Raw genomic sequence first — 55,806 nt, forward strand, 5'->3', positions numbered from 1 at the left:
AGTTCCATCAGCGCTGCATTCACGCCCAGGCGGTGCAGCCAGGTGCCCAGGCTGCTTTCGAAACGGAAGCCCGGCAGGGCGCGCCATGCCTGCAGGAAGGCCTCCTGCAGGGCATCCTCGGCGCGAGCCGCGTGGCCGCCGCACAGCCGCCACAGCACGGCGTATACACGCGGCGAATGCCGTCGGTAGATGCGTTCGTACGCGGTCACGTCGCCGGCCGCCGCGGCACGCACGAGGGCGTGGTCATCGGCGGCGTCGGCCTGGGTCGTGGCGCTGGAGGCGGGCATGGTCGTGTCGAGCATATCCGTTGGATGCGGGGGGCATGGAAAAGGTTTAAGCCCGTTCTGACTTTCTTTTCAGGTGCCTCCGCTTGGGGCTGCTGCGAGCGTGAGGGCCCCGTAGCAACCGGCAGGCCCCTCGGCAAATGTCCCCCGGCCGCCGCCTTAAGGCGACGACCTCCTCCTTGATTTTGCCCAGGGGCCTACCGGCCGCTACGGGACTCGCGTGTGGCACGCGTGCGGCAAGGCGGATTATTTCTGCGGTCTTTAAACCTTCCTGGCCGGCGCTGCATCCAATCCCATGTCACTACCGGCCCCCGCCAAGGAGTATTCCCATGTCTTCCAGTTGCCTGGCCCTGCTGCTCTCGCTGGCCACCGGCTGCACGCTGCCGTGGAGCCCGCTGCAGATCCAGGTCACGTTGAGGTCTGAAGCACCCGATGTCTGTGTGCAGTACGCGCAGAACGCGCCGCTGTGTGCCTCGGCGATGATCGCTGTGTTCGATGTGTACGGCAGGAAGCCGGAGTAAGCCGGCACCACGATGCGGTGAGGCGCATCGGCATTACCATGGCGGGATCGGCACTAACGCTGCAAAGGAATTCCTCCCCCATGAAAGACCATCTGCCCGCCTGGACCCACGAATGGCTGCACTACGGGGTCCCTGCCCTGCAGATTCTGGTGACCCTGCTGGTGGCCTGGCTGCTGCGGCTGGTTGCCCGGCGGCTCATCCGCCGCGTCGGTGAGCACTACACACTCCCGCCGGAAATGATCATGGGCGCACGTCGGGTGTTCACCTTCGTGGTGTATTTCACCGTGCTGCTGATCGTGCTCAACATCGTGGGCGTCTCGGCAACGGTACTTTGGACCGCTTTCACCGGGTTCGCCGCGGTCGGCGCGGTGGCGTTCTTCGCGGCGTGGAGCGTGCTGTCCAACATCTTCTGCACGCTGCTGATCTTCACCACGCGGCCGTTCCGCCTGCACGATTACATCGAGCTGCTGGAGAACGGTGAGAAGCCTGGACTCAAGGGCCGCGTGATCGACATCAACCTGATCTACACCACATTGCAGGAAACCGGCAGCGGGCATGAAGGCACGGTGCTGCAGATGCCCAACAACATGTTCTTCCAACGCACCGTGCGCCGTTGGCGCGATCCTTCGCAGGCGCCGGGCGGGATTCAAGGGGACGGCTGAGTCCCGCCGCCGTCGGCCAGGCAATGCCCGCTGCGGGATCGATACCTAGCGCAGCTGGCTGTCCTTGCTGCCGCGGCGGTTGTAGCCGCTGCCCTCCTGCTGGGCGGCGTCCTCTTCTTCCTGGCAGCGCACGCACAGGCGTACGCCGGGTACGGCCTTCCGCCGCGCCTCGGGAATGGGCGCGTCGCAGTGCTCGCAGTGGGTCAAACCGGGGCCGTCGCGCAGCTGCGCGCGTGCCCGCTGGATGGCTTCATCGACGGTGGCGTCGATCTGATCCTGGACGGCACCGTCGCCAGCCCAACCTGTCGCCATGATGTGTCTCCCATGCCGGTGTCAGGCCACCAGCATAGACCCCGTCCACCGCGCCCAGCCAACGTAGGGCTGAACGCCCGCGGCGCCGGGTGAACGCTTCAGACGTGGCTTACCAGACCAGGTCGTCCGGCACCTGGAACTGGGCGTAGTACGCATCGTCCTCGGCGTTGCCGGTGCTCGGTTCGCTGCCGGGCTGGGCGTTGTCGAGCACGATCACACTGGCATCGCGCTCGCGGACCTTCTCGGCCGCAGCCCGCGGCAGCAGTTCGAAACCGTCGCCATGGCGCACGATCACCAGGCTGCCCGAGGCCAGCTGGCGGCGCAGCACGTTGTTGACCAGCAGGGTGCGGATCACGGTGCCGTCGTTGAAGCGGTACTCGCTCTCGCCTTCACGCTTGACCTTGTGCGCCTCGACGATCTGGCGGACCTGGGCCTGCAGCTCCTGGGCGTGGGCCTTGGCCTTGCGCTCGGCTTCCAGCGCACGATCGCGCTCGGCCTTTTCCGCGCGCAGGCGCTCGGCCTCGCGCTGGCTTTCGCTGGGCGCGGCCGGAGCCTTGCCGTGACGGGCTTTCACCTGTTCACGGGCGGCCTGGGAGACCTGGGATTTCTTGACCAGCCCAGCCTTGAGCAGCTGCTCCTGCAGGGGATTTGCCTTCGCCATACGCCTAGCATCTGTTGTTGCGGGATTCCGGGGGCCATCATACTGGTCTGCCCGCCCCGCCCCAACCGCCCGCATGACCGCCCTGAAGTACCTCGCCGGCTATCCCGACGCCCTGCAGCAGCAGGTGCGCGAGCTGATCGCGGGCGATCGGCTGGGGCCGTGGCTGGAGCGCCGCTATGCCGAACTGCATACCGTCCGCAACGACCGCCAGCTGTACGACTACACCCAGGGCCTGAAAGAGCGCTACCTGCGCCAGTCCGCGCCGCTGTCCAAGGTGATCTACGACAGCAGGCTGCAGGTCCTCAAGCACGCGCTGGGCACCCACACCACGGTCTCGCGTGTGCAGGGCAGCCGGCTCAAGGCCAGCCGCGAGATCCGCATCGCCACGGTGTTCCGCGAGGCGCCGGCACCGTTCCTGAAGATGATCGTGGTGCACGAGCTGGCCCACCTGAAGGAATCGGACCACAACAAGGCCTTCTACCAGCTGTGTACCCACATGGAAGCGGACTACCACCAGCTGGAGTTCGATCTGCGTCTGTACCTGACCCACCTGGAACGCACGCCGGCCTGAGCCGCAGCGACCCTCATCGCGCAGCGCCGGGCCCCAGCCAGTACACTCCCCGCCCGCTTCCCGTTTTATGTTGCCTGCCCCATGACCGACCCGATCCGACTCGACAAACGCCTGACCAGCCTGATCGGCTGCTCCCGTGGCGACGCCCAGCGCTACATCGAGGGCGGCTGGGTGACCGTCAACGGCCAGGTGGTCGAACAGCCGCAGACGATGGTCACCGACGAGGACATCGTGCTGCGCGAGAACGCCGAGGCGACCCGCACCGAGACCGTGAGCATGCTGCTGCACAAGCCGGCCGGCATGCGCTCGGACGAACTGTGCGCCCTGGTGACCCCGGAAAGCCGCAGTGAACTCGATGCCACCGGTGTGACCCTGCTGCAGCGGCATTTCCACGCCCTGCAACTGGTGATGCCGCTGTCCGATGACGAGAGCGGCCTGGTGGTGGTCAGCCAGGACGGGCGCGTGATCTCGCACCTGAAGGATCGCGGCGCAACGCTGGAGCAGGAATACCTGGTGGAAGTCAGTGGCGAGCTGGCGCCCTACGGCATGAAGCGCCTCGCGCACGGCCTGAGCTTCCGCAGCTGGCCGTTGCCACCGTGCAAGGTGAGCTGGCAGAACGAAACCCGCCTGCGCTTTGCGATCAAGCCGGTGCATCCGGGCCAGCTGCGCGACATGTGCGCCCAGGTCGGGCTGGAGGTCATCAGCATCCGCCGCCTGCGCATCGGCCGCGTCGCGATGGGCAAGCTGGTCCCGGGCCAGTGGCGTTACCTGGCGCCGGACGAGCGTTTCTAAACCGCGCCAGCACTCGCCCTGCACGCCCCGGCCGCTTACGATCGGGGCATGACCGAAAAAAAACCGTTCTGGCGCCGGCTGCTGCGCTGGCTGGGGATCGTTGTCGCCCTGCTGATCCTGCTGGTCCTCAGCGGCCTGCTGCTGGCCGATCACCTCACCCCGCAGGCCGTGGGCGAGCGTTCGACGGTGCTGCCCACGCAGGCCGACCAGACCCCGATCGATCGCGAGCTGGTCCGCCTGCAGGCCGAGCACCCCGGCCAGACCGGTGTGGCCTTCCTGTCCGACGGGCTGGACGCATACGCCGCACGCGCGGTGATCACCCAGCACGCCGGGCGCAGCCTGGACCTGCAGTACTACATCTGGCACGACGACCTCATCGGCCATCTCATGGCCAACGAGTTGTACCGCGCCGCCGAGCGCGGCGTGCGGGTACGCATCCTGCTCGATGACATGAACGCGCAGGACAAGGACGCGCTGATGATGGCGCTCGATGCGCACCCCAACATCGAGATCCGCCTGTACAACCCGTTCCGCAACCGCAGCGGGCTCTGGCGCCTGGTCGAGATGGTGCAACGCGTTTTCAGCGTCAACCACCGGATGCACAACAAGTCATGGATCGCCGATGGGCGCGTGGCGATCGTCGGTGGCCGCAACATCGGCGAGGAATACTTCAGCGCACGCCCGGATGTGAACTTCCGCGACCTGGACCTGCTGGTGGCCGGCGAAGCGGTGCAGCAGGCCAACACGATCTTCGACGAGTACTGGAACAGCGATACCGCCGTGCCGATCCGTGCGCTGGCGTTCTACACCGAACCGCAGCTGCGCCTGCTGATCCGCGAAAGCGAGCACGAAGCGCGCCTGGACAGTGCCAAGCCCTACCTGGAACGCGTGGCGCGTTCGCAGGCGGAGAAATCGTATTACCGCGATGCGCTGGATCTGCACTGGTCAAACCACGTGGCGATCGCCTCGGACCCGCCGATGAAGCACCGCCGCGACGATCAGGCCGGCTGGCTGGTGACGCGCCTGGTGCAGGAGCTGCAGAGCACGCAGCACAAAGCCTTGCTGATCTCGCCCTACTTCGTGCCCGGCGAGGAGGGCACCGAGGGGCTGGGCGCGATGGTGGCGCGTGGCGCGCAGGTCGGGGTGATCACCAACTCCCTGGCCGCCAATGACGTGGCCGCCGTGCACAGCGGTTACATGCACTACCGGGCACCGTTGCTGCGCAGTGGCGTGCAGCTGTACGAGCTCAAATCGCGCGGCAACGTCGATGGCGGCGGCCTGTTCGGCAGCAGTGGCGCCAGCCTGCATACCAAGGCCTTCATGATCGACGACCAGCGCGGCTTCGTCGGCTCGTTCAATCTGGACCCTCGCTCGGCGTATCTGAACACCGAGATGGGCGTGCTGTTCAACGATCCGGTCCTGGCCGCGCAGCTGCGCGGGGAATACCTGCGCCTGGCCAGCCCACGCCAGAGCTACTGGGTGGCCCTGGGACCGGACGGCGACGTGCGTTGGCTGGAGCGGGATGCGCAGCCGCCGCACTGGCTGTCTACCGAACCGGACACCGGGTTCTGGCTGCGGGCCAGCGCACGCGCGATCAGCTGGCTGCCGCTGGAGTCGCAGCTCTAGCTCAGCCGGCCTGGGCCACGTCCAGCTCGGCCTCTTCGCCCTCCAGCGTTTCCACGGGCCGCCCGTGCACGCGCCGCCAGATCCACTGCAGTGCATGCGGCGGCGTGTCGTCCAGTTGCTCCAGCAACGCCAGCGCCTGGACCTGACCGATCTGGCCATGGCGGCACAGCAGGCTGGCCGCCGCCGCCGCACGCGCAAAGCGCAGGCTGGCCGCCAATCCACTACCACTCTGGCGGATCAAGGCATCGTGCACGGCCTTGGGCAGCTCCCATGCCGCGGCGATGCGGCTGGCCACCGGCAGGGTCCAACTGTCGAGAAGATCGGCCGCCAGCGCACGCGGCGGGGCGGCGAGCGCCTGTTGCGTGCAGGCATCGAGCAGATGGCGCATCACCAGCGCCGCGCCCAGGCCCTGGGTCAGGCCCAGCCACTGCGCGGCGAAGCCATCTTCATGGGTCACGGTGCGTGCGTGGTCGGCGGCAGCGCGCGAGGCCAGCAGCGCATGCTCCCAGATCACCGCGCTGAACTGCGGAAAGGCATCGCACTGCAGTTGCATCACCGGCTGCACCAGCACCGCGCTGATGATCTGGCGGATGCCATCGGTACCGACCAGGGTGACCGCGCGCTGCAGGGTCTCCACCGGGCGCGCCTGCACCCGGTAGACCGGGCTGTTGGCGATGCGCAGCAGATTGCCGGTCAACACCGGGTCCTGGCTGATGATCGCGGCCATTGCGCGCGCCGAGGCGTCGCTGTCGTTGACGGTCTGGATCAGCTGCGGCAGCAGCTGCGGACGGCGGGGCAGGTGTTTGGCCGACCAGTCCCGCGCCAGCAGCGACGCGGTGACGGCATCACGCAGTTCAACGGTGCGCGGGGCCGCCGCGTCGGCGGCATCGCCACTGCGCGGCACCAGTGCCAGCGTATGCAGCCCGGCCTGCAGCACCCCCACCGGATCGGTACCCGGCGCTACCGGGGCGACCGGCAACGCCGCGGCCCGCCCGTGCGTGGCGGCGCCACGCGCCATCGCCCGGGCCACCACGGCACGCCGCCGGTGACCGAGCACAGCGGCCATGCCAAGCAGCGCCAGCACAGCGGCGCCGACGACCATCGCGCCGTTCATGCCCATGGCCCTGGACGCGCCGGGTCCCGCACTTGCCTTGTTGCGACTGCGCCCACGTGATCCTTCCTGCGATGACCGGCCATCCACACCGTTGCCACGGCATCGGCCTGCGCTTCAGCAACTTTAATGGCCGTGGTGCGCAGGACCCCTGACAACACCGTCCTTCGGAATGCACTAGAATGGCGCCGCGCGACCCGTCCGAGACCCGACGACGTCGCTTTTTTTGTTTTACAACCCACCTTTTGCTGGCGCGTTCGCCGCTGTTCGCCACCGTTCGCACCATCGGAGCCACCATGTTATTTGAAACCCTCGAAACCACCGGTCACGAACAAGTGGTGTTCTGCCACAGCCGCGACGCCGGTCTGAGGGCGATCATCGCCATCCACAACACCACCCTCGGCCCGGCCCTGGGCGGTGTGCGCATGCGTCCCTACGCCAGCACCGACGAGGCCCTGGCCGATGCGCTGCGCCTGAGCCGCACCATGACCTACAAGAACGCCCTGGCCGGCCTCAACGTGGGTGGTGGCAAGGCGGTGATCATCGGTGACCCCAAGCGCGACAAGACTGAAGTGCTGTTCCGCGCTTTCGGCCGTTATGTCGATTCGCTGGGTGGCCGCTACATCACCGCCGAGGACGTCGGCACCGATGTCAACGACATGGAAAACATCTACCTGGAGAGCGAGTACGTCACCGGCGTACACCAGGTGCACGGCGGCTCCGGCGACCCGGCACCGTTCACCGCGTATGGCGCGCTGCAGGCGCTGATGGCGTCGATGCAGCACAAGCTGGGCCATGAGGAAGTGGGCAAGGCCAGCATCGCGGTGCAGGGCCTGGGCCATATCGGCATGGAACTGGTGAAGCTGCTGCGCGATCGTGGCGCCAAGCTGTACGTCAGCGACCTGGACAGCACGCGCGTGGACCGCGCTGTCACCGAATACGGTGCGGAGGCGGTCAAGCCGGAAGACATCTACGACGTCAACGCCGACATCTTCGCGCCCTGCGCGCTGGAAGGCGCGATCAATCCGGATACCCTGCCGCGCCTAAAGTGCAAGATCGTCTGTGGTACCGCCAACAACCAGCTTTCCAGCCTGGAGGTCGGCGACGAGCTGCACGCGCGCGGCATCCTCTACGCACCGGATTACGCGGTCAACGCCGGGGGCGTCATGAACGTCTCGCTGGAGATCGACGGCTACAACCGTGAGCGCGCGATGCGCCTGATCCGCAGCATCTACCACAACCTCGGCCGCATCTTCGCGCTGTCGCAGAGCGAGGGCATCGCCCCGCAGCGCGCCGCCGACCAGATCGCCGAATCGCGCATCCTGTCGATCGGCAAGCTGAAGATGCCGCTGGGCCGGAGCACGCCGCGCCGGGGCAGCCTGCGCGGCAACTGAGCCGTTGCGCTGACAAACGAAGAGGGCGCGATCATCGATCGCGCCCTCTTTTTTTTTTGCGTCGCGGCCAGGCCCGCGTTTAGAACCCAGCCGAATAGCGCACCTGCACCTGACGCAGATCGCCGCGCGGCCCAAAGCGCTGGTCGTACCCGAACGCCAGTCGGCTGTTGCGGCTCAACCACGACTCCAGCGAGAGCCCGAACAACCCGCCCGAGCGGGCCGGCTGCAACCCTGCTACCGGCGCCCAGGCCTCGACGCCGACGAAGCTGGCCTCCAGCGAAAGGCCGTCGCTGGACAAATGCTGCTGCCATTCGGCATAGCCGCGCAGCGACCAGCCGCCCCAGCGCCGCTCGGCGCGCAGGCCGGCCAACGCCTGGCTGCGCGTACTCACGGCATCGCGCGCGCGCAGCCCGAAGCCCATGCCGCCTGTTTCACTGAAACCATCGCTGTCCACCCGGGCGTACTCGGCGCCCAGGTAAGGCGTCAGCGAGGCAGTGGCATTGCCGAAACGGTAGCCCGACTCCACGCTGGCCGCGCTGAAGCTGCCGCCATAGCGCGCATTGACGCCGTACTGCCCGGCACCGAGCAGCAACTGGCGATCGATCTCACGGGTGAACTGGCCGGCGCCGATCTGGCCCATCGCATACGCACGGCCGGTCCCCCAGCCCGCATAGACCTGCGCCTGCGATTGACGATCGCGGCCGCGGTCACTGCCCCACTCCCGGCTGCCGTAGCTGCGCGTTTCGCCGAACGCGAAACCGAGCATGCCGTGGCTGCCCAGCGCCATGTCCTGGCCCATCATCCAGCCCCGGGTCGCCACCCCGTTGCCGGCGAAGCTGCCCTGGCCCGCCTCGCCCAGCGTGCTCTGCCAGGCACCGCGCAGGCGTGGCGCGGCCTGCACATCACCGACCCGTGCCGACAGCGCACGACGGTTCATGTCGATGCTGTCGAAGGTCGCTGCCGTGGCCAGGGCGTGGGCCTTGCCGGAGAGGCTGTCCAGGCTGGCCTGCAAGGCGCTGGCGCCATCCACCTGCTGCAGCTTCCCGGCCGCGTCGGCAAACCCATCCAGTGCCGCGCCGCTGCGATCCAGCACTTCAAACGCGGATTCGACCCGCGCTGCCGAGGCCAGCGCCGTGCCGCCCAGGCCGGCCTGGAGGCTGGCGCTGGTCACGCTGATGCGGTCGATGACCATGGTGACGTCGTTGTTGGCGTGCAGCAGGCTGGCCTGGAGCAGGCTGCCGGGTGCCAGCCCATTGGTGACGCTGGCGAAGGTGCCGGTCACCCCACCATCGGCATGCAGCAGCGGCTGCGTGCGTCCGTCCTGGGGCACGTAGCCACTGATGATGCTGTCCACGCGCACCGTGCCGGCCAGCGTGGCGGTGCCGTTCACCATGAGCGGGTTGGCCCCCAGTGCGACGACCAGTTGCGCGCCGGCACGCTGGATGTAGTTGCCTTCGATGACAGCATCGATATTGTCGCTGCGCAGCATCACGCTGGCGCCGTTGTCCACGTTGCCGCCCACCCGCGTGGTGCCGTTCATGAACTGCAGCGCCGCGGCGTTGGGATCACCTGCCTGCGGCACGATGAGCACGTTGGAACGCAGCGACGCACCGCCGCGCAACGCAAGGGTGCCGCGCTCGATGAACGTGTCACCGGTGTAGGTATTGGCGCCGGCCAGGGTCAACGCACCCGTACCCTGCTTGGTCAGTCCGCCACTGCCGCTGATGTCGTTGCTCCATACCGAATTCAGCCCCGGCGTGCTGACATTGACCGTCGTATCGCCCCAGTCCAGCCTGGCCGGTCCGTTGATCGCCTTGGCGATGTTGAGCAGGCCATAGCCGAAGGTGCTGTCCACGCCACCCGCGCCGAGATCGGTCGCCGTGCCGAGCAGGGTCTGACGCACCAGGTCGTTGGTGAAGTACGGGTACTTCTGCCACACCAGCGCGGCCGCGCCGGAGACCAGCGGCGCTGCATAGGACGTGCCCGAGCCGTAGTAGTACGTGGGCGTGCCGCCGGTGTTGGCCGGATCGACGTACGCCGCGGTGCCCGGGGCCGCAAGGCAATAGCGTGCTGCCACGCCGCACGCGTTGGCGTAGGAGGCCAGCTTGCTCGGGTCGGCGGTATCGACCGCGGTCACGCTGAGCCACCCGCGCTCCAGATCCGCTGCCGGCAGGCTGCCGCCGGTGCCCGGCTGGCTGGGCAGGGCCGCCATGCTGGAGGGATTGGCCTTGCTCTCGTTGCCGGTCGCGAACACCACCAGGCCGCCATTGCCGATGATGAAAGGACGGTACTCCTGGGCAATCGGCGAGGTGGCGGCCGGATTGGTCCAGTACAGGCCGCCCCACGAGTTGTTCATGATCTTGACGCCGGCATTGATCAGATCCTGGTGCACGGGCGCCAGGCCCAGCGCACCGCTGACCTGGTTGCCGCTGCCGGACCCATCATCGACCGGGCTTTTGTCGGCGATGATCCGTGCCGACACGATCTGCGCATCCGTCGCCACACCGCCTGGCCAGCTTCCCACCCGGCGACCGGCCGCCAACTGGGACACCACAGTGCCATGCCCGACCACATCATCCACGTTGGGGTTGTTCACCCGCGGATCGACGTAGGTGTAACTGGCCACGACGCGCCCGTTGAGCGCCGGATGGCTGCGGTTGACGCCTGAATCGACTACGCCGATGCGCACGCCGGCGCCGGTCCAGCCGGCCGCCTGCGCGGGGCCGGCCTGGATGATGCTCAGGTGCGCATCGAAGGCCGGCTGTGCCGGCGGTGCCGTGGTCGGCGGTGGCGTCGGGGGCGTGGTGGGGGGCGGCGACGGCGGGGTGGTCGGGGGAGGCGACGGCTCCAGATCCCCGCGGACATTGCTGCCCCCGCCTCCGCAGGCACTGAGTGCCAACGCCAACGCCGCGGCCAAGGCCGACCTGCCGATCACAACCTGCTTCATCCCTGCTCCCCTTGTGAATGGACCTTCCCCACCTGCCTGCCCCCGGGCAGACACCGGCAGTCAATGCCGACCCTCTATACTGGACCGACCCCCACGCAGTCTGCCGGGAAATGCGTCGGCTTCCAACGCCCGCGTTCCCATTCCGCTCTTCGCTCACGCACCAAAGAGATTGCACATGTCCAACATCGTCATCGCCGCCGCCAAGCGCACCGCCATCGGCTCCTTCCTGGGCCAGTTCAACGGCGTGCCGTCCCCGACCCTGGGGTCCACCGTGATCGCCGCGGCCCTGGAGCAGTCCGGAGTACCGGCTGCGGACGTTTCCGAAGTGATCATGGGCTGCGTGCTGCCGGCCAACCTCGGCCAGGCGCCGGCCCGCCAGGCCGCGATCGCCGCCGGGATTCCGGTCTCCACCGGCGCCACCACCCTCAACAAGGTGTGCGGCTCGGGCATGAAGGCCATCATGCTGGGGCATGACCTGATCAAGGCCGGCTCGGCCAGCATCGTGGTCGCCGGCGGCATGGAGTCGATGTCCAACGCCCCGCACATGATCCCCAACTCGCGCACCGGCAACCGCTTCGGCAACTTCCAGGTGATCGACCACATGGCCCACGACGGCCTGGTCAATGCCTATGACGGCAAAGCCATGGGCGAGTTCGCCGAGTGCACGGTGGAGAAGTACCAGGTCAGCCGCGAGGACCAGGATGCCTTCGCCATCGAATCGGTGCGCCGTGCGCAGGCCGCCCAGGCCAACGGCGCTTTCGACGGTGAGATCGTCCCGGTGAAGGTCAGCACGCGCAAGGGTGAGGTGGAATACGCACAGGACGAGCAGCCGAGCCGCTCGGACATCGCCAAGATCCCGACCCTGCGCCCGGCGTTCAAGAAGGACGGCACCGTCACCGCCGCCAGTTCGTCGAGCATCTCCGACGGCGCTGCCGCCGTGGTGCTGCTGTCCGAAGAAGATGCCGCCGCCCGCGGCCTGCAGCCGCTGGCCCGCATCGTCGGCCATGCGACCCACTCCCAGGCGCCGGAATGGTTCACCACCGCCCCCATCGGTGCGATCCAGAAGCTGCTGGAAAAGACCGGCTGGACGCTGGACCAGGTGGACCTGTTCGAGATCAACGAAGCCTTCGCCGTGGTCGCGATGGCGCCGATCCGCGAACTGGGCATTCCGCACGACAAGGTCAATGTCAATGGCGGCGCCTGCGCATTGGGTCATCCCATCGGTGCGTCCGGTGCACGGCTGGTGGTCACGCTGGTGAACGCATTGCGCAAGCGTGACGCCAAGCGCGGAATTGCTACCCTGTGCATTGGCGGCGGCGAAGCCACGGCCATCGCTATCGAATTGATTTGATTTGATTTAACGCGCATTTCTCAAAACTGAATGCGCGATCGCTTGACAGCCAATCGTGGCTTGTCATCATGTTGCCGGGCGCGCAATAGCGCGTTGCCTAATCTAACGACGAGGATTCACAACAATGAGCATCAACAAGCTGCTGATCGCGATGGCCCTGGGCCTGGCTCTGACCGCCTGCTCGAAGCAGGAGCAGGCTGCTGACGCCGCCGCTTCGGCCAACGAAGCTGCCGCTGACGCCCAGGCCGCTGCTGACCAGGCCGCTGCTGCTGGCGCCCCGGCTGCTGACGCTGCCCAGGCTGCTGCTGACACCGCCACCACCGCTGCTGACGCTTCGGCTGATGCCGCTGCCCAGGCTGCCGGCGCTGCCACCGACGCTGCTGCCGACCAGGCTGCTGACGCTGCCAAGGCTGCCGAAGGCACCGCCGAGAAGGCCAAGGACGCTGCTGAAGAAGCCAAGAAGTAATAACTTCTTTCTTCAAGCACGTCTGAAGAAGCCGCTGGTTCGCCAGCGGCTTTTTCTTTGGGCGCGTGTTGTGCAGATCCTGCCACGCACCGGTTCTTCACAGACGCATGAATAGGCTGGCCTCCCATCCATCGCCGTTCTGGAGCGCCACATGAAGATCCGTCCGCTGACCACCTCCCTGCTGGCTGCTTCCCTGCTGCTCGGCCTGGCCGCGTGCAAGGGCCCGGAGGCCGAACAGGCCCGCCGTGATGCCGCCCAGGCTGCCGACAGCACCAATGCCGCCGCGCGCGAAGCCGTGGACAAGGCCGCTGCCGCCACCCGCACTGCCGCCGACGATGCCGCTGCCGCCTCCGAGCGCGCCGCCGCCGACACCCAGCAGGCGCTCGACCGCGCAGCCGCAGCGACCTCCGAGGCCGCTGGCGAAGCCAAGGTTGCCGCCAAGGATGCGGCCGCCCATGCCAGCGATTCAACCGCCGACGCCGCGCAGAAAGTCGCCGACAAGGCACGCGACGTTGCCGACGACGCCAAGAAGAACGCCAACGAAGCCAAGCGCTGAATCGGCTCCCTCACGCCGTCTTCGGGTGTGACCAACGCCCCCTCTCCGGAGGGGGCGTTTTCATTGGGGCGCGTTCACGGCAGAGCGCGGCTCAGCACGGCCGCGAAATCCACGTCGGCCGGCAACGTCCCGAAGGCCATCCCATGCTCGGCACCCAGCCGCGAGCGGACGAAGGCCGATGCGTTCGGGCTCTGCGCGCCCAGCAGGACCGCGGCCTGCAAGACCAGCGCCAGGCGTTCGGTGATACGGCGGGCCTGAGCTTCCTGTGGCGTTGCCGCGCGCTGCATGCGTAACGCCCGCAGTGCCGCGTCATAGATCGCATCCACACCGGCCACCGCATCCAGCTCGGCGTCCAGCGCCTGCAGCACCTGTGGTTCGCGCGACAGCGCACGCAGCACATCCAGGCACTGGATGTTGCCGCTGCCTTCCCAGATCGAATTCAACGGCGCTTGACGATACAGCCGCGGCAGCATCGACTCCTCCACATAGCCGGCACCGCCGAGGCACTCCTGCGCTTCATTGACGAACACGGCCGCGCGCTTGCACACCCAGTACTTGCCCACCGCCGTCGTGATGCGTGCGAATGCGGCCTGCTGCGGGTCCGTCCCGGCCTGATCCACCGCCCGCGCCACGCGCAGGGCAAACACCGTGGCCGCTTCGGATTCGATCGCCAGATCCGCCAGTACGTTGGCCATCAGCGGGTGCTCGCTCAGCTGCTTGCCGAAGCTGCTGCGATGCCGGGTGTGATGCAGCGCCTGCGCCAGGGCCATGCGCATCTCGGCGGCGGCACCGAGCATGCAGTCCAGCCGCGTCATCATGACCATGCCGATGATGGTCGCCACCCCGCGCCCTTCCTCGCCCACCCGCTGCGCCCAGGCCCCGCACAGCTCCACCTCGCTGGAGGCGTTGGACCAGTCGCCAAGCTTGTCTTTCAAGCGCATCAGACGGAACGCGTTGCGGTGGCCATCGGCCAGGCGCCGCGGCATGAGGAAACAGCTCAGGCCGCCCGGCGCCTGCGCCAGCACCAGGAAGCCATCGGACATCGGCGCGGAGAAGAACCACTTATGGCCCACCAACGCATAGCTGCCATCGGCCTGGGGCTCGGCCCGCGTGGTGTTGCTGCGTACGTCCGAGCCGCCCTGCTTCTCGGTCATGCCCATGCCCAGGGTGATCCCGGCCTTGTCGGCAATGGGTACGTCACGCGGGTCGTAGTGAGGCGCTGCCGCCTTGTCCGCCCAGGCGGCGAGCGACGGATCCTGGCGCAACACGGCGACCGCAGCGTGGGTCATCGTCAACGGGCAACTGGTGCCCGCCTCGGCCTGGTGGTGCAGATAGCTCAACGCCGCGCGTGCCACATGCGCGCCGGGGCGACCATCGTGCCAGGACAGCCCGGCCACGCCATGCGTTTTCGCCGCCGTCATCAGCTGGTGGTATGCCGGATGGAACTCGACGGTATCGATGCGATGGCCCTGTGCATCGTGGGTGCGCAGACGCGGGCGATCGCGGTTGGCATCGAAGCCGATCCGATAGAGCTCATCGCCGGCGAGACCGCCATAGCTGGCCAACTGGCCCGCGAACGCGGCGCCGCCTTCGCGCTGTACTGCCTCGGCCAGCGCGACGTCGTCGGCCCACAGATTGCGCCCTCCGAACGGTGGCGGCTGGTTGCTCACCTGATGCGTTTCGAACGCGGGCAATGCAGACGTCATCACGGCGACCTCCTTGCAGACAGATGCACCGATTCTGCCGCATCTCCCTGCAGGCCGCCGTTCATGCGGATTCTCACCTCCTGCACGAGCGCGGCGGCACAGTGCAGACATGAACACCGATGCCGACAACGAAGACCTGGTGGTGCTCCGGCCCGAGGGGCTGTACTGCCCGGCCGGTGATTTCCACATCGACCCGTGGCGGCCGGTGCCGCGTGCGGTGATCACGCACGGCCATGGCGATCACGCGCGCAACGGCATGGGCCATTACCACTGCACCACGCAGACCCTGCCGATCCTGCGCTGGCGCCTGGGCGATGTGGACTGCACCGCGCACGCGTACGGCGAGCGCTTCCCCTTGGGCAACACCGAGGTCTCGCTGCATTCGGCCGGGCATGTGCTGGGCTCGGCCCAGGTGCGGATCGCGCACGCGGGACGGGTATGGGTGGCCTCGGGCGACTACAAGCGCCAGCCCGATCCGAGCTGCGACCCGTTCGAGGTGGTGCCCTGCGACACCTTCATCACCGAAGCGACCTTCGGCCTGCCGGTCTACCGCTGGCCGGACACCGCGCAGGTCGCCGCCGACATCGTGGCCTGGCGGCGCGAATGCGAAGCACGTGGCGAGGCGGCCGTACTGCTCTGCTACGCGCTCGGCAAGGCGCAGCGGATCCTGGCCGAACTGCTGCCACTGGATGACCAGCCTGCGCTGCTGCATGGCGCGATCGCCACCGGCGTGGCGGTCTACCGCGAGGCCGGCATTGCGATGCTGGCCACCGAGCCGGTCAGCGAGCAGGCGCGCGGTGCCGAGTTCGCCGGCAAGCTGATTCTTGCCCCGCCCTCGGCCGCCGGAAGCGCGTGGATGCGCCGCTTCAAGCGTGCGCAGCTGGGCTTCGCCTCCGGCTGGATGCGGGTGCGTGGCAACCGCCGCCGGCGCAACTACGATCGCGGCTTTGTGGTCTCCGATCACGCCGACTGGCCCGACCTGCTGCGCACCATCGCCGAAACCGGCGCGCGACGCGTGATCGCCACCCACGGCAATACCGATGCGCTGATCCGGTTCCTGCGCGAGCGGGGTGTCGCCGCCGAAGCGTTCGCTACCGGCTACGGGGACGAAGAATGAAACGCTTCGCCGCGCTTTACAGCGAACTCGACCGCAGCACCGCGACCGGCGACAAGCGCGCCGCGCTGGTGCGCTACTTCCAGCAGGTGCCACCGCACGACGCGGCATGGGCCCTGTTCCTGCTGGCCGGCGGCAAGGTCACCAGTGCGCGGCAGAAGATCGCCGGCAACGCCGAACTGCGCGCGTGGGTCGCCGAGATGTCCGACACACCGGCGTGGCTGGTGGACGACAGCTATGACCAGGTGGGCGATCTGGCCGAGACCCTCACCCTGCTGATGGACGACCCGGTGCAGGCCGGGGCGGATATCGCGCTCGCCGACTGGATCGAGCAGAAGCTGCTGCCGGTCGCCAATCAACCCGAGCCGGTGCGCCACGCCGCGGTCACGCAGGCCTGGCAACACCTTGCCTTCGACGAGCGGCTGGTGTTCAACAAGCTGCTGACCGGCGCGCTGCGCGTGGGGGTATCGCAGCGGCTGGTGCAGCAGGCACTGGCCGAATGGTCGGGCCTTGATATCGCGCGCATCGCCCAGCGCATGCTCGGCAGCTGGGTGCCCACGCCCGGGCTGCTGGCGGCGCTGCTGTCACCGGAAGAGCGGCCGGAAGATCGCCAGCAGCCCTACCCGTTCTTCCTGGCCTCACCGCTGGAGGCGGAGGTCGACACGCTCGGGCCGATCGAGGACTGGCTGCTGGAATGGAAATGGGATGGCATCCGCCTGCAGGTGCTGCGCCGCCAGGGCGAAGTCGCGCTGTGGTCGCGCGGCGAAGAACGTCTGGATGGGCGCTTCCCGGAGATTGAAGCGGCGGCGATGGCGCTGCCCGATGGCTGCGTGATCGATGGCGAACTGCTGGCCTGGGCCGACGGCGATGATCTGCCGCTGCCCTTCACCGCGCTGCAGACGCGCATCCAGCGCCTCAAGCCTGGCCCCAAGACGCTGCGCGATACGCCGGTGCGCGTGCTCGCCTACGATCTGCTCGAACTGGACGGTGACGACCTGCGCGCCTTGCCGCTCTCGCAACGGCGTGCGCGCTTGGCCGAGGTGCTTGCCGCGCTGGACGACCCCCGCCTGATGCTGTCGCCGGCGGTCCGCGTGGCGGATTGGAGCGCGGCGGCCACGCAGCGCGATCTGGCCCGCGAGCGCGGTGTGGAAGGGCTGATGCTCAAACGCGGCGACTCTGTCTACCAGGCCGGGCGCCGACGCGGCGACTGGTGGAAATGGAAGATCGCCCCGCTGACCATCGATGCGGTGATGATCTACGCGCAGTCCGGCCACGGCCGGCGCAGCACGCTCTACACCGATTACACCTTCGGGGTGTGGGACGGCGAAACGCTGGTGCCGGTGGCCAAGGCGTACTCGGGCCTGGACGACAAGGAAATCCTGGCGCTGGACCGCTGGATCCGCGCGAACACGATCGAGCGCTTCGGGCCGGTGCGCAGCGTGCGTGGCGAGCAGGTGTTCGAACTTGGCTTCGAAGCGGTGAACCGCAGCAAGCGGCACAAGTCCGGCATCGCCGTACGCTTCCCGCGCATCCTGCGCTGGCGGCATGACAAACCCGCCAGCGAGGCCGACACCCTGGCCCAGCTGCAGGCGCTGGCGCGGTGACCCGACGCGAGGCCATGGCCCGGCTGACGGCGTGGTTCGCCAGCCGGGGCTGGGCGCCGCTGCCCTTCCAGAAAGCCATGTGGCGGCATTACCTGGCCGGCGCGTCCGGCCTGCTGCACACACCGACCGGCAGCGGCAAGACGCTGGCCATGTTCGGTGGCCCGTTGCTGCAGGCGCTCAACAACCCGCCCCCCCGAACCACCCGCGGCCGCGCGAAGACCCCTGTACCCGTCCTGCAGGTGCTGTGGATCACCCCGCTGCGGGCACTGGCCGCCGACACCGCGCGCGCGTTGCGTGAGCCACTGGATGCCCTCGGGTTGGACTGGCAGGTGGGCCTGCGTACCGGTGATGCCAGCGCGCGCGACAAGCGCCTGGCGCGTGAAGGGCGGCTGGATGTGCTGGTGACCACGCCCGAATCATTGGCGCTGCTGCTGAGCTATCCCGACACGATGGCGCGCCTGCAGCACCTGCGCTGCGTGGTGGTGGACGAGTGGCACGAACTGCTCGGCAACAAGCGCGGCGTGCTGCTGCAGTTGAATCTGCGCCGCCTGCGCGATGCCCTGCCCGCGCTGCAGGTGTGGGGGCTGTCTGCGACGCTGGGCAATCTGGACGAAGCGCGCGAGGTGCTGTTGCCCGATGTGCCCGATGCCCCGCTGGTGGCCGGCGCGCGGCCGCGCCCGGTCAGTGTGGAGACGCTGCTGCCCGCGCAGGGCGAGCGCTTCCCGTGGGCAGGCCACCTGGGTCTGTCGCAGTTGCAGCGCGTGCTCGAAAAACTGCTGACGGTGCGTACCAGCCTGCTGTTCACCAACACCCGTGCGCACGCCGAGCTCTGGCATCAGGCGCTGTCGGCGGTGTGGCCGGAAGACCCGGCCACACTCGCCCTGCATCACGGCTCGCTCGACCCGGCGTTGCGCCGCGCGGCCGAAGAAGGCCTGCGCGAGGGCCGGCTGCGCTGCGTGGTCGCCACTTCCAGCCTGGATCTGGGTGTGGATTTCCCCAGTGTCGACCAGGTGCTGCAGATCGGCAGCCCCAAGGGTATCGCACGGTTGCTGCAGCGCGCGGGGCGCGCCAGGCATCGTCCCGGCGAATCCGGGCACATCGTGTGTGTCCCCTCGCACGCGCTGGAGCTGGTGGAATACGCGGCTGCGCGGCGCGCGCTGGCCCACGGCCACATCGAAGCACGCCGGCCGCTGCGCTTGTCGCTGGATGTGTTGGCGCAGCATGCGGTGAGCTTCGCACTCGGCGGCGGCTTCGATCCGGACGTGCTGTTCGAGCAGGTGCGGCGCACACACGCGTTCGCCGGTCTGGACCGCGCGCACTGGGAGGGCGTGCTGGAGTTCATCGTGCAGGGCGGCCGCGCGCTGTCGCAGTACCCGGATTTCCACAAGGTCGTGCGCGATGACGATGGCATTTACCGCGTGCACGACCGTCGCGTCGCGCTGCGGCACCGGTTGTCGATCGGCACCATCACCAGCGATGGCAGTGTCATGGTGCAGTTCCTGCGCGGCGGCCGGCTGGGTGCGGTGGAAGAACAGTTCCTCAGCCGGCTGCGGCCCGGTGATCGCTTCCAGTTCGCCGGCCGCCTGCTGGAACTGGTGCGGCTGGAGAACCTGACCGCCTACGTGCGCGTGGCACGCGGCGGCGATGGGGTGGTGCCGCGTTGGCAGGGCGGCCGGTTGCCGCTGTCGGACGCGCTAGGGCATGAAATGGAAACAGTGCTGGCCCACCCGCCCGAGAGCCCGGAGATGCAGTGGCTGGCGCCGCTGTTGGCGCTGCAGATGCGCCTGTCGGCCCTGCCTGGGCCTGAGCTGCTGCTGGTGGAGCATGTCCGCCGGCGCGAAGGCCAGTTCGTGTTCGTGTATCCCTTCGCCGGCCGTCAGGTCAATGAAGGGCTGGCCGCGTTGATGGCGATGCGCTGGACGCGCCTGCAGACCAATACGTTCGGCTACGCGGCCAACGATTACGGTTTCGTACTCGCCCCGGCACGTGCGGTTGAGATCGATGCGGCACGCGTGCGCGCGTTGCTGGAACCACAGGGACTGCTTGCGGATCTGCGCGAGAGCCTCAATCTGGGCGAGCTTGCCCGACGCCAGTTCCGCGACATCGCGCGCGTCTCCGGCATGCTGGTACCCGCGCTGCCGGGGCGGACACCGCGCAGCCTGCGTCAGCTGCAGGCCTCCAGCGGATTGCTGTTCGACGTCCTGCGCCAACATGATCCGGATCACATCCTGCTGACGCTGGCCGAACACGAAGTGCTGCACGATCAACTTGGTATTGAGCGTCTGGCCCGCGCCCTCACCCTCTGCCAGGCGCGGACGCTGAGCCTGCAGCATCCGGCCAGCCTAGGCCCACTGTCCTTCCCCCTCTGGGCCGAGCGGCTGCGCGGCCAACTCAGCAACGAAGACTGGAAGACCCGCGTCCTGCGCGCTGCACAGCAACTGGAGAAGCGCCATGGCGCCTGAACTGCCGATCACCCTCGCCGGCGAAGCCGTCCACCTGCTCGGCGCGCGTGCGCTGCATTGGCCGGCGCGCAACGCGCTGTTGATCGCTGACCTGCATCTGGGCAAAGCGGACCTGTTCCGGCGGTCGGGCATCGGCCTGCCCAGCGGCGGTACGTCCGATGACCTGCAGCGGCTGGGCGCGATGGTGCAGCACCACGACGTGCGCCATCTGTGGATTCTCGGGGATGTGCTGCATGGCGCGGCGCATCGCGCGGCGTGGTACCGGCAGTGGCAGGGATGGCGCGAGCAACATCCTCACCTGTGGATCGGCGCGCTGGAAGGCAATCACGACCGGGTGTTGCCCAAGGCCGACCTGGGCATCGAACTGCTCGGCGAGCGTGTGCAGGAGGGGCCCTTCCTGCTGCGCCATGCACCGCAGCGCCAGCCGGGCCTGCATGTGCTGTGCGGCCATCTGCACCCGCTGGCGCGCCTGCCCGGCATGCAGCGGCGGTGGCCGTCGTTCTGGATGCGCGAGGGAATGACGATCCTGCCGGCGTTTTCCGGATTCACCGCCGGCATCGCACCGGTGCTCGGTGCCGGCGAGCAGCTGGTGGCCTGTGTCGAAGACCAGGCCATCGCGTTGCCGGCGCGCTGATTCGGGCAGCGCGCGACGTCAGTGGCCCCAACTACCTTGCCTGGATCAGGCAGCCGAAGCCAACAGGTCCGGCATCAACCGGATATCCGGTGCGTTCGGATTGGGCCGTACGGGTTGCCGTTGGATCGCGGTCAGCATGTCATGGGCGGCGGCACGGATGCGCGGATGGTGCTCCGGCGCGGCGTGCGTGATGAGGCTGGTCACATGGAACTCGAACACGTCTTCCATCACGTCCGGCTGATCCTCATGCAGCATCTGCAGTAGTCCGCGCAGTTTGCGGATTTCACTTTCCAGAGTTTCGGCCGAGAACAGCATTTCAATCTCCTTGGTTGCGATCGGTCCACCGGACCGTAGGTCGCAAACGCAGCATCACCGTACCACCCCGCCGTCGCGGGCCTCCAAGCGATCAGGAATCGGACGCGCATGGGCGGTGTCAGCAGGGCGCGCATGGACAAGCGCGAGCGCTGCGTTTGCCAGGGTGTTGTCCCATGCCAGCGGTGAGTCCACCGTCAATGAATGTTATTCACGCCTTCACATCGGCGTGCGCGCACCGATACGCAGGGGTATCAGCGGATGCCATCCGTCGCTCGCGCGGCATGCATCGCCTGCACGAACGCGGGCGACAACGGCAGTCTGCCCAGCCAGCCACGTTGGGTTCCGCTGAGCACGCGGAGCATATGCCCGCGCCCACCCGGCACGCGGCCCATGGGTTGGAACAGCACATCGCGTGCGCGCGCCAGTCCATCGCGTTCGGACTGGAACAAGGGCGTCAGCCATCGACTCCAGTACTGGTAGATCGCCACGTGGGCGCGCCGCTGCACCTGGTAGGCGCGCAGCGCGACCTCGGCATCGGCGTGCGCGCGCAGTGCGTCGCGCAACGCCAGCGCGTCCATCAGCGCCATGTTCACGCCCTGCCCCAGCTGTGGACTCATCGCGTGCGCCGCATCGCCGACCAGCACCAGCCGCCCGCGATGCCAGCGCGAGAGCACGGCGTCACGGTACCCGGCGCGGGCCAGTTGACCCGGTTCGGTCACGCCGGCGAGGCGCTCGTGCGCCTGCGGCCACAGCGTGGCGATCTCGTCGAGCCAGCGGGCCATGCCGTCACGCTCCCACTGTGCGAAGTGGTCACGCGGCAGGCTCCAGAAGAAACTCAGCTGCGGCGCATCGTTGCCCGGCCGAGTCCCAACCGGCAGCAGCCCGATCATCTTGCGCGCGGCCACATAGCGTTGCCGCAGTTCATCCACGTGCGGCCAGTCGCCGCGCGGCAGCAGGCACCACAGCGCGCCCCACGGGTATTCGCGGTCCAGCGTGGTGCCCTGCACCTGCGCGCGCAGCGAGGAGGCGGCACCATCGGCAGCAATCACCAGATCGTACGGCCCGTGCCAGCGCCCGTCCGCATCACGCACGCGCCCCTGCGCGGTGTCCACCTCGACGATGGCGGTACCGGCCTGCAGGTTGCCCGGCTGTTCCCACGCAGCTGCCAGCAGCGAGAACAACGCGCCGCGCTGCATGCCCACGCCGTGCAGTGCAGCATCCAGATGGACGTACCGCATATCCATCACCGCGCGTCCGCACGGCGTCTCGCCGTACAGGCGGCGCACCGCAGCGCCGTGACGGAGCACCGCGGGAAGCAGCCCCATCTGCCAGAGCACGTCCAGGCCGCTGGGCTGGAGCAGGAAGCCTGCACCGACGGGTCCCGGGGTTGCGGCACGCTCGAACACGTGCACATCGTGATGATCGCGTGAAAGCAGGATCGACAACGCCTGCCCGGCGGTGCCGTAGCCGACGATGGCGATGGTGCGAGGTGGAGACATGCGCGTACTCACTGATGAAAAAAAACCCCGCCGAAGCGGGGTTTTCAATGCGCAGCTGAAAGAATCACTCAGCCGGCACGATGTTCGAGGCTTGGGCGCCCTTCGGGCCCTGGGTCACGTCATAGGTGACCTTCTGGCCTTCCTGCAGACTGCGGAAGCCCTTGGAGTTGATCGCGGAGAAGTGCGCGAAGACGTCGGCGCTGCCGTCCTCCGGCGAGATAAAGCCAAATCCCTTGGCGTCGTTGAACCACTTGACGGTACCGTTCGGCATGGTAATGCGAGACCTTCTTCTATGAATGGGTGGTGTACGCTCAACCAGCGCACTGGCGGAGTATGCAAACCTTGTACGGTAATGACAATCACCCCCGTGCCAATTCACCGATCAATTCGGGCAGACCGGAGGAGGCAGCCTCCACATTGGCCAGCACTTCAGCCATCGTGATTTCATCGCCATCGCCACAGCCGGCGGCCCAGTTGGCCACAATCGCCAGGCAGGCATAGTCCAGGCCGAGCTCGCGGGCCAGGCTCGCTTCGGGCATGCCGGTCATGCCGACCAGATCGCAGCCATCGCGGCGCATGCGCGCGATTTCCGCATTGGTTTCCAGCCGCGGACCCTGGGTGGCGCCGTAGCAGCCACCGTCCTGCAGGCGCACGCCGGTCACTTTCGCCGCGGCCAGCACCTTGCTGCGCAGCATCGGGGTGTACGGATGGCCGAAGTCCACGTGCAGCACCTCGGTACCCGGCTCTTCGCACAGGGTGGAGATGCGGCCCCAGGTGTAATCGATCAACTGGTCCGGGCAGGCCAGCACGCGCGGGCCGAACTGTTCGGTGATGCCGCCAACCGTATTGAGCGCGAGCACGCGCTGCGCACCGATCTGCTGGAGCGCGGCGAGGTTGGCGCGGTAGTTGATCTTGTGCGGCGGCAGCGAGTGGCCTTCACCGTGGCGCGCCAGGAAGGCCACGCGCTGGCCCAGCAGCGTGCCGACGCGGATCGGACCGGACGGCGTGCCGTACCGGGTCTCGACCTGGTGGCTGCTCACGTCATCGAGCTGGGCCAGCGTGTAGACGCCGGTGCCGCCGATGACGGTAAGAGAAATGTGTTCCATCATTCCTTCATCGCGTAGATGGCCGGCACGCAGCGCAGCGTCTCGTTGACGTCCATGCCGAACCCGAACACATAGCGGTCCGGCAGGTCGATGCCGGCATAGTCGGCCTTGACGTCCGGCAGCGCGCGGTCGTGCAGCTTGACCGTCAGCGCGGCGATGCGCACATCGGTGGCACCCTGCTCCAGGCACCAGGTGCGCACGCCCTGCAGCGTGTAGCCCTCATCGAGGATGTCATCGACCAGCAGCACGCGGCGCCCGAACAGCGCGGTGGCCGGCTTGTGCTTCCAGACCAGATCGCCGCCGGTGGTTTCACCGCGGTAGCGGGTGGCGTGCAGATAATCGAACTGCACGTCCTGGCCGCGTGCGCCCAGTTCCAGCGCAAGCTGGCCGGCGAACGGCAGTGCGCCGTGCATGATCGACAGGAACAGCGGGACCTCGCCCTTGTAATCGCGCGCGATGGCGTCGGCGATGCCAGCGATGGCCTTGTCGATGGTGGGACGGTCGACCAGCAGGTCGGCCTGGGCCAGGGCCTGGGAAATGGAGAGGTTGGGCATCAGACGGTTCTTCCAAGGGTGTCAAGCAAACGGGATTGGGTGGTGCCATGGCGGGAATCGGCCAACAGGCCGTCCCAGCCCAGCGCGCCGCGACCGATCAGGCCGAGCAGCGCAGCGGTGTTGAGGGTGCGGCCTTCGACCGCGCGCAGTGATTCTTCCACCAGTTCGGGGTGGCAGACCAGCACCACGTCGCAGCCGGCATCCAGATGCGCGTCCACGCGCGCCTTCACGCCACCGGCGGAGAACGAGGCGGCCATGCCGATATCATCGGAGAAGACCACGCCACGGAAGCCCATCTCCTCGCGCAGGATCTGCTGGATCCAGCGCGGCGAGTAGCCGGCCGGTTCCGGCGCGACCTGCGGGTAGACCACGTGGGCCATCATCACCGCATCGGCGCCGGCAGTGATGCCGGCCGCGAACGGGATCAGGTCCAACGCACGCAGTTCATCGAGCGAACGCGGGTCGCTGGCATCGTGGAAATGGGTGTCTTCCAGCACGGTGCCGTGCCCGGGGAAATGCTTGAGCGTGGCCGCCATGCCGACGCTGTGCATGCCGCGCACATAGGCGGCGGTGAATGCAGCCACGACCTGCGGGTCCGCGCTGAACGCGCGATCGCCGATGGCCAGGTTGCCACGGCCCAGATCGACCACCGGGGCGAAGCTGAGATCCACGCCGCTGGCGCGCACTTCGCTGGCCATCAGCCAGGCATGCTGTTCGGCCAATGCCAGCGCAGCCTCTGGATCGGTGGCGTACAGGGCATCGAAACCCTGCAGCGGCGGCAGCGCGCTGTAACCGTCACGGAAGCGCTGCACGCGCCCGCCTTCCTGGTCCACGCAGATCAGCTGCGGGCGCGGCGCAGCGGCGCGGATGGCCGCCGACAACTCGGCCACCTGCTCGCGCGAGGCGAAATTGCGCTTGAACAGGATCACGCCGGCCACGGCGTCGTGCTGCAGCCACTCGCGTTCCTGGGCGGTGAGTTCGGTCCCGGCAACGCCGATCACGAGCATGGGGGGTCTCCAATACGGGGCGCCACCATGGCGCACTGCCGCATTGTCGCAGAACCCGCGCGCAGCGTCAGACCTCGCAGCCGTCCGGGCCGCAGCCAGCGCCCTGCCCGGCAGCTCCTGCCGGTGGGGTTTCCGCCGCGATCTGGCGCAGCGCCTGGGCGAAAGCCTCCGGCGGCTGGGCCCCCTGGATGGCGTACGTATCGTCGATCACAAAGGTGGGCACCGACTGAATGCCAAACCGCTGCGCCTGCGCCAGTTGGGCCTGGATCTCCGCCAGCCCTTCGTCGCCGGCCAGCAGTGTGGTGATCCGTTCGGCGCTGAGGCCACCGGCAGCGCCGGCATCGATCAGGGTCTGCGGCTCGGCCAGGTTGCGGCCCTGCGCAAAATGCGCGCGGAACAGCGCCTCGCCGACCGCCGCCTGGACACCTTCACGCCCGGCCAGCCACATCAGGCGGTGCGCCGGCAGCGTGGTGACCCGGACCTGGCCCTGGTCGAAATCCATCGGCAGGCCTTCGGCGCGCGCCGCGGTCTGGGTCTGGGTCAGGATCTGCTCGGTGCGCTCGGCACTGCCGAACTTGGCCGCATATGCCTCGCGCAGCGGTACCGGGGTTGTGCCGGCGTCGGGATCCAGCAGGAAGGGGTGCCAGTGCACCTCCACCTCGGGGGCGTCATCACCCAACAGCGCCAGGCCCTGCTGGAACCGGTGCTTGCCGATCCAACACCAGGGGCACACCACATCCGACCAGATATCGATTTTCATCTCGCCAGATTGTGGGTGCTGCGGGGCGTTTACAAGGTCTGGCGGTCAGCCGCGTTCCGCGCTGGACCAGCGTGAAAACGGATGCGCGGCCAGCGCCAGATTGTAATAACGGACCTCGTCGGTGACTTCAGCGCCGGCCCAGTCGGGCAGCGTGATCGCCTGATCGGCATGCTCGAGCTCGACTTCGGCCACCACCAGCCCGGCGTTCTCGCCGAGGAACTCGTCCACTTCCCAGAGCAGCCCCTGGTGCTCGACCAGATGCCGACGCTTGTCGATCAGCCCGCCGACACACAGCGCCAGCAGCGCGCGTGCATCGTCCACCGGGATCGGGTAATCGAACTCCTGCCGGGTGTGCCCGATCTCGCGTGACTTCATGTTGAGGAAGGCCTGCTCGCCCTGGATCCGCACGCGCACCGAAGCTTTCTGTGCGCCGCTGTCCAGTGCGGCGGTGTCGTTGAGATAGCCCTGCGCCATCGGGATCACCGCGTGCGCGGCCGTGCGCCAGCCCTCGCCGGTGACGCGGTATTTACGTTCGATTTCAATGCCCATGCGCACAGTATGCGGCGATCACGATCATGCGGCCACGGCCTGCTCCTATACTGGCCGGCTGCCCTGCAAGGACGCCCGATGAAGCCGCTCTTCCCTACCCTGTTGCTGACGCTGCTGCCACTGCCCGGGGTCGCCGCGACGCCGCCCACGCCTGCGCAGATCGACGCAGCGATCATGGCCATGATCGAGGCCGAGAAGAAGCCGGCGGCCTCCGCGCAGGATCTGCTGCTGCAATCGATGTTCACCCCGCGCGGGTTCGAGCATGGGCCGTGCTTTGCCAGCGCCACGGTCACCGGCGCCTACGAGTGCCTGGTCGGCATGGAGATCGGGCTCAAGAACCGCTACCGGATGCTGCGCTTCGTGCCCCAGGGCATGGGCTGGGCGATGCAGCGGGCCGATGTCGATGCGCCGGTCCCCCCGCGCGAGCGGGTCCGCGAACTGCTCATCGAACAGCTCGATCATCGTGCCGCATCCATCGACGATGCCGCCGCCCGCGACGCACTGCGCGCCTTCCAGCAGCGCCTGCGGATTTTCGAGATCGAGGACTGCGAACTGCGCAGCACGCAGTCGCCGGACATCCGCTGCGATGTCACCGCGGGGGATGACACCGAGCGCGGCACCGACCCGCAGACCTACGTGTTCGACGCACAGGGCCAGTGGCAGAACGCCGCGCCGGAGGACGCCCGCTGAGGGCGAACGCCGTCAGCGCTTTTCGAACACCGCGATGCTTTCCACGTGCGCGGTATGCGGGAACATGTCCATCGCGCCGGCCGAGACCAGAGTGAAGCCCTGCTCGTTGACCAGGTAGCCGGCGTCGCGCGCCAGCGAGCCGGGATGGCAGCTCACGTAGACGATCCGCTTGAACTGCTTGAGCGGCAGCTGCTGCAGCACTTCGATGGCGCCCGAGCGCGGCGGATCCAGCAACAGCTTGTCGAAGCCCTGGCGCATCCACGGGGTCTGGCGCTGGTCCTGGGTCAGGTCCGCTGCGTAGAACTCGGCATTGTCCAGCCCGTTGCGCACGGCGTTCTCTTTCGCACGCGCCACCAGGCCGGCATCGCCTTCCACACCGACCACGTTGCGCACGGTGCGCGCCAGCGGCAGGGTGAAGTTGCCCAGCCCGCAGAACAGATCCAGCACGCGCTCGTCCGGGCCGGCATCGAGCAGCGCCAGTGCGTGGGCGATCATCTGCACGTTGAGCTTGGCGTTGACCTGGATGAAATCCAGCGGGCGGAACGCCAGTTCGACATCCCACGGTGCCAGCTTGAACGACAGCGGCACCTCGGCCGGCCACAGCGGGTGCACCGACTCCACGCCGCCGGGCTGCAGCGAGATCGCAAAACCATGTTCCTGCCCGAAAGCGGTCCATGCGGCGCGGTCAGCGTCGCTGAGCGGCTGCATATGGCGGATGGTCAGGACGATCGCGTCATCCCCGGCGATGAATTCGATCTGGGGGATATCGCGTTTGCCATCGAGCGTCTCGATGAACTCGGACAGCGCGCCGACCTTCATGCCGATTTCCGGGATGACGGTCAGGCACTGGCTCAGGTCCGCGACGAAGCGCGGATCCAGCTCGCGGAAACCGACCAGGGTCTTGTCCTTCTTCTCCACGCGGCGCACCGAGAAGCGGCCCTTGCGGCGGTAACCCCAGCTGTCGCCGACCAGGGGCGGCAGCACAGTGCCCGGCGTGACGTGGCCGATCCGGGTCAGGTTGTCGATCAGCACGCGCTGCTTGGCCACGATCTGCTGCGACTCTTCCAGGTGCTGCAGCACACAGCCGGCGCAGACGCCGAAATGCGGGCAGCGCGGGGTCACCCGCTGCGGCGAGGCCTGTACGACCTCGATGGTCCGGGCTTCATCGAAATGGCGATTGCGCGCGGTCGGCTCGGCGGTCACCACCTCACCCGGCAGCGCGCCGGTGATGAAGGTGACCTTGCCACCCTCGCCGTCGCGGCGGGCAACGCCACGGCCGTCATGGCTGAGGTCGAGGATGTCGGTCTGGAAGGGGGTTCGGTCGAGGCGGGAGCGGGTTCGGGCCACGTGGCAACAGGCTGCGGGCAAAAAGGGTGCGTATTGTCGCAGATACCAACTGCAAGCTGAGCCGGTATGCAGCCGGGAGGCTTGCGGCGGGCCACTTCACGTTTAAGATGGGCGCAGCTGACATGGAGGCAGCCCAAATGCAGATGACCCCGAGGGATCCCATGCCCCGATTCCTGCTCGTCGAGGATGACACCATCAGCCGCGGCTTCTTCAAGGCCGCGCTGGAAACCCTGCCGGCCCAGGTCGATACCGCCGATTCACTGGCCACGGCCATGGACCGCGCCCGCGGCAGCCAACACGATCTGTGGCTGATCGATGTGAACCTGCCCGACGGCAATGGCACCCAACTGCTGCAGGAGCTGCGCCGCTCGCGTCCGGATACCCCGGCACTGGCGCATACCGCCGACGGCGACACCTCGATCCACTCACGCCTGCGCGATGCCGGTTTCAGCGAGACCCTGGTCAAGCCGCTGAGCCGCGAGCACCTGCTCAAAGCCGTCCGCCGCGCCCTGGTGCATACCGCGGGCAGCCTGTCGGCGCCGCTCGGCCCGGAAGCGGACGACGCCGACGGCCTGCGCCAGGATTGGGACGAAACCACCGCCCTGGCCGCGCTGAATGGACAGCGCCACCACCTCATCGCCCTGCGCGAACTGTTCCTGGCCGAGTTGCCCGGCGTGCGCGATGCAGTGGCCCAGGCCCTGCGCGAGGACGACGTGCAGGCTCTGCGTGGGCAGCTGCACCGGTTGCAGGCCAGCTGTGGGTTCGTCGGCGCCGCACGCCTGGCGCGGGCAGTCCGGCAGTTGCACCAGGCCCCGGACTCGACCGGTGCGCAGAGCCGCTTCCGCGTGGCAGTGGACGCCCTGTTGCAGTGAACACGGGGCGGCAGCCGGGGCACCGGCGCCGCTTGAGTCACCCCGCAACGGTGCCGCGGCCCGCCAGCGCTTACGTGCGCCGCCGGGCCAGGTCCTCCAGCATTTCCCAGGATTTCAGCCCCCGCCCGCCCAGATGGTGCATCAGCACCGCGCGCATCGGTCGGCGCAGGCTGCCCAGATCCTCGGGCCCCGGCATGTCATCGGCGGCCAGCGCCAGCAGCGCGCTGCCGGTGGCGGTGCCCCGGCGTTGATCCACGCCACGGTCGCTGAGCAGGCGGCGCGGCCCCTCCTGGGGATCCAGCTCATAGCGTGCCGCCGGGTCGACCGGCTCCTCATCGCTGCCATGCAACAGATCGAAACCGAAGCCCAAGGCCTCCAGCAGGTCGCGCTCGAAACGTCGCAGGGTCCAGGCCAGCGGCTCGCCATCGCGCAGCCGCGCGCGCACCTGCGCGTAGTGGTCGTAGAGCTCCGGCAGCGGATCCTGGCGGGGCGCCAGCCGCATCATCAGTTCGTTGATATAGAAGCCGGCCAGCATCGCCTCACCGGTGAGCCGGGGCGCAGCGTCCAGGGCTTCTGCACCGCGCAGCTGGGCCAGTTCGCCCCGCTGCACGGCCGTGAGCCGGATCCATTGCAGCGGCTGCAGGGCCGCGCGCAACGCTTGGCTGCGCGGGCTGGACACGCCCCGCGCCAGCACCCCGATGCGGCCGTACTGCTCGGTCAGCACCTCGACCAGCAGACTGGTCTCCCGCCAGGCCCGGGCGTGCAATACGAAGGCCGGCTCATCCTCGATGCGCATCACTCAACCGCCCGGGGCCGTGGCCGGCTTATTCGTAGCCGAACGCCTTGAGCGCGGCTTCGTCGTCGGACCAGCCCTCGCGCACGCGCACCCAGGTCTCCAGGAAGACCTTGGCGCCGAGCAGGCGCTCCATCTGCAGGCGCGACTTGGCGCCGATTTCCTTCAGGCGGGTGCCGGCCTTGCCGATCACGATCGCCTTCTGGCCTTCGCGTTCGACCCAGATCACCGCGCCGATGCGCAGCAGGTTGCCGTCTTCTACAAAGCGCTCGATCTCGACCGTGGTCGCGTACGGCAGTTCTTCACCCAGCTGGCGCATCAGCTGCTCGCGGACCAGTTCACCGGCGAGGAAGCGCTGGCTGCGGTCGGTGATCTCGTCTTCGCCGAACATCGGCGGGGCTTCCGGCAACAGCTTCATCAGGTCGCGGACCAGCGATTCCAGGCCGTTGCGCTTCTGCGCCGAGATCGGGTGCACCGCCGCGAACGTGCGGCCTTCGGTGACCTGCTGCAGGAACGGCAGCAGCGCGCCCTTGTCTTTCAGGCGATCGATCTTGTTGACCACCAGCACCACCGGGATGCCCGAATCGCTGAGCACATTGAAGGCCAGGGTGTCTTCGTCATCCCAGCGGCCGGCCTCGATGACCAGCATGCCGGCGTCCACGCCCTCGAGCGAGCCGCGCGCGGCGCGGTTCATCACCCGGTTCATGGCGCGCTTCTGCGCACGGTGCAGGCCGGGGGTATCGACCAGCACGATCTGGCCTTCCGGGTAGCTGGCAATGCCCAGCAACCGGTGCCGCGTGGTCTGAGGGCGGTTGGAGACGATGCTGACCTTGGCGCCCACCAGGGCGTTGGTCAGGGTGGATTTGCCGACGTTGGGGCGACCGATGACGGCCACGCTGCCGGAACGATGGGGGGTTGCTTCGTTCACTTGGAATCCAGTTGCTCAAGGGCGGCGGCAGCCGCTTGTTGTTCGGCCAGCCGTCGCGAGGCACCTTCGCCTTCGGTGCTGACAGCGGGGTCGGTTACGCCGCAGCGTACCCGGAAGGTCTTGGCGTGATCGTCACCTGATTCTGACACCAGCTCGTACAGCGGCAGCGCCTTCTGCCGGGCCTGCAGCCATTCCTGCAGCCGCGTCTTGGGGTCCTTCTCGGGCTTGCCGGTGGCCGGCAGGGCCTGCATCGAGGCGTTGAACCAGGGCAGCACCACGGTCTGGCAGACGGCGAAGCCGGCATCGAGGTAGATCGCTGCGACCACGGCTTCCAGCGCATCGGCCAGGATGGAGTCGCGGCGGTGGCCGCCGGTCTTCATCTCGCCGGGCCCCAGGATCAGGCGCTCGCCCAGCTGCAGCTCGCGCGCGATCACCGCCAGCGCGCCTTCGCGCACCAGCTCGGCCCGGGCACGGGTCAGCGCGCCCTCGTCGGCTTTGGGCCAGCGTTCGTAGAGCGCCTGGGCCACCATCATGTTGACGATGCTGTCGCCGAGGAACTCCAGCCGCTCATTGTTGGGCGTACCGGCGCTGCGATGCGTCAGCGCCTGCTGGAGCAGGCCCGGATCGTTGAAGGCGTGACCGATCAGGTCACCGCGTTGGAAGGTCTTAGTCGGCACCGCTACGGGTCAATTCCTGGTTTGAATCAAATTTGCCCACCACGTCCAGATTGCCGATCATTTCACGGCGCACTTCGTAGTAGACCTTCATGTTCCAGCCGCCATCGATGCGATCGAACTTCACGTCGGCGGGTTTCACGTTTTCGGAGTAATTGATGTACAGGCGCTTGAAGAACATCTCCTGGATGCGGCGCGGCTCCATGTTGCCCACGCCCGGCTCCTTGGCCAGGCTCTTCATCGCCGAACGCACGGCGTAGTACTCCTGGTACATCGGGAACAGCTTCATCCCGATGTACAGGAAGAAGGCGACCACGATCAGCACCACCAGGAACGAGGTCAAGGTGATGCCGCGCTGCGATGTCATGTTCTTCATTGCGTTCTCCCCAGATACGCGTGTGCCATGAATCAATGGATGGCCGTGCCGATCCGCGACGGTTCGAAGCCGTCCTTGCAGAACCAGCCCGAGCAGTTCAGCCAGATCAGGAACGCCTTGCCACGGAGATTCTCCTCCGGCAGCAGGCCCCAGAAACGGCCGTCGTCACTGTTGTCGCGATTGTCGCCCATGACCAGGTACTTGCCGGCCGGGACGGTCCACTGCCCTTCGCCTCGGGCGTAGTCGGTCTCCAGCACGGTATGCGTGCGGCCCGGCAGGTGCTCGACCAGCAGCGAGCTGCCCTCGCCCTGGCCGTTGTGGCCTGCGTACAGACCCTTGTTGTCGTATTTGACCGGCTCGCCGTTGAGGATCAGGCCGTTGCCCTGGAACTCGATCTCGTCGCCCGGCACGCCGATCACGCGCTTGATGAAGTTCTCACCCTTGGCCGGATCGTTGTCCGAGTGGCCCGGGAAATGGAACACCACCACGTCGCCGCGCTTGGGCTCGCCGAACGGGATCACCTTGGCGTTGTTCAGTGGCAGGCGCAGGCCGTAAGAGAACTTGTTGACCAGGATGAAATCGCCGATCAGCAGGTTGGGCATCATCGAGCTGGACGGAATCTTGTACGGCTCGGCGATGAAGCTGCGCACCACCAGCACGATCGCCAGCACCGGGAAGAACGCCCGCGCGTAGTCGACCATCACCGGCTCGGTGTCCAGCAGGCCGGCGCGCTGGGCGCGGCGCTTGGCGAAGTACAGCTTTTCGGCCAGCAGGATCAGGCCCGAGGCCAACGTCAGTACGACCAGGAGGAGCTCAAACAATTTCATGCAGTGTCCTTGGGAACGATTGCAGCGGTGTGGTGTGCCCCTGCGCGTCCGGCGACACCGATCCGGTGCCGCCCGCCGCTGCCGGGAAAGCCATCCGGCCTTACTTGTCCATCTGCAGCACGGCCAGGAAGGCTTCCTGCGGGATTTCCACGCGGCCGACCTGCTTCATGCGCTTCTTGCCTTCCTTCTGTTTCTCGAGCAGCTTCTTCTTGCGCGAAACGTCGCCACCATAGCACTTGGCCAGCACGTTCTTGCGCATCGCCTTGACCGTGGTGCGCGAGATGATCTGCGAGCCGACGGCGGCCTGGATGGCCACGTCGAACTGCTGGCGCGGGATCAGTTCCTTCATCTTCTCGCACAGCTCGCGGCCACGGCGGTCGGCATGGCTGCGGTGCACGATCAGCGACAGCGCATCGACCTTGTCGCCATTGATCAGCACGTCCACACGGACGAACGGACCGGCATCGAAACGCACGAAGTGATAGTCCAGCGAGGCATAGCCACGGCTGACCGACTTCAGCTTGTCGAAGAAGTCCAGCACCACCTCGGCCATCGGCAGCTCGTAGCTGATCTGCACCTGGCTGCCCAGGTAGTTGATGCCGATCTGGCTGCCGCGCTTTTCTTCGCACAGCTTGATGATGTTGCCGATGTACTCCTCGGGGGTGAGCACGTTGGCGCGGATGATCGGCTCGCGGATCTCATCGACCATGTTCACCGGCGGCAGCTTGGCCGGGTTGTCCATGTTGATGATGGTGCCGTCGGTCTTGAGCACTTCATAGACCACGGTCGGCGCGGTGCTGATCAGGTCCAGGTTGTACTCGCGTTCCAGGCGCTCCTGCACGATTTCCATATGCAGCATGCCCAGGAACCCGCAGCGGAAGCCAAAGCCCATCGCCTCGGAGCTTTCCGGCTCGAAGCGCAGCGCGGCATCGTTCAGGCGCAGCTTGTCCAGCGCTTCGCGCAGGTCCGGGTAATCCTCGGCATCGACCGGGAACAGGCCGGCGAACACGCGCGGCTGCATTTCCTGGAAGCCCGGCAGCGGCTTGGCGGCCGGATCGGCGGCCAGGGTCAGGGTGTCGCCGACCGGGGCACCGTGCACGTCCTTGATGCTGGCCGTCACCCAGCCCACCTCACCGGCGTTCAGTGTCGGCAGCACCTTGCGCTTGGGGGTGAACACGCCGACGTTGTCGACCTGGTGATTGCGGCCGGTGGACATCACCTGCAGCTTGTCGCCGGCCTTGATCTGGCCCTGCATCACGCGCACCAGCGAGACCACGCCGAGGTAATTATCGAACCACGAGTCGATGATCAGCGCCTGCAGCTTGTCGGTATCGCGCGGCACCGGCGGCGGGATGCGATGCACGATCGCCTCCAGCACGTCGCCCACGTTCAGTCCGGTCTTGGCACTGACCGCCACGGCGTCGGTGGCATCGATGCCGATCACGGCCTCGATCTCGGCCTTGGCACGGTCGATGTCGGCGGTGGGCAGGTCGATCTTGTTGATCACCGGCACCACTTCCAGCCCCTGCTCGACCGCCGTGTAGCAGTTGGCGACGGACTGTGCTTCCACGCCCTGGGCGGCATCGACCACCAGCAGCGCGCCTTCGCAGGCGGCCAGCGAGCGGCTGACTTCATAGGAGAAGTCGACATGCCCGGGGGTGTCGATGAAGTTCAGGTGGTAGGTGTGGCCGTCTTTGGCGACATACGGCAGCGAGACCGACTGGGCCTTGATGGTGATGCCACGCTCGCGCTCGATCGGGTTCGAGTCGAGCACCTGCGCCTCCATCTCACGGGCCTGGAGGCCGCCGCAAAGCTGGATGATGCGATCGGCCAGCGTGGACTTGCCGTGGTCGACGTGGGCGATGATGGAGAAGTTGCGGATGAACCGCATCGAATCAGAAGACATAGGTGGCGGCGGCGCGTCGCGTCGTCAGGATGACTGCGGATTATCGCATGGCCGGCCCGATCCCGCGTGGGCCCGGCAGCGATTGTCGCCAACGGCCCCCCAGAAACGACCGGGCCCGCCGAAGCGGGCCCGGAAACGCAGGCGGGGCGGGGCTTACTGCCCGGCCTTGACCGCCACGAAGGCGCTGTTGCCGTTGGCGCGGATCAGCAACATGACCACGTCACCCTTGCTGTATCCGGCCAGCGCCTTGTTCAGCGCGGCCACGCTGCCGACCGGGGTACGGCCGACCTGCAGCACCACCAGGCCCGGCGACAGGCCGGCGTCACGCGCGGACTGGCCGTTGACCCGGGTGATGCGCACGCCCTCGCCCGCCGACAGGCCCAGCTGCTGGCGCTGCGGGACGGTCAAGTCGGCCACCTCCAGCCCCAGCAGGGCATTGGCGCCGGCCTCGGGCTTGGCCGCTTCCGCGGTCGGACGGGCGGCGCCGCGCTCGGCGTCTTCGGCCAGCTCGGTCAGGGTGGCGGTGATCTCCCGCTCCTTGCCATCGCGCAGCACGCTCAGGCGGACCTTGCTGCCCGGCGGCAGCGCGCCGATGGCCGGCGGCAGATCGCTGAAGGTATTGATCGGGCTGCCATTGACCGAGCGGATCACATCGCCCGGCTCGATACCGGCCTTGAGCGCCGCGCTGCCCGCGACCACCTCGTTGACCAGCGCGCCACGGCTGTCCGGCAGGCCCAGCCCCTGGGCCTTGAGGCCATCGATCGGGCCGACCGCCGCGCCGAGCTGGCCACGGCTGACCCGGCCGGTCTTCTTGATCTGCTCCACCGCACCCATCGCCAGGTCGATCGGGATCGCGAAGCTGATCCCCATATAGCCACCGGAAGCGGAGAAGATCTGCGAGTTGATGCCGACCACTTCACCGCGGGTGTTGAGCAGCGGGCCACCGGAGTTGCCCTGGTTGATCGCCACGTCGGTCTGGATGAAGGGCACATAGCGCTGGTCCGGGCCGCCGGTGCTGCGGCCGACCGCGCTGACGACGCCGGCGGTGACGGAGTGGTCCAGCCCGAACGGCGAACCGATCGCGACCACCCATTGACCCGGCTTGAGGGTGTTGGAGTCGCCCACGCGCACGGTCGGCAGATTCTTTCCGTCGATCTTGAGCAGCGCCACGTCGTACTGCTGGTCGCTGCCGACCACCTTGGCAGTGAACTCACGGCGATCGCCAAGCTTGACCTTCACTTCGCTGGCATCAGCGACCACATGGTGATTGGTCAGCACGTAGCCGTCGGCGGAGATGATGAAACCCGAACCCATGCCGCGGCCGCGGATGCTCGGGGTGCCGTCATCGGGACCGTCGGCACCCTGCCCCGGCATCTGGAAATCCGGGCCGAAGAAGCGACGGAAGAATTCCGGCATGTCCTGGTCGGACGGCCCGGCCATGCGTGCCTGGCGGTTGCTGCGCACGATGGTGGTCTCGACATTGACCACGCCCGGCCCGACCTGTTCGACCAGATTGGTGAAGTCCGGCAGGCCACTGACCAGCTGCGGCGCCGGCGCGCGGGGTGCAGCGGCGGCCGCCGGCGCGGCAGCGGTGGCCGGCGATGGCGACGGCGACTGCGCGCAGGCCACCAGTGGGAGCGTCATGGCGATCAGCGCCAGGGCATGGGTACGGATACGGGCGGTCATCAGACACGAACCTCCGGGTCAGGGAACAAAGGGGGAACGCTCCGGCGCACAGGCCGGAGCGGAGCGTCAGCGCGACGATGCTCAGTCGCGGTGCCGGCGCGCAGGTTCGGCCGACTCGGCCGACTCCTGCAGGCGCGGCTCGAACGGATAGAACGCGGCCTGCGGCGCCTGTGTGGAGAAGCTCGCATTGAGCGCGCCGCCGGCGGCCGGGGCCAGGCTGGAGCGCGGCCAAGGCTTGGCCTGCAGCGTGCCGACCTCACCGAACGGGAACTGCCGCGCGGCGGCCGCCGGCATGGCCGGGGCCAATGGCGCCTGGCTGGCGATCGCCCGCTGCGGCTCGGCACTGCGCTCGGCGGCGCTGCGCGCGGCCTGCTGGGTACGCGTGGCACTGGCGCTGGCGCGGCGTGCCGTCGCCACGTCCTGGCGGCGGCTGGCGGCAGCCACCGCAGCAGCGGGCACCGCCGCCACGGCGAGCGCCTGTTCGGCGGCAGAGGCTTCGGTCACCGGTGCGGCAGGCAGCTCGGCCTGGCTGGCGATGATGGTGGTCGGCGCGTCCAGCGGGGCCGGGGCCGGCAGCTGCTCGCGGGTCATGAACATCGCCACGGCCGCGACGGAGGCGGCCAACGCCGCCCCCCCGCCCCAGCGTCGCCAACCGCCACGCCGTTCCTGACGGTCATGGCTGCGCTCGACATTGGCCTGCATCGCGGGTGCCGGCTCAGCGGCCACGGAAACGCGCACCCGCTCGGCGAAATCGACCGGCGCCGGTGCGCAGGCCTGCCCGCGCAGCACATCGCCGAGCATCTGCCAGCGTTCGTTGCAGCTGGACAAGGCCTCATCGTGTTCCAGCCGGCGCAGCATGAAACGTGCTTCATCGGCTGACAGCTCGCCATCGATCAACGAGGACAGCTGCTGCCGGTAATGGGCGTCGAATTTATCGGGGGACGCGCCCCGGGAAGCATCATTGGACATATCGTGGCTCATGCGCGGCTCTTCTCGCGGGTGGCGCTGCCCACATCGAGCAGCGGCCGAAGTTCAGTGTCGATCGCCTCGCGGGCACGGAAGATCCGCGACCGCACGGTGCCGATCGGGCACCCCATCTTCTGCGCGATTTCGTCGTAACTCAGGCCGTCCACCTCGCGCATGGTGATGGCCGACCGCAGCTCTTCAGGCAGCGCCGACACCGCCTTCATCACCGTCTGTTCCAGTTCCTGGCGCATCAACTCGCGTTCGGGCGTGTCGGTGTCGCGCAGGCGGGTGCCGCTGTCGTACTGCTCGGCGTCCCCGATCTCGATGTCATCGGTGGGCGGGCGGCGGTTGTGGGCGGCGAGATGGTTCTTGGCAGTGTTCACGGCGATCCTGTGCAGCCAGGTATAGAACTGGGCGTCGCCCCGGAAACTGCCGATCGCGCGATACGCGCGGACGAAAGTGTCCTGGGCCACGTCCTGACATTCACTCCAGTCCGCGATGTAGCGCCCGATCAGCGCGATGACCCGATGCTGATACTTGCGTACCAGGACATCGAACGCCCCGCTCTCGCCACGCTGCACACGTCGGACCAGCTCCAGGTCCAGCTCCTGTGGTGTTTCAACCTCGGCCATGGGGGGCCGCACTCCTGTCAGCCCAACCGACGTCGGGCAATGAGACTGCCAATCCCGGGAAAAGTTCAGCGCTCGATCACACCGCGCCGCACCAGCTTTTAACCACCGTTCCGTTAAGGTTTCCGATCCAGGCAATGAATCAGCGGTATCTCTCCCCCAGCTATAGGGATTTGACGGGGAGGAAACAACCTCTGGATCATAGCCCCCTTCTCCATACACAACCGGATGGAACGTTCCCATGCTCTCAGGCTTCGATGGGCTCCGCTTCTCGCATTGGCACCCGCAGATCCGTGACGATGGCGTCGTCGTGCTCAGCCTCGACCGCCACGACAGCAGCGTCAATGCCATGTCGCAGGACGTGCTGCTCGAACTGGGCGACCTGATCGAGCGGATCGGGATGGACCCGCCCAAGGCGGTGGTGATCCAGTCGATCAAGGCGGCCGGCTTCATCGCCGGGGCGGACCTGAAGGAATTCCAGGAATTCGACCGCCGCGGCACCGTCAATGACGCGATCCGCCGTGGCCAGAGCACCTACCAGAAGCTGGCCGAACTGCCCTGCCCGACCGTCGCGGCGATCCACGGTCATTGCCTGGGCGGCGGCACCGAGCTGGCCCTGGCCTGCCGTTACCGCGTGGCCTCCAACGATGCCTCCACCCGCATCGGCCTGCCGGAAACCCAGCTGGGCATCTTCCCGGGCTGGGGCGGCAGCTCGCGCCTGCCGCAGCTGGTCGGCGCACCGGCAGCGATGGACATGATGCTGACCGGCCGCAATCTATCGGCCTCGGCCGCGCGCAACATCGGCCTGGTCGACAAGGTCGTCGCGCCGGCCGTGCTGCTCGATACCGCCGTATCGCTCGCGCTGAAGGGCACCACCCGGCCGTTCAAGCAGCGCGCGACCGCGTGGATCACCAACACCTGGCTGGCGCGCAAGCTGCTCGCCCCGCAGATGGCCAAGCAGGTCGCCCGCAAGGCGCGCAAGGAGCATTACCCCGCTCCCTACGCACTGATCAACACCTGGGCACGCACCGGTGGCAGCCCGATCCAGACCCGTCTGGATGCCGAACGCCGCGCCGTGGTGAAGCTGGCCGGCACCCCGACCGCCCGCAACCTGATCCGTATCTTCTTCCTGACCGAACGCCTGAAGGCACTGGGCGGCAAGGACCACGGCATCCAGCACGTGCACGTGGTCGGCGCCGGCGTGATGGGCGGCGACATCGCGGCATGGTCGGCCTACAAGGGCTTCAACGTGACCCTGCAGGATCGCGAGCAGCGCTTCATCGACCCGGCCATGGAACGCGCGCAGGCGCTGTTCGCCAAGCGGGTGAAGGACGACAGCAAGCGCCCGGCCGTGGCCGCGCGCCTGAAAGCCGATCTCGCGGGCGAGGGCGTGGCCCAGGCCGATCTGGTGATCGAAGCCATCATCGAAAACCCGGAAGCCAAGCGCGAGCTGTACCAGTCGCTGGAGCCGAGGATGAAGGCCGATGCGCTGCTGACCACCAACACCTCCTCGATCCCGCTGGACGAACTGCGCGACCACATCCAGCGCCCGGCGCAGTTTGCCGGCCTGCATTACTTCAACCCGGTCGCGCAGATGCCGCTGGTGGAAATCATCCATCACGACGGCATGGCGCCGGAGACCGAGCGCCGCCTGGCCTCGTTCTGCAAGGCGCTGGGCAAGTTCCCGGTGCCGGTGGCCGGCACCCCTGGCTTCCTGGTCAACCGCGTGCTGTTCCCGTACATGCTTGAAGCGGCCACCGCGTATGCCGAAGGCGTACCGGGCCCGGTGCTGGACAAAGCCGCGGTGAAGTTCGGCATGCCGATGGGCCCGATCGAACTGCTCGACACCGTCGGCCTGGATGTGGCGGCCGGCGTGGGCAAGGAACTGGCGCCCTTCCTTGGCCTGCAGGTACCGGCCGCCCTGGCGACCGTGGAACAGGGCAAGCGTGGCAAGAAGGACGGCCAGGGCCTGTACAAGTGGGAGAACGGACGCGCCCAGAAGCCGGACGTCCCCGCCAACTACGAGGTCCCGGCCGATCTGGAAGACCGCCTGATCCTGCCACTGCTCAACGAAGCGGTGGCCTGCCTGCACGACGGCGTCGTCGCCGACGCCGACCTGCTCGATGCCGGCGTGATCTTCGGCACCGGCTTCGCCCCGTTCCGCGGCGGCCCGATCCAGTACATCCGCGCCACCGGCGCCGATGCCCTGGTCGAACGCCTCAAGGTCCTGCAGCAGCGCTATGGCGATCGCTTCGCCCCGCGCCCGGGCTGGGAGTCGCCGGTACTGCGCGAACCGGTGATCTGAGGATCGCGAAAACGCCAGCGCACGCTGGCGTTTTTTGTGTGTGCTCGCGCGTGAAACCAGAACACCCTGTTACCGATACAGGCCTCCCACCTCCACACCCCGCATGCGATCCTCCCGCTCTGTCCCCGCCAGCGAGACCGCCCGCATGACGACCATCATCGCCCCCCGCATCCATGACATCGGTGGCCTGCAGGTGCGCCGCGCCGTGCCGACTCTGCAGGCGCGCAGCGTCGGGCCATTTGTCTTCGTCGACCAGATGGGCCCGGCCGTGCTTTCCCCCGGCACCGGCATCGACGTGCGCCCGCACCCACATATCGGCCTGGCCACCGTCACGTTCCTCTGGTCCGGCGCCATCGGCCACCGCGACACGCTCGGTTCGGACCAGGTCATCCGCCCCGGCGACGTCAACTGGATGACCGCCGGCCGTGGCATCGCCCACTCCGAACGCACGCCTGCCATCGAACGCGAACACGACCATCCGCTGCACGGCATGCAGACCTGGCTGGCGCTGCCGAAGAGTGCCGAAGAGACCGATCCCGCGTTCTATCACCATGCCGCCGCCACCCTGCCCCAGCAGCGCCGCAACGGTGCCTGGCTGCGCGTCATCGCCGGCCGCGCGTACGGCGAGGAATCCCCGGTCAAGGTGTTCGCCGATACCCTCAACGTGGCCATCGATCTCGACGCCGATGCGGAAATCGACCTGGATACCGGCCACGCCGAACGTTCGCTCTACATCCTCGACGGCCAGGCCCAGCTCGACGGCGTGGACATTCCCGCCCAGCACCTGATCATTCCCGAGCCCGGTGCACGCGGCCGCCTGCGCGCCAAGACCCCGATCAAGGCAATGCTGATGGGGGGCGAACCGCTCGACGGGCCACGCCACCTCTGGTGGAACTTCGTCTCCAGCTCCAGCGAACGGATCGAGCAGGCCAAGCACGATTGGGAATCGGGCCGCTTCGGCACGATTCCGGGGGACGATAAAGAGTTCATTCCGCTGCCCGCGTACTGAGCCGATGCCCCGGGGGCCAACCGTTCGTCGGATGTTGACGCGGCCGTCACCCCGATGAACCCCGATTCAGCTACGTTGCGCCTGCCCACCCCGGGCATAGCGTGGAGCACGTCGATGAGCATGGGCAAACGTCTGGCCGCCGAGTTCCTGGGCACGTTCTGGTTGGTGTTGGGCGGGTGTGGCAGCGCGGTGCTGGCGGCCAAGTTCGGTGGTGATGGCAATCCGCTGGGGATCGGTTTTGTGGGCGTGGCATTGGCCTTCGGCCTGACCGTGCTGACCGGCGCGTATGCGTTCGGGCATGTCTCCGGCGCGCACTTCAATCCGGCGGTCAGTGTCGGCCTGTGGGCCGGCGGCCGTTTCCCCGCCCGTGACCTGCTTCCCTACATCGTGGCGCAGGTGCTGGGTGGCGCGCTGGCCGGTTTCATTCTGCTGCAGATCGCCTCCGGTGCGCCGGGCTTCCAGATCGATGGCAGCCAGGCCGGCGCGTTCGCGAGCAATGGCTACGGCGCCCTTTCACCGGGCGGCTACAGCGTCGCCGCCGCCTTCCTGTGTGAAGTGGTCCTCACCGCGTTCTTCCTGATCGTGATCATGGGCGCGACCCACGGCAACGCGCCGGCCGGCTTCGCCCCGATCGCGATCGGCCTGGCGCTGACGTTGATCCATCTGATCAGCATTCCGGTCACCAATACCTCGGTCAATCCGGCGCGCTCCACCGCCGTGGCGCTGTTCGCCGGCAGCGGCGCGCTCAGCCAGCTGTGGCTGTTCTGGCTGGCACCGCTGCTGGGTGGCCTGATCGGCGGAATTGTCTACAAATGGATGGGGGCCGCGCCCCGCTGACGGGTGTGGCCGGGCGGCCCCCGGACCGCCCGGCGTCGGCGCAGAACGGTTCACCTGAAACCGTTATTTGTACACTGAGTCACATTCCGTTAAGGTCCCGATCACTCGTCCGACACTGACGGCAGCGAGTGATCCGGTACGCGCGCGGGGAATGCGCCACCACGGCCTGGGTTGTCGACGGCCACCGGAATGCCTGTCAGCGACGGACGCGATCATCGACCTTGGGGGAACCATGAACGTCCTGCGCGCTGTCGTCTGTGTGTGTCTGCTGGTCACTGCCGGCGCCGTTGCGGCGCAATCGACCAGCGAATGTCCGTCCCTGCCCGCCAGCAGCGGCCTGCAATGGCAGGCGCTCGCCCAGCGCGACTTCATCCTGTGCAAGGCCACCGCCGCCGATGGGCGCGAAGTGCTCAGCCTGACGCTGAGCGCGCGCAATCCCGAGCTGCCGTTGAACCGCGCGCTGCGCCAGGAAAAAGGCAGCTTCGCCGGTGAAACGCTGTACTGGTACCAGCCCGACCTGGGCGGCCAGAAACCGCCGGGCTATGAGACGCGTCGGATCACGGTGGTGAAATTCGACAAGAACCGTTTCGCGCAGATTGCGCTGTACGCCGGCGACAACAGCGAACTGGGTTTGCTGCAATCGCTGGCGCAGGGGATGAACCTGACGCCCTCGGCTGTGGCCGCCGGGCGCTGAGGAAGAGGCCGGGACGGTGCACCGCACTCATCCCGTCATCCAAGGGAGCGCCGGCCACTGGCCGGCGCCTCCCGCACCGTCAGGTGTCATGCGCTGGCCGGCCAGCGGCCGGCGCCCACGTGCCTCAGAAGCGGCCTTCCTGGAAATCCACGAAGGCCTGCATCAGCTCCTGCTTGGTGTTCATCACGAACGGCCCATGCCGCATGACCGGCTCGCGCAGCGGGCGGCCGGCCACCAGGATCAGGCGCGCACCGGTGTCGCCCGCGCGCAGGGTCAGCTGCTCACCGCCGCCGAGCACCGCCATTTCCTGTCTGGCCACCGGGCGCGCATCGTCGCCCTCGCCGATCTCCAGCCCGCCTTCAAACACGTAGGCAAACGCGTTGTGGCCCTCCGGCAGCGTGTAGCGCCAGTCCGCACGCGCGTCCAGGGTGATGTCCAGGTACACCGGATCGGTGGCCGGCTGCACGATCGGCCCCACGGTGTCACCCACCTGGCCGGCGATCACCTTGACCTGCACGCCGTCGGCCGGCGCGGTGACCGGAATATGGTCCGGTGCGAACTCCTGGTACTTCGGGTCCGTCATCTTGTCGCGCGCTGGCAGGTTCACCCACAGCTGGAAGCCGCGCATCTGGCCCGATTCCTGTTCGGGCATTTCCGAGTGGATCAAGCCGCGGCCCGCCGTCATCCATTGCACGCTACCCGGCGTGAGCAGCCCTTCGTTGCCGTGGTTGTCCTTGTGCCGCATGCGGCCGTCGAGCATGTAGGTGACGGTTTCAAACCCGCGGTGCGGATGACTGGGGAAGCCGGCGATGTAGTCCTCGGCGCGGTCCGTGCCGAATTCATCCAGCAGCAGGAACGGGTCCAGGTCGGGCAGCGACGGCCCACCGATCACCCGCGTCAGGCGCACGCCGGCGCCATCGGAGGTGGCCATGCCACGGATGGTGCGCAGCACGCGCACCGGGGTTGGGCTGCTCATGGTGACTCCAAGGTCGGTGATCGATCAACAAGATGGCCTCGCCGGCCCCGCCGGCCAACCGTCATGCCCGCAACCGATTGTTCCAAGCGTGATGTTCCGATGACGTGCACGGGCACGCGCCCCCCCACCCTACGACCAAAGTACTAGCGGCAAGCCCCCACCATTGCATTGACCGCGTCGGTGCCAAGGCGGACTCTTACGACGATCTCCAGGGAGACGCAATCTCATGAAAGGTTTTTCGAAACTGGGTTGGGCAGTCATCGCACTGCTTGGCGCATTCTGTCTAGGCACCGTCGCACTGCGCCGCGGTGAACCCATCAATGCGCTGTGGATCGTCGTCGCTGCGGTCTCCATCTATCTCATCGCGTATCGCTTCTACAGCCTGTTCATCGCCGACAAGGTGATGCAGCTCGATCCGACCCGGGCCACGCCCGCGGTGATCAACAACGACGGCCTGGATTACGTCCCGACCAACAAACACGTGCTGTTCGGCCACCACTTCGCCGCCATCGCCGGTGCAGGCCCGCTGGTCGGCCCGGTGCTGGCCGCGCAGATGGGCTACCTGCCCGGCCTGCTCTGGCTGGTGGTGGGCGTGGTCGTGGCCGGCGCGGTGCAGGATTTCATGATCCTGTTCCTCTCCAGCCGCCGCAACGGCCGCTCGCTGGGTGACCTGGTGCGTGAGGAAATGGGGCCGGTACCCGGCACCATCGCCTTGTTCGGTGCCTTCCTGATCATGATCATCATCCTGGCGGTGCTGGCGATGGTGGTGGTCAAGGCGCTGGCCGAAAGCCCGTGGGGCATGTTCACGGTCATCGCGACCATGCCGATCGCGATCCTGATGGGCGTGTACATGCGCTACATCCGCCCGGGCAAGATCGGCGAGATCTCCGTGGTCGGGCTGATCCTGCTGCTGGCCGCGATCTGGTTCGGTGGCAAGGTCGCGGCCGATCCGGTCTGGGGCCCGGCCTTCACCTTCACCGGCATCCAGATCACCTGGATGCTGATCGGCTACGGCTTCGTGGCCTCGGTGCTGCCGGTGTGGCTGCTGCTGGCCCCGCGCGATTACCTGTCCACCTTCCTCAAGATCGGCACCATCGTGGCGCTGGCCATCGGCATCCTGATCGTGATGCCGGAACTGAAGATGCCGGCCCTGACCCAGTTCGCCGCCAGCGGCGACGGCCCGGTCTGGAAAGGCGGGATGTTCCCGTTCCTGTTCATCACCATCGCCTGCGGCGCGGTCTCCGGCTTCCATGCCCTGATCGCCTCGGGCACTACGCCCAAGCTGCTCGCCAATGAGCGCCACATGCGCTACATCGGCTACGGCGGCATGCTGATGGAATCGTTCGTCGCGGTGATGGCGCTGGTGGCCGCCTCGATCATCGATCCGGGCATCTACTTCGCCATGAACGCACCGGCCGCCGTGATCGGTCCGGATGCGGTCTCCGCTGCGGCCTACATCAGCAATACGTGGGGCTTCATCATCACCCCCGAGCAGCTGGAGGCCACCGCAGCGGCGATCGGCGAGCCGACCATCCTGCACCGCGCCGGTGGCGCACCGACGCTGGCGGTGGGCATCGCGCAGATTCTGCACGAGGCGATCCCGAGCGGCAGCAACGCGATGATGGCGTTCTGGTACCACTTCGCGATCCTGTTCGAAGCGCTGTTCATCCTCACCGCCGTCGATGCCGGTACGCGTGCCGGTCGCTTCATGCTGCAGGACCTGCTGGGCAACTTCATCCCGGCCCTGAAGAAGACCGAATCGTGGACCGCCAACATCATCGCCACCGCCGGTTGCGTGGCGCTGTGGGGCTACCTGCTCTACACCGGCGTGGTGGATCCCTTCGGTGGCATCCAGACGCTGTGGCCGCTGTTCGGCATCTCCAACCAGATGCTGGCCGGTATCGCGCTGATGCTCGGCACGGTGGTGCTGTTCAAGATGAAGCGTGACCGCTTCGCCTGGGTGACCGGCGTGCCGGCGGTGTGGCTGCTGATCTGCACCACGTATGCGGGCCTGATCAAGATCTTCGACAGCAACCCGGCGCAGGGCTTCCTGGCCCAGGCGCACAAGTACCAGGATGCGATCGCCAGCGGCACGCTGACCGCCCCGGCCAAGACCGTCGGCCAGATGCACCAGATCGTGGTCAACGCCTACGTCAACACCGGCCTGACCGTGCTGTTCCTGTTCGTGGTGTTCTCGATCCTGTTCTACGCGATCAAGACCATCTTCATGGCCCGCCGCACGCCGCAGCGCACCGACAAGGAAACCCCGTACGTGGCGCTTGAGCCGCACCAGATGGCGGACCTGTGATGAGTACCGAACTCGTCCCCGCCGGTCAGTACCAGGCCCACCGCCGCATCTGGCGGCGCCTGGTGCAGACCGCACGGCTGTGCTGCGGCATTCCCGACTACGACAACTACGTCCGGCATGTGCTGGAGAAGCATCCGGACCGCGTGCCGATGGACTACAAGACGTTCTTCCGCGAGCGCCAGGAGGCGCGTTACAGCGGCAAGAACGGGGGACGCTGCTGCTGACCTCCAGCAGCGGATGCACTCGAAAACGGCGGCGCGAAAGCGCCGCCGTTTTTTGTCGGGTCGCGTTCGCCACTGCCTGCGACAGGCCTCGAGGGGAGCCGGCCAGCGGCCGGCACTACTGGAGCGTAAGGGGGCTCAACGTCACCTGTGCATTGTTCGCCGCCCCCATCCGTCCGGCATAGGTCTGACCGCGCTGGAGCAGATAGAAGCTGTCCAGGTAGTCGGTATCGTTGGTGAACCAGCCGCTCGGCATGGCCTTGAGGATCGCGCCGCCGATCTCGGCAATCACCGCGTACTCCGGGGCGACGGCGCCCAGCGCAAGCTTCACGCCTTCGGTGAGGGCGATCAGCAGGTCTTTGTAGTTGGTGTCGCCATCGTCTTCGAACAGTTGCACGTTGGCGGTATCGAACCGGTAGTTGCCCCAGATCACCAAGGGTTGGCCCGGGGTGTAATCGGTCTTGTCATGGTCCAGGTACGGCAGTGACACCGTGGCCATCTCCGGCTCTGCCTTGTCTGTCTGCAGCCCGGACACCACGGCGAACACTTCCGCGCCGCCCAACGCCCACGGCTCGCCGTCATTGGCCAGGCGGATACGGTCAAGCCGGGTGACATCCAGGGAGGTCGCTCCATCGGCGGCCACCGTGAGCCGGTCGGCCGACTGCAGTCCCCTCGCCTGCAACCCGGCATTGATCAGGGCCATGCCTTCCTGGACTGCCTGCCCGGTATCGATGTCCACGATCAATACCGGGAAGGTCGGGGCTACCTGCGCGTCCAGCAGATGCTGACGCCCGTGCCGGTCGTAGGCCACCAGGGAGGTCCAGGTGCGGTCGTCTCCCTTGGGCAACACTGCCACCCAGAGATCGGCAGGCGCCACTGCGCTCAGCGTCTGCCCGGCAGGCACGAAGCTGCGGACCTGCAGCAAACCGCGATCTGCGGCTGGCAGGCCCTTGTACCGGCGGACCAGAGCATCGCGTTCGGACAGCATCCGCGACGCCAGGCTGTTCCCACCGGGATCGCTCTCGGCCAGGACCGCGGTCAACGGCAGCCCGCGCTCGGGGTGGGCCGCCAGCGCAGCGACGAGGGCGCCGGCCCGTGCCGGCTGCCCGAGCCACGCAGCCACATCGCGTGCACTTGCATCGGCCACGGCGTGCACATCCCCTCGCTCGCCCGGGGCGGCCTTTACGGACACTACAGAAGCGAACATCAGTACGCCGGCGGTGATCACCGACATCAACACGTCTTTCGTCTTCATCGTGCTTCCTGATAGGTGTCGACTGCCGTCGACAAAGGATCCATGCCATGCGCGTTCGGCGCACAGCACAGTGCATGCCGCCGGACCTTACGCGGCCGTGCCAGCACGATTCCGTACGCCCTTCACAGTTCGTGTCGCATGCAGCCATTTCTGACACCGGCGCGTGACCTGGGTCCCAGACGCATGACGTTCAGCGGGTCATCGCCGCCCAAAAAAGAGGCGGCCATCAAGGCCGCCCCGGGAGTCGACAACGTGGCGCGCGCTTACGCGCCCGCCATCCATTTCAGGATCAGCCCGGTCACATACGCCAGGCCGGTCCCGGTGGCATAGCCCACGGTGCCCAACAGCACGCCGACCGGCGCCAGCGACGGATGGAACGCGGCAGCGACCACGGGTGCCGATGCCGCTGCACCGATGTTGCCCTGCGAACCGATCGCGAAGAAGAACAGCGGCGCGCGCAGCAGCTTGGCGGCGATCCACAGCACCAGGATGTGGGTCAGCATCCAGATCGCGCCGAGCGCGAACAGCCACGGCCGGTCGAGCAGCGAGAGCAGGTCCATCTGCATGCCGATGCAGGCGATCAGGAAATACAGGAACAGGGTGCCAAGACGCGAGGCACCGGCCGATTCCAGGCGCCGCGCGCGGGTGAAGCTCAGGCCCAGGCCGAGCGCCGTGGACAGCAGCACCACCCAGACGAACGCGCTGTCCAGGCTGAACTGGCTGGCCCAGCTCACATTGGCCTTGAACCAGCTGCTCAGCGGCGCAGCGATGGCATGCGCCAGGCCGACGCCGCCCAGCCCCACACCGACGATCACCATCAGGTCGGTCAGGCTGGGAATGCGGGCATTCTGTGCTTCGTATGCCGAGATGCGCTCCTTCATCTCATCAATGGCGCGGGTATCGGCCCCGCTGCGGGCATCGATCTGCTTGGCGCGGTTGGCCAGGAACAGCAGGACCGCCATCCACAGGCTCGCGCAGGCCACATCGACCACGGCGAACTGGCCGAACGTCGTCGCATCGGTGCCGAACACTTCACGCATCGCCACCATGTTGGCGCCGCCGCCGATCCAGCTGCCGGCCAGCGCCGCCATGCCCTTCCAGGTGTCACCGGCCACGGTGGCCGGGTGGATCCAGGACATCGCCTGGAACGACACGATGGCGCCGAGGATGATGCCCAGCGTGCCGGCGCAGAACATCACCAGCAGCTTCGGGCCCAGCTTCATGATGCCCTTGAGGTCGATCGACAGGGTCAGCAGCACCAGCGCGGCGGGCAGCAGCACGTCGCGAGCGATCGGGTTGTAGAGCGAGGTGTTGTGGCCATCGATGAGGCCGGCGGTGTTGTAGATGGCCGGGATGAAGTAGCACAGCAGCAGGGCCGGTACCCACGCGAAAATCTTCTTGAGGAGCGGGGTCGGGCCGCTGGCGGCCCAGAAGATCACCGCCAGGGTGGCGGCGATCAGGCCGAGGCCGACGATGTCATTGGTGATCAGGGCAGTACTGGGTTCGGTCGGCATCAAGCCATCCTCTGTCGATCGAAGGGATAAAAAAAAGCGCCGCATAGAGCGGCGCCTCCGGAGCTTAACATTGTCTTCACGACGCCACACTTTGCGGCGCAGCGAGCAGGACGATTACGACGCAGGCAGCGATGGACGTTCACTGCGCCCGGGCAGCGAGGCCCCCAGATCGAGGATCACGCAGGTGCCCCGGGGAACGCAGGGCTCGATCTGCAGCGCCCAGCCCAGATGTTCACAGAGCCGGGCGATCAGCTCCAGGCCGATCCCGCTCTGCTCGTTGCGGTCGCCCCGCGCCATGCGCGCATGTACCGCCGCGATCTCTTCCGGACTCATGCCGAGCCCGGGATCCTGCAGGGTCACCACCGCCTGGCCGGAGACCTGGATGTGGATGGTGCCGCGGCCGCTGTTCTCGATCGCGTTGCGCAGCAGATTGCCGATCGCCGCCTGGACCACGCCCAGTGGCGCGACGATATCCACCCGTGCCAGGCCGTCGATCTCGATGCGCAGGTCCTTGTCGCCCATCAGGTGACGATGGTCTTCAATGATGTCCGGCACCAGCAGATCCAGCGGGATACGCTCGCCCAGTGCAGCCAGCCGCGCCGGGTCGCGCGCCAGCACCAGCAGCAGCTGGATCAACTGCTCCACGCCCTGCGCGGTGCGGTGCACCCGCTGCATCTGCTGGCGGGCGCGGTCGGGAATCTCCGGCTGGCCGAGTGCCAGTTCCGAGGCGCCGGTGATCACCGCGATCGGCGTGCGCAGTTCATGGCTGGCCGTGCTGATGAAGATCCGCTCGCGTTCAACGAACTGTTCGTTGCGCGCCAGGTAGTCGTTGAGCGCGTTGGCGATCACGTACAGCTCGGAGCTGGCCCGTGGGTCCACCTCCACCCGTTGCCCGGGAACACCCGGCCGCAGCTCGTCGATGCGCCGGGCCAGCGAGCTCAGCGGCCGTACCAGGCGACCGACGCCGAAGGACGCCATCACCACGGTGACGATGATCATCAGCACACCGGCCAGCAGCACCCAGCGCGTGGCGAACTGCTCCAGCTCATGGAAGTCATTGATGTCCAGCACCAGTGCCAGCCTCCCCAGCTGCGTGGTTTCGCGGACCATCACCGCGCTGGCGCGTCCGTTGACCTCCACACCGTCGTGCAGCCCCGGATGCAGCGTGCGCAGGCTCTCCGGCACCGTCGGGCTGCCGTTGATGTAGAACAGCCGCAGGGTGTCCGAATCCTGCCAGCGGTAGTGCGGCTCGTGTTCGATGTGGTTGACGATGCTGTCCAGCTCGGAGTTGAGCAGCGCGCGCCATGCCGAGTGCTCGGCGTGTTCGTGCACGTAGTTGCCCACGCTGAATACCGCCAGCGAGATCAGCGCGAGGTAGCCCAGCAGCCACCACACCATGCGCCGGTGCATCGGCGCTGGCTTGGGCGGGCGCTTATGCCACTTCATCGGAACTGTCCGCAGCCGACACGCCGAGGCGGTAGCCGACCCGCGGCAAGGTGTGGATCAATTTCTGCTGGAACGGGCCATCGACGCTGCGGCGCAGTTCGTAGACATGCGAGCGCAGCAGATCGCCATCGGGCAGTTCATCCCCCCAGAGCGCAAATTCAAGCTGCTGGCGCGTGACTGCGCCGGGGCTGGCGCGCATCAGCACTTCCAGCAGCTTCCGGCAGGCCGGATACAGATGCAGCGGCTTGCCGTCGCGTTGCGCTTCCAGCGTAGAAAGATCCAGCTTGAGGTCGGACACCTCCAGCACCTTGCGCGGGTTACGCCCTTTGGCACGCACCATCAGCGCTTCCAGGCGCACTTCCAGCTCGGGCAGCGCGAACGGCTTGGTCAGGTAATCGTCGGCGCCGGCACGGAAGCCAGCGATCTTGTCCGGCAGCTCATCGCGCGCGGTGAGCATGATCACCGGCACTTCCGAGCCGTGGTCAGCACGCAACCGGCGCAGCACCTCCGGGCCTTCCATGCGCGGCAGCATCCAATCCAGGATCAGCGCGTCATAGGGCTGCGACACGGCCAGGTGCAGGCCGGTGACGCCATCGGGCGCGACATCGAGCACATGGCCCCGCGACTCGAAATAATCGAATAGATTGGCAACCAGCTGACGGTTGTCTTCAATGACCAGCAGCCGCATGGGAGACTCTCTTGACCGGTTGAATGCATGGTAGCGGGAACCGTGTCGGAATCCGGTCGCAATGGGTGGTTTTACGACGCTTTTCCTACGCTGTCGGGGAGACAGTGGCTGTTTTGCCGACGAGCCTGGGCGTGACCGAATCCTTCTTCCTGCGGCGCTGGCCGCGTGTGCTGGTCTGCCTTGCCCTGCTGCTGGCACTGGCCGCCGGCATCGGCCTGCGCCAGCCCTCCCCGCCCGATGAACCGCGTTTCGTGCTCGCAGCGCGTGCCATGGTCGAGTCCGGCCAGTGGCTGCTGCCCCACCGCGGCAGCGAACTGTATGCGGAAAAACCGCCGGTCTTCATGTGGATGCAGGCCGCCAGCCACCAGCTGTTCGGCGGCTGGGCGCTCGCCTTTCTGGTGCCTTCGCTGCTGGCTGCGCTGCTCACGCTGTGGCTGACCTGGGACCTGGGCCGGCGCCTGTGGAACCGCCGGGTCGGGTGGTGGGCCCTGCTCGCGTTGTTCAGCTGCCTGCAGTTCGGCCTGATGGCCAAACGGGCCCAGATCGACATGGTGCTGGTAGCGATGACCACCCTGTCGCTGTGGGGGCTGCTGCGCCACCTGCTGGAGGGCCGCAACCGCCCGGCGCTGTGGTTGGCCGGCTTTGCTGCCGGGGTGGGCACGGTGACCAAGGGCGTCGGCTTCCTGCCGTTGCTGGTGCTGGTGCCGTTTGCCCTGTGGCGCTGGCGCGCCCGTGGCACGGCGTTGCCGCCGGGCACCGCGCGCGATCTGTGGTGGCTGCTGCCGGCCTTCCTGCTCGGCACGGCGGTCTGGCTGGCACCGTTGGGCATCGCCCTGCTCAACGCGTCCGATCCGGCACTGCACGCGTATGCGCGCGAACTGCTGTTCAAACAGACCGGCACCCGCTACGCCAACGCCTGGCACCACGTGAAGCCGGTCTGGTACTACCTGCAGGTGATGGTCACCTTGTGGTTGCCGGGCAGCCTGTTGCTGCCGGCGCTGATCCCCGCGTGGTGGCGCCGCCTCAACCGCCTGGACGGGCGCTGGTGGCTGCTGCTGGGGTGGGCGCTGCTGGTACTCGTCTTCTTCAGCGCCAGCCCGGGCAAGCGCGAGGTGTACATCTTCCCGATGCTGCCCGCGCTGTGCCTGGCCGCCGCACCGCTGCTGCCCGGGCTGCTGCGCCGGGCCGGGCTGCGCTGGCTGCTGTGGGCGTATGTCGCGGTGCTGGGCACGGCGGCGCTGTACATCGGCACACAGCTCTGGAGCGGTAGCGCGTGGGCGCACCTCCAGCTGGCCCGACGTGCCATGCCCGATGCCCTGCTGCCCGTATTGGGCGGCTGGCTGATCGCCTTCGGCGTGGTGCTGCTGGCCTTGGCACTGTGGTGGCGCCAACGGCGCGCGGGCGCACTGGTGGTGGCGACCGCCTTCCTGCTCTGGAATCTGTACGGCTGGGTGTTGATGCCGACGCTGGATCCGTACAGCTCCGCGTCCGCCGTGATGCAGCGGGTGGGCACGCGGATCGGGCCGGAGGCCGAGCTGGGCGTGGTGGCCTGGCGCGAGCAGAACCTGCTGCAGGCCGACCGCCCGGTGACCGATTTCGGCTTCAAAACGCCGTGGGAGCAGCAATGGCAGGCCGCAGGCCCGTGGTTGGCGCAGGCCCCGCAGCGCCGCTGGCTGCTGGTGCTTGATGAGGCGATCAGCCCCTGCGTGGACCCGTCGGCGGTGATCGAGATCGGCAGCGCCAATCGGAACCGCTGGCTGCTGTTCCCGGGCACCGCCTGGCAGGCGGACTGCCATGCCGCCGTGACGGCGACCGACACCGCGCAGGATGAGGAAGACTGAACGGAAGGTCGCGCTTAACCGGCGGCCAACATCGCTCCGACCCCTCTCCGACAACCCGCTGACGACCATGGCGCCGGAATCTCCCGCCGGCCCCATTGTCCATGTTCCCAGCGTCCACCGTTGCTCTCTCCTCCGCGCCGGCTGCGTCGGCCACGCCGCGCTTCCTCCGCGATCACCTCTGGGCTCCGCTGGCGTTGACCGCGCTCGCCAGCGCTGCGCTGATGGGCGCCGGGGGCGACCAGTGGCTGGCCGACCAGTGGTATCGCCTGGAAGGGCAGCAGTGGGCGCTGCAGAACGCGTGGGTCACCACTCACCTGATTCATCAGGCCGGCAAATGGGCCAGCAGTGCAGCTGCGCTGGTGGCGATCGTGCTGTGCTTCCACGCGTGGCGCAGCGAACGTGCGGCCGGGTGGCGCTGGCCCTTGCTGTACCTGGTGCTGGCGGTCGCACTGGGCACCGGCCTGGTCTCGCTGCTCAAGGCATTGACCAATATGGACTGCCCGTGGGATCTCACCCGCTACGGCGGCACCCGCGAGTTCATCGGCCTGTTCGCCACACGCCCACCGGGCATGCCGCGCGGGGTGTGCTTCCCGGGTGGGCACTCCAGCGCTGGCTTTGCGTGGATCAGCCTGTACTTCGTCGCCTTGATGGTGCGCCCCGCCTGGCGCTGGCGCGGCCTGGCGGTCGGCCTGCTGGCCGGCGGCGTGTTCGGGTTCTCGCAGCAACTGCGTGGCGCGCATTTCCTGTCGCATGATCTGTGGACACTGGCCACCTGCTGGGCGGTGTCGCTGGGCCTGTACCTGCTGGTTGAACGCATCCGGCTGCACGAACGCAGCACGGTGCCGGTCAGTGGGCAGGGAGACGCGGCATGAGCGCCACCCTCCCGCGTACTACACGCTTCCCGGCGCTGGCTGCCTTGCGCGCCTGGCGCCCGCAGTGCACCACCGAGACCTTGATCCTGCTCACGAGCGTGTTCTTCGCGGTCGCCTGCAACGGCTTGTTCTGGCACAGCGCAATGGCGTCCCACCCGGGCAGCATGGGTTTCGCCCTCTCGCTGTTCCTGTTCCTGGTCGGCGCGCACAGCCTGCTGATGGGGCTGCTGGTCTGGCGCTGGAATGCCAAGGTGGTGCTGAGCGTGCTGCTGATCGGCACCGCGCTGGCTGCGCACTACATGAGCAGTTACCACATCTATCTGGATGCGGACATGCTGCGCAACGTACTGGCCACCGACCACAAGGAAAGCCGCGAACTGATCACGCCGACCCTGATCCTGCCGCTGCTGCTGTTGGCCTTCGTACCGATGCTGCTGCTCTCGCGTGTGCAGCTCCGCCGCCGCACGCTGGGCAGGGCCCTGCTGTGGCGTATCGGTTTTCTGCTGCTGTCGGCACTGATCGCCTTCGGCGGGGCGATGCTCTCCTTCCAGGAGATGTCCTCGCTGATGCGCAACCAGCGCGAAGTGCGTTACCTGGCCACGCCCGGGAACTTCCTGCTCGGCCTGCCCAAGGCGCTGCGCGGTGACAATCCGATCCAGCGTGCGCCCAAGCTGCCGATCGGCATGGATGCCAACGTGACCCCGCGTGCCGCGGGCAGCCGCCCGCGCCTGCTGGTGATCGTGATGGGCGAGACCGCACGCGCACAGAACTGGGGCCTCAACGGCTATGCCAAGCAGACCACGCCGGAACTGGCCCAGGCCGGGGTGATCAATTTCCCCGACATGCATTCGTGCGGCACCAGCACCGAAGTCTCCCTGCCCTGCCTGTTCTCGCCCTATGGACGGCATGACTACGACGAAAAAAAGATCCGCGCGCACCAGTCGCTGCTGCACGTGCTGGATCACGCCGGCATTGCCACGCTGTGGCGCGACAACCAATCCGGTTGCAAGGGCGTGTGCGAGGGCCTGGAAATGCAGGCACTGGACGATGCCAAGCACCCGACCCTGTGCGCCAACGGGCGCTGCATGGACGAGATCCTGATCGACGATCTGGCCACCCAGGTGCGCGCCAAGCCCGGTGACCGCGTGGTGGTCCTGCACCAGCTGGGCAACCACGGGCCGAGTTACTTCGAACGCTATCCGCCGCGCTTCCGCCGCTTCACCCCGACCTGCGATACGCCGGACCTGGGCAAGTGCAGCCGCGAGCAGATCACCAACAGTTACGACAACGCGCTGTTGTACACCGATCACCTGCTCTCGCGCACGATCGGCACACTGAAGGGCATGGACGACTACGACACGGCGATGATCTACCTCTCCGATCATGGTGAATCGCTGGGCGAGAAGGGCCTGTATCTGCACGGTGTGCCGTATGCGATCGCCCCGCAGGAGCAGACCCGCGTACCGATGACGATGTGGTTCTCGCCGTCCTTCGCCGCCAACCGCGGGCTCAACCTGGCCTGCGTGCGGGAGCGCGCAGGCAAGTACACCGACCACGACAATCTGTTCCCGTCGGTGCTGGG

At 67.5% G+C, this 55,806-nt stretch carries 53 protein-coding genes (2 of these 53 only partly in view); 24 read left to right on the forward strand and 29 right to left on the reverse strand.

What is annotated here, in order from left to right:
* Positions 1-302, reverse strand: the 5' portion of a protein-coding gene (locus tag AC1DIQ_RS02830; RefSeq protein ID WP_121038673.1) for an RNA polymerase sigma factor. Its footprint begins 283 nt before the window's first position; only the first 302 of its 585 coding nucleotides appear in the window; its start codon is at positions 300-302; the stop codon falls past the left edge of the window.
* 311 nt (positions 303-613) lie between these two features.
* On the opposite strand from AC1DIQ_RS02830, the gene AC1DIQ_RS02835 reads away from it, so the two are divergent.
* Positions 614-805: a hypothetical protein gene (locus tag AC1DIQ_RS02835; RefSeq protein WP_121038676.1), complete on the forward strand. Its 192-nt coding sequence runs from the start codon at positions 614-616 to the stop codon at positions 803-805.
* Positions 806-885: 80 nt separating this feature from the next.
* A complete protein-coding gene (locus tag AC1DIQ_RS02840) occupies positions 886-1,467 on the forward strand; it encodes a mechanosensitive ion channel family protein (protein ID WP_121038679.1) in 582 nt (193 codons plus the stop codon).
* Between the two features lie 45 nt (positions 1,468-1,512).
* On the opposite strand, the gene AC1DIQ_RS02845 is transcribed toward AC1DIQ_RS02840, so the two are convergent.
* Together AC1DIQ_RS02845 and AC1DIQ_RS02850 are read right to left on the reverse strand one after the other, a co-directional pair.
* The gene (locus AC1DIQ_RS02845; protein WP_121038682.1) at positions 1,513-1,779 is read right to left on the reverse strand and encodes a DksA/TraR family C4-type zinc finger protein; all 267 of its coding nucleotides are present in this window, start codon (positions 1,777-1,779) and stop codon (positions 1,513-1,515) included.
* 109 nt (positions 1,780-1,888) lie between these two features.
* The gene (locus AC1DIQ_RS02850) at positions 1,889-2,440 is read right to left on the reverse strand and encodes a DUF2058 domain-containing protein (protein ID WP_282261495.1); all 552 of its coding nucleotides are present in this window, start codon (positions 2,438-2,440) and stop codon (positions 1,889-1,891) included.
* 73 nt (positions 2,441-2,513) lie between these two features.
* On the opposite strand from AC1DIQ_RS02850, the gene AC1DIQ_RS02855 reads away from it, so the two are divergent.
* The 3 genes from AC1DIQ_RS02855 (at position 2,514) to AC1DIQ_RS02865 (ending at position 5,429) form a co-directional block, all read left to right on the forward strand.
* On the forward strand, positions 2,514-3,011 hold the full coding sequence (locus tag AC1DIQ_RS02855) for a M48 family metallopeptidase (RefSeq protein ID WP_121038688.1): 498 nt from the start codon (positions 2,514-2,516) through the stop codon (positions 3,009-3,011).
* An 81-nt stretch (positions 3,012-3,092) separates the two neighbouring features.
* Positions 3,093-3,803: an rRNA pseudouridine synthase gene (locus AC1DIQ_RS02860; RefSeq protein ID WP_121038691.1), complete on the forward strand. Its 711-nt coding sequence runs from the start codon at positions 3,093-3,095 to the stop codon at positions 3,801-3,803.
* A 48-nt stretch (positions 3,804-3,851) separates the two neighbouring features.
* The gene (locus tag AC1DIQ_RS02865; protein ID WP_282261491.1) at positions 3,852-5,429 is read left to right on the forward strand and encodes a phospholipase D family protein; all 1,578 of its coding nucleotides are present in this window, start codon (positions 3,852-3,854) and stop codon (positions 5,427-5,429) included.
* Between the two features lies 1 nt (position 5,430).
* Here AC1DIQ_RS02865 and AC1DIQ_RS02870 read toward each other — a convergent pair whose 3' ends face one another.
* Positions 5,431-6,495 (reverse strand): HDOD domain-containing protein, encoded by a 1,065-nt coding sequence (locus AC1DIQ_RS02870; protein ID WP_478049509.1) that lies wholly within the window; start codon positions 6,493-6,495, stop codon positions 5,431-5,433.
* A 341-nt stretch (positions 6,496-6,836) separates the two neighbouring features.
* Between AC1DIQ_RS02870 and AC1DIQ_RS02875 the strand changes: the two genes are divergently transcribed.
* Positions 6,837-7,934, forward strand: coding sequence for a Glu/Leu/Phe/Val dehydrogenase dimerization domain-containing protein (locus AC1DIQ_RS02875; protein ID WP_121041184.1), 1,098 nt, complete (start codon positions 6,837-6,839; stop codon positions 7,932-7,934).
* Positions 7,935-8,013: 79 nt separating this feature from the next.
* Here the strand turns inward: AC1DIQ_RS02875 and AC1DIQ_RS02880 are convergent, their stop codons facing one another.
* A complete protein-coding gene (locus AC1DIQ_RS02880; protein WP_282261483.1) occupies positions 8,014-10,881 on the reverse strand; it encodes a S8 family serine peptidase in 2,868 nt (955 codons plus the stop codon).
* Positions 10,882-11,056: 175 nt separating this feature from the next.
* Between AC1DIQ_RS02880 and AC1DIQ_RS02885 the strand changes: the two genes are divergently transcribed.
* From AC1DIQ_RS02885 to AC1DIQ_RS02895, 3 genes are all read left to right on the forward strand, one after another.
* On the forward strand, positions 11,057-12,232 hold the full coding sequence (locus AC1DIQ_RS02885) for a thiolase family protein (protein WP_121038700.1): 1,176 nt from the start codon (positions 11,057-11,059) through the stop codon (positions 12,230-12,232).
* 124 nt (positions 12,233-12,356) lie between these two features.
* The gene (locus tag AC1DIQ_RS02890) at positions 12,357-12,698 is read left to right on the forward strand and encodes a hypothetical protein (RefSeq protein WP_088434503.1); all 342 of its coding nucleotides are present in this window, start codon (positions 12,357-12,359) and stop codon (positions 12,696-12,698) included.
* A gap of 151 nt (positions 12,699-12,849) precedes the next feature.
* Positions 12,850-13,254 (forward strand): hypothetical protein, encoded by a 405-nt coding sequence (locus AC1DIQ_RS02895; protein ID WP_152154110.1) that lies wholly within the window; start codon positions 12,850-12,852, stop codon positions 13,252-13,254.
* A 74-nt stretch (positions 13,255-13,328) separates the two neighbouring features.
* On the opposite strand, the gene AC1DIQ_RS02900 is transcribed toward AC1DIQ_RS02895, so the two are convergent.
* Positions 13,329-14,960, reverse strand: coding sequence for an isovaleryl-CoA dehydrogenase (locus AC1DIQ_RS02900; protein ID WP_282261477.1), 1,632 nt, complete (start codon positions 14,958-14,960; stop codon positions 13,329-13,331).
* Between the two features lie 109 nt (positions 14,961-15,069).
* Here AC1DIQ_RS02900 and AC1DIQ_RS02905 point away from each other — a divergent pair, with 109 nt between their 5' ends.
* Genes AC1DIQ_RS02905 through pdeM form a run of 4 tightly spaced genes read left to right on the forward strand, consistent with a single transcriptional unit; the run spans position 15,070 to position 20,774 of the window.
* Positions 15,070-16,077, forward strand: a complete 1,008-nt coding sequence (locus AC1DIQ_RS02905) for a ligase-associated DNA damage response exonuclease (RefSeq protein WP_282261475.1) — start codon at positions 15,070-15,072, stop codon at positions 16,075-16,077.
* The gene (locus AC1DIQ_RS02910) at positions 16,074-17,678 is read left to right on the forward strand and encodes an ATP-dependent DNA ligase (RefSeq protein WP_282261473.1); all 1,605 of its coding nucleotides are present in this window, start codon (positions 16,074-16,076) and stop codon (positions 17,676-17,678) included. Before AC1DIQ_RS02905 ends, AC1DIQ_RS02910 begins: the two co-directional genes overlap by 4 nt.
* A 14-nt stretch (positions 17,679-17,692) precedes the next feature.
* Positions 17,693-20,140 (forward strand): ligase-associated DNA damage response DEXH box helicase, encoded by a 2,448-nt coding sequence (locus AC1DIQ_RS02915; RefSeq protein WP_478049510.1) that lies wholly within the window; start codon positions 17,693-17,695, stop codon positions 20,138-20,140.
* On the forward strand, positions 20,130-20,774 hold the full coding sequence (gene pdeM, locus AC1DIQ_RS02920; RefSeq protein WP_121038718.1) for a ligase-associated DNA damage response endonuclease PdeM: 645 nt from the start codon (positions 20,130-20,132) through the stop codon (positions 20,772-20,774). Before AC1DIQ_RS02915 ends, pdeM begins: the two co-directional genes overlap by 11 nt.
* A 45-nt stretch (positions 20,775-20,819) precedes the next feature.
* Here pdeM and AC1DIQ_RS02925 read toward each other — a convergent pair whose 3' ends face one another.
* From AC1DIQ_RS02925 to AC1DIQ_RS02960, 8 genes are all read right to left on the reverse strand, one after another.
* Positions 20,820-21,089 carry a hypothetical protein gene (locus AC1DIQ_RS02925; protein WP_121038721.1) on the reverse strand — a complete coding sequence of 90 codons (270 nt, stop codon included), beginning with the start codon at positions 21,087-21,089 and terminating at the stop codon, positions 20,820-20,822.
* A gap of 251 nt (positions 21,090-21,340) precedes the next feature.
* Entirely contained in the window at positions 21,341-22,588 is a 1,248-nt protein-coding gene (locus tag AC1DIQ_RS02930; RefSeq protein WP_282261468.1) for an FAD-dependent oxidoreductase, read from the reverse strand.
* A gap of 64 nt (positions 22,589-22,652) precedes the next feature.
* Positions 22,653-22,859: a transcription antiterminator/RNA stability regulator CspE gene (gene cspE, locus AC1DIQ_RS02935; RefSeq protein ID WP_019183439.1), complete on the reverse strand. Its 207-nt coding sequence runs from the start codon at positions 22,857-22,859 to the stop codon at positions 22,653-22,655.
* An 88-nt stretch (positions 22,860-22,947) separates the two neighbouring features.
* Positions 22,948-23,694, reverse strand: coding sequence for an S-methyl-5'-thioinosine phosphorylase (locus AC1DIQ_RS02940; RefSeq protein WP_282261456.1), 747 nt, complete (start codon positions 23,692-23,694; stop codon positions 22,948-22,950).
* Complete coding sequence (locus tag AC1DIQ_RS02945; protein WP_152154102.1) at positions 23,694-24,248, reverse strand: hypoxanthine-guanine phosphoribosyltransferase; 555 nt, start codon at positions 24,246-24,248, stop codon at positions 23,694-23,696. The genes AC1DIQ_RS02940 and AC1DIQ_RS02945 overlap by 1 nt, the downstream gene beginning before the upstream one ends.
* Positions 24,248-25,255, reverse strand: coding sequence for a beta-N-acetylhexosaminidase (gene nagZ, locus AC1DIQ_RS02950; RefSeq protein WP_265309282.1), 1,008 nt, complete (start codon positions 25,253-25,255; stop codon positions 24,248-24,250). Before nagZ ends, AC1DIQ_RS02945 begins: the two co-directional genes overlap by 1 nt.
* Positions 25,256-25,322: 67 nt before the next feature.
* Entirely contained in the window at positions 25,323-26,015 is a 693-nt protein-coding gene (locus AC1DIQ_RS02955; protein WP_152154098.1) for a DsbA family oxidoreductase, read from the reverse strand.
* Positions 26,016-26,060: 45 nt separating this feature from the next.
* Positions 26,061-26,564, reverse strand: coding sequence for a CYTH domain-containing protein (locus tag AC1DIQ_RS02960; protein WP_152154096.1), 504 nt, complete (start codon positions 26,562-26,564; stop codon positions 26,061-26,063).
* 78 nt (positions 26,565-26,642) lie between these two features.
* On the opposite strand from AC1DIQ_RS02960, the gene AC1DIQ_RS02965 reads away from it, so the two are divergent.
* Complete coding sequence (locus tag AC1DIQ_RS02965) at positions 26,643-27,254, forward strand: hypothetical protein (protein ID WP_282261432.1); 612 nt, start codon at positions 26,643-26,645, stop codon at positions 27,252-27,254.
* 12 nt (positions 27,255-27,266) lie between these two features.
* Here the strand turns inward: AC1DIQ_RS02965 and rlmD are convergent, their stop codons facing one another.
* Complete coding sequence (gene rlmD, locus AC1DIQ_RS02970; protein ID WP_282261430.1) at positions 27,267-28,601, reverse strand: 23S rRNA (uracil(1939)-C(5))-methyltransferase RlmD; 1,335 nt, start codon at positions 28,599-28,601, stop codon at positions 27,267-27,269.
* A gap of 137 nt (positions 28,602-28,738) precedes the next feature.
* Here rlmD and AC1DIQ_RS02975 point away from each other — a divergent pair, with 137 nt between their 5' ends.
* Positions 28,739-29,473, forward strand: a complete 735-nt coding sequence (locus AC1DIQ_RS02975) for an Hpt domain-containing response regulator (protein WP_152154090.1) — start codon at positions 28,739-28,741, stop codon at positions 29,471-29,473.
* Positions 29,474-29,543: 70 nt separating this feature from the next.
* Here the strand turns inward: AC1DIQ_RS02975 and recO are convergent, their stop codons facing one another.
* From recO to rpoE, 9 genes are all read right to left on the reverse strand, one after another.
* Positions 29,544-30,269: a DNA repair protein RecO gene (gene recO, locus AC1DIQ_RS02980; protein WP_121038748.1), complete on the reverse strand. Its 726-nt coding sequence runs from the start codon at positions 30,267-30,269 to the stop codon at positions 29,544-29,546.
* A 28-nt stretch (positions 30,270-30,297) separates the two neighbouring features.
* On the reverse strand, positions 30,298-31,194 hold the full coding sequence (gene era, locus AC1DIQ_RS02985) for a GTPase Era (RefSeq protein ID WP_478049409.1): 897 nt from the start codon (positions 31,192-31,194) through the stop codon (positions 30,298-30,300).
* On the reverse strand, positions 31,191-31,871 hold the full coding sequence (rnc, locus tag AC1DIQ_RS02990; RefSeq protein WP_121038754.1) for a ribonuclease III: 681 nt from the start codon (positions 31,869-31,871) through the stop codon (positions 31,191-31,193). Before rnc ends, era begins: the two co-directional genes overlap by 4 nt.
* Positions 31,861-32,244 (reverse strand): DUF4845 domain-containing protein, encoded by a 384-nt coding sequence (locus tag AC1DIQ_RS02995; protein WP_088434521.1) that lies wholly within the window; start codon positions 32,242-32,244, stop codon positions 31,861-31,863. The genes rnc and AC1DIQ_RS02995 overlap by 11 nt, the downstream gene beginning before the upstream one ends.
* Before the next feature lie 32 nt (positions 32,245-32,276).
* Positions 32,277-33,071, reverse strand: coding sequence for a signal peptidase I (gene lepB, locus AC1DIQ_RS03000; protein ID WP_121038757.1), 795 nt, complete (start codon positions 33,069-33,071; stop codon positions 32,277-32,279).
* A 100-nt stretch (positions 33,072-33,171) separates the two neighbouring features.
* Positions 33,172-34,962 carry a translation elongation factor 4 gene (gene lepA / locus AC1DIQ_RS03005; protein ID WP_183073750.1) on the reverse strand — a complete coding sequence of 597 codons (1,791 nt, stop codon included), beginning with the start codon at positions 34,960-34,962 and terminating at the stop codon, positions 33,172-33,174.
* Between the two features lie 168 nt (positions 34,963-35,130).
* Positions 35,131-36,663, reverse strand: coding sequence for a DegQ family serine endoprotease (locus tag AC1DIQ_RS03010; RefSeq protein WP_478049410.1), 1,533 nt, complete (start codon positions 36,661-36,663; stop codon positions 35,131-35,133).
* Positions 36,664-36,744: 81 nt separating this feature from the next.
* On the reverse strand, positions 36,745-37,644 hold the full coding sequence (locus tag AC1DIQ_RS03015) for a sigma-E factor negative regulatory protein (protein WP_282263976.1): 900 nt from the start codon (positions 37,642-37,644) through the stop codon (positions 36,745-36,747).
* A complete protein-coding gene (gene rpoE, locus AC1DIQ_RS03020; protein ID WP_121038769.1) occupies positions 37,641-38,261 on the reverse strand; it encodes an RNA polymerase sigma factor RpoE in 621 nt (206 codons plus the stop codon). The genes AC1DIQ_RS03015 and rpoE overlap by 4 nt, the downstream gene beginning before the upstream one ends.
* Before the next feature lie 238 nt (positions 38,262-38,499).
* Between rpoE and AC1DIQ_RS03025 the strand changes: the two genes are divergently transcribed.
* The 4 genes from AC1DIQ_RS03025 (at position 38,500) to AC1DIQ_RS03040 (ending at position 43,103) form a co-directional block, all read left to right on the forward strand.
* Positions 38,500-40,563 carry a 3-hydroxyacyl-CoA dehydrogenase NAD-binding domain-containing protein gene (locus AC1DIQ_RS03025; protein WP_152154084.1) on the forward strand — a complete coding sequence of 688 codons (2,064 nt, stop codon included), beginning with the start codon at positions 38,500-38,502 and terminating at the stop codon, positions 40,561-40,563.
* A gap of 145 nt (positions 40,564-40,708) precedes the next feature.
* Positions 40,709-41,572 carry a pirin family protein gene (locus tag AC1DIQ_RS03030; protein WP_121038776.1) on the forward strand — a complete coding sequence of 288 codons (864 nt, stop codon included), beginning with the start codon at positions 40,709-40,711 and terminating at the stop codon, positions 41,570-41,572.
* Between the two features lie 114 nt (positions 41,573-41,686).
* The gene (gene aqpZ, locus AC1DIQ_RS03035) at positions 41,687-42,409 is read left to right on the forward strand and encodes an aquaporin Z (RefSeq protein WP_282263982.1); all 723 of its coding nucleotides are present in this window, start codon (positions 41,687-41,689) and stop codon (positions 42,407-42,409) included.
* Positions 42,410-42,641: 232 nt separating this feature from the next.
* Positions 42,642-43,103 (forward strand): hypothetical protein, encoded by a 462-nt coding sequence (locus AC1DIQ_RS03040; RefSeq protein WP_478049411.1) that lies wholly within the window; start codon positions 42,642-42,644, stop codon positions 43,101-43,103.
* 124 nt (positions 43,104-43,227) lie between these two features.
* Here AC1DIQ_RS03040 and AC1DIQ_RS03045 read toward each other — a convergent pair whose 3' ends face one another.
* Positions 43,228-44,079, reverse strand: a complete 852-nt coding sequence (locus AC1DIQ_RS03045) for a pirin family protein (RefSeq protein ID WP_121038784.1) — start codon at positions 44,077-44,079, stop codon at positions 43,228-43,230.
* A 226-nt stretch (positions 44,080-44,305) separates the two neighbouring features.
* Here AC1DIQ_RS03045 and AC1DIQ_RS03050 point away from each other — a divergent pair, with 226 nt between their 5' ends.
* Positions 44,306-46,387, forward strand: coding sequence for a carbon starvation CstA family protein (locus AC1DIQ_RS03050; protein ID WP_121038787.1), 2,082 nt, complete (start codon positions 44,306-44,308; stop codon positions 46,385-46,387).
* Positions 46,387-46,611 carry a YbdD/YjiX family protein gene (locus AC1DIQ_RS03055; RefSeq protein WP_019183464.1) on the forward strand — a complete coding sequence of 75 codons (225 nt, stop codon included), beginning with the start codon at positions 46,387-46,389 and terminating at the stop codon, positions 46,609-46,611. The genes AC1DIQ_RS03050 and AC1DIQ_RS03055 overlap by 1 nt, the downstream gene beginning before the upstream one ends.
* Positions 46,612-46,726: 115 nt before the next feature.
* Here AC1DIQ_RS03055 and AC1DIQ_RS03060 read toward each other — a convergent pair whose 3' ends face one another.
* The 4 genes from AC1DIQ_RS03060 to AC1DIQ_RS03075 all read right to left on the reverse strand — a co-directional run bounded on the left by AC1DIQ_RS03060 (position 46,727) and on the right by AC1DIQ_RS03075 (position 51,511).
* Positions 46,727-47,863 (reverse strand): DUF3103 family protein, encoded by a 1,137-nt coding sequence (locus tag AC1DIQ_RS03060; RefSeq protein WP_478049412.1) that lies wholly within the window; start codon positions 47,861-47,863, stop codon positions 46,727-46,729.
* 263 nt (positions 47,864-48,126) lie between these two features.
* The gene (locus AC1DIQ_RS03065) at positions 48,127-49,377 is read right to left on the reverse strand and encodes a DUF819 family protein (RefSeq protein WP_121038793.1); all 1,251 of its coding nucleotides are present in this window, start codon (positions 49,375-49,377) and stop codon (positions 48,127-48,129) included.
* Between the two features lie 114 nt (positions 49,378-49,491).
* Complete coding sequence (locus AC1DIQ_RS03070; RefSeq protein WP_152154075.1) at positions 49,492-50,823, reverse strand: sensor histidine kinase; 1,332 nt, start codon at positions 50,821-50,823, stop codon at positions 49,492-49,494.
* Positions 50,810-51,511, reverse strand: a complete 702-nt coding sequence (locus AC1DIQ_RS03075; protein ID WP_478049413.1) for a response regulator transcription factor — start codon at positions 51,509-51,511, stop codon at positions 50,810-50,812. The genes AC1DIQ_RS03070 and AC1DIQ_RS03075 overlap by 14 nt, the downstream gene beginning before the upstream one ends.
* Positions 51,512-51,636: 125 nt before the next feature.
* Here AC1DIQ_RS03075 and AC1DIQ_RS03080 point away from each other — a divergent pair, with 125 nt between their 5' ends.
* The 3 genes from AC1DIQ_RS03080 to AC1DIQ_RS03090 all read left to right on the forward strand — a co-directional run.
* The gene (locus AC1DIQ_RS03080; RefSeq protein ID WP_428999445.1) at positions 51,637-53,352 is read left to right on the forward strand and encodes a glycosyltransferase family 39 protein; all 1,716 of its coding nucleotides are present in this window, start codon (positions 51,637-51,639) and stop codon (positions 53,350-53,352) included.
* Between the two features lie 101 nt (positions 53,353-53,453).
* Positions 53,454-54,224: a phosphatase PAP2 family protein gene (locus AC1DIQ_RS03085; protein WP_121038802.1), complete on the forward strand. Its 771-nt coding sequence runs from the start codon at positions 53,454-53,456 to the stop codon at positions 54,222-54,224.
* Positions 54,221-55,806, forward strand: the 5' portion of a protein-coding gene (locus AC1DIQ_RS03090; RefSeq protein WP_478049414.1) for a phosphoethanolamine transferase. It continues 67 nt past the right edge of the window; only the first 1,586 of its 1,653 coding nucleotides appear in the window; its start codon is at positions 54,221-54,223; the stop codon falls past the right edge of the window. Before AC1DIQ_RS03085 ends, AC1DIQ_RS03090 begins: the two co-directional genes overlap by 4 nt.

The organism is Stenotrophomonas sp. 05L413 (assembly GCF_056397945.1).

Coding starts and splice junctions, on each gene's coding strand:
- AC1DIQ_RS02835 (WP_121038676.1), top strand. CDS start 614: ATGTCTTCCAGTTGCCTGGCCCTGCTGCTCTCGCTGGCCACCGGCTGC.
- AC1DIQ_RS02840 (WP_121038679.1), top strand. CDS start 886: ATGAAAGACCATCTGCCCGCCTGGACCCACGAATGGCTGCACTACGGG.
- AC1DIQ_RS02845 (WP_121038682.1), bottom strand. CDS start 1,779: ATGGCGACAGGTTGGGCTGGCGACGGTGCCGTCCAGGATCAGATCGAC.
- AC1DIQ_RS02850 (WP_282261495.1), bottom strand. CDS start 2,440: ATGGCGAAGGCAAATCCCCTGCAGGAGCAGCTGCTCAAGGCTGGGCTG.
- AC1DIQ_RS02855 (WP_121038688.1), top strand. CDS start 2,514: ATGACCGCCCTGAAGTACCTCGCCGGCTATCCCGACGCCCTGCAGCAG.
- AC1DIQ_RS02860 (WP_121038691.1), top strand. CDS start 3,093: ATGACCGACCCGATCCGACTCGACAAACGCCTGACCAGCCTGATCGGC.
- AC1DIQ_RS02865 (WP_282261491.1), top strand. CDS start 3,852: ATGACCGAAAAAAAACCGTTCTGGCGCCGGCTGCTGCGCTGGCTGGGG.
- AC1DIQ_RS02870 (WP_478049509.1), bottom strand. CDS start 6,495: ATGGCCGCTGTGCTCGGTCACCGGCGGCGTGCCGTGGTGGCCCGGGCG.
- AC1DIQ_RS02875 (WP_121041184.1), top strand. CDS start 6,837: ATGTTATTTGAAACCCTCGAAACCACCGGTCACGAACAAGTGGTGTTC.
- AC1DIQ_RS02880 (WP_282261483.1), bottom strand. CDS start 10,881: ATGAAGCAGGTTGTGATCGGCAGGTCGGCCTTGGCCGCGGCGTTGGCG.
- AC1DIQ_RS02885 (WP_121038700.1), top strand. CDS start 11,057: ATGTCCAACATCGTCATCGCCGCCGCCAAGCGCACCGCCATCGGCTCC.
- AC1DIQ_RS02890 (WP_088434503.1), top strand. CDS start 12,357: ATGAGCATCAACAAGCTGCTGATCGCGATGGCCCTGGGCCTGGCTCTG.
- AC1DIQ_RS02895 (WP_152154110.1), top strand. CDS start 12,850: ATGAAGATCCGTCCGCTGACCACCTCCCTGCTGGCTGCTTCCCTGCTG.
- AC1DIQ_RS02900 (WP_282261477.1), bottom strand. CDS start 14,960: ATGACGTCTGCATTGCCCGCGTTCGAAACGCATCAGGTGAGCAACCAG.
- AC1DIQ_RS02905 (WP_282261475.1), top strand. CDS start 15,070: ATGAACACCGATGCCGACAACGAAGACCTGGTGGTGCTCCGGCCCGAG.
- AC1DIQ_RS02910 (WP_282261473.1), top strand. CDS start 16,074: ATGAAACGCTTCGCCGCGCTTTACAGCGAACTCGACCGCAGCACCGCG.
- AC1DIQ_RS02915 (WP_478049510.1), top strand. CDS start 17,693: ATGGCCCGGCTGACGGCGTGGTTCGCCAGCCGGGGCTGGGCGCCGCTG.
- pdeM (WP_121038718.1), top strand. CDS start 20,130: ATGGCGCCTGAACTGCCGATCACCCTCGCCGGCGAAGCCGTCCACCTG.
- AC1DIQ_RS02925 (WP_121038721.1), bottom strand. CDS start 21,089: ATGCTGTTCTCGGCCGAAACTCTGGAAAGTGAAATCCGCAAACTGCGC.
- AC1DIQ_RS02930 (WP_282261468.1), bottom strand. CDS start 22,588: ATGTCTCCACCTCGCACCATCGCCATCGTCGGCTACGGCACCGCCGGG.
- cspE (WP_019183439.1), bottom strand. CDS start 22,859: ATGCCGAACGGTACCGTCAAGTGGTTCAACGACGCCAAGGGATTTGGC.
- AC1DIQ_RS02940 (WP_282261456.1), bottom strand. CDS start 23,694: ATGGAACACATTTCTCTTACCGTCATCGGCGGCACCGGCGTCTACACG.
- AC1DIQ_RS02945 (WP_152154102.1), bottom strand. CDS start 24,248: ATGCCCAACCTCTCCATTTCCCAGGCCCTGGCCCAGGCCGACCTGCTG.
- nagZ (WP_265309282.1), bottom strand. CDS start 25,255: ATGCTCGTGATCGGCGTTGCCGGGACCGAACTCACCGCCCAGGAACGC.
- AC1DIQ_RS02955 (WP_152154098.1), bottom strand. CDS start 26,015: ATGAAAATCGATATCTGGTCGGATGTGGTGTGCCCCTGGTGTTGGATC.
- AC1DIQ_RS02960 (WP_152154096.1), bottom strand. CDS start 26,564: ATGGGCATTGAAATCGAACGTAAATACCGCGTCACCGGCGAGGGCTGG.
- AC1DIQ_RS02965 (WP_282261432.1), top strand. CDS start 26,643: ATGAAGCCGCTCTTCCCTACCCTGTTGCTGACGCTGCTGCCACTGCCC.
- AC1DIQ_RS02975 (WP_152154090.1), top strand. CDS start 28,739: ATGCAGATGACCCCGAGGGATCCCATGCCCCGATTCCTGCTCGTCGAG.
- recO (WP_121038748.1), bottom strand. CDS start 30,269: ATGCGCATCGAGGATGAGCCGGCCTTCGTATTGCACGCCCGGGCCTGG.
- AC1DIQ_RS02995 (WP_088434521.1), bottom strand. CDS start 32,244: ATGAAGAACATGACATCGCAGCGCGGCATCACCTTGACCTCGTTCCTG.
- lepB (WP_121038757.1), bottom strand. CDS start 33,071: ATGAAATTGTTTGAGCTCCTCCTGGTCGTACTGACGTTGGCCTCGGGC.
- lepA (WP_183073750.1), bottom strand. CDS start 34,962: ATGCGGTTCATCCGCAACTTCTCCATCATCGCCCACGTCGACCACGGC.
- AC1DIQ_RS03010 (WP_478049410.1), bottom strand. CDS start 36,663: ATGACCGCCCGTATCCGTACCCATGCCCTGGCGCTGATCGCCATGACG.
- AC1DIQ_RS03015 (WP_282263976.1), bottom strand. CDS start 37,644: ATGAGCCACGATATGTCCAATGATGCTTCCCGGGGCGCGTCCCCCGAT.
- rpoE (WP_121038769.1), bottom strand. CDS start 38,261: ATGGCCGAGGTTGAAACACCACAGGAGCTGGACCTGGAGCTGGTCCGA.
- AC1DIQ_RS03025 (WP_152154084.1), top strand. CDS start 38,500: ATGCTCTCAGGCTTCGATGGGCTCCGCTTCTCGCATTGGCACCCGCAG.
- AC1DIQ_RS03030 (WP_121038776.1), top strand. CDS start 40,709: ATGACGACCATCATCGCCCCCCGCATCCATGACATCGGTGGCCTGCAG.
- aqpZ (WP_282263982.1), top strand. CDS start 41,687: ATGAGCATGGGCAAACGTCTGGCCGCCGAGTTCCTGGGCACGTTCTGG.
- AC1DIQ_RS03040 (WP_478049411.1), top strand. CDS start 42,642: ATGAACGTCCTGCGCGCTGTCGTCTGTGTGTGTCTGCTGGTCACTGCC.
- AC1DIQ_RS03045 (WP_121038784.1), bottom strand. CDS start 44,079: ATGAGCAGCCCAACCCCGGTGCGCGTGCTGCGCACCATCCGTGGCATG.
- AC1DIQ_RS03050 (WP_121038787.1), top strand. CDS start 44,306: ATGAAAGGTTTTTCGAAACTGGGTTGGGCAGTCATCGCACTGCTTGGC.
- AC1DIQ_RS03055 (WP_019183464.1), top strand. CDS start 46,387: ATGAGTACCGAACTCGTCCCCGCCGGTCAGTACCAGGCCCACCGCCGC.
- AC1DIQ_RS03060 (WP_478049412.1), bottom strand. CDS start 47,863: ATGAAGACGAAAGACGTGTTGATGTCGGTGATCACCGCCGGCGTACTG.
- AC1DIQ_RS03065 (WP_121038793.1), bottom strand. CDS start 49,377: ATGCCGACCGAACCCAGTACTGCCCTGATCACCAATGACATCGTCGGC.
- AC1DIQ_RS03070 (WP_152154075.1), bottom strand. CDS start 50,823: ATGAAGTGGCATAAGCGCCCGCCCAAGCCAGCGCCGATGCACCGGCGC.
- AC1DIQ_RS03075 (WP_478049413.1), bottom strand. CDS start 51,511: ATGCGGCTGCTGGTCATTGAAGACAACCGTCAGCTGGTTGCCAATCTA.
- AC1DIQ_RS03085 (WP_121038802.1), top strand. CDS start 53,454: ATGTTCCCAGCGTCCACCGTTGCTCTCTCCTCCGCGCCGGCTGCGTCG.